The sequence below is a fragment of the Aeromonas sp. s4 genome (assembly GCF_040907855.1).
Lineage (GTDB): Bacteria > Pseudomonadota > Gammaproteobacteria > Enterobacterales > Aeromonadaceae > Aeromonas > Aeromonas caviae.
This window is the reverse complement of the sequence record NZ_JBFOCP010000002.1, coordinates 57,672-115,342: the sequence shown is the minus strand read 5'-3', so window position 1 is coordinate 115,342 and position 57,671 is coordinate 57,672. Positions and strand designations below refer to the sequence as shown.

46 protein-coding genes (1 of these 46 only partly in view) are annotated in these 57,671 nt (G+C 62.3%); 18 read left to right on the top strand and 28 right to left on the bottom strand.

What is annotated here, in order from left to right:
• Positions 1-50: 50 nt before the first annotated feature.
• Positions 51-1,361 carry a trigger factor gene (gene tig / locus AB5Y89_RS00810; RefSeq protein WP_010674572.1) on the bottom strand — a complete coding sequence of 437 codons (1,311 nt, stop codon included), beginning with the start codon at positions 1,359-1,361 and terminating at the stop codon, positions 51-53.
• A gap of 430 nt (positions 1,362-1,791) precedes the next feature.
• On the opposite strand from tig, the gene AB5Y89_RS00805 reads away from it, so the two are divergent.
• A complete protein-coding gene (locus AB5Y89_RS00805) occupies positions 1,792-2,226 on the top strand; it encodes a YccF domain-containing protein (protein WP_042016081.1) in 435 nt (144 codons plus the stop codon).
• Positions 2,227-2,310: 84 nt separating this feature from the next.
• A complete protein-coding gene (gene yfbR, locus AB5Y89_RS00800; RefSeq protein ID WP_010674569.1) occupies positions 2,311-2,901 on the top strand; it encodes a 5'-deoxynucleotidase in 591 nt (196 codons plus the stop codon).
• 130 nt (positions 2,902-3,031) lie between these two features.
• Here yfbR and lolE read toward each other — a convergent pair whose 3' ends face one another.
• From lolE to AB5Y89_RS00785, 3 genes are read right to left on the bottom strand one after another with little or no spacing between them, the layout of a single operon-like run.
• Positions 3,032-4,273, bottom strand: coding sequence for a lipoprotein-releasing ABC transporter permease subunit LolE (gene lolE / locus AB5Y89_RS00795; protein WP_103243212.1), 1,242 nt, complete (start codon positions 4,271-4,273; stop codon positions 3,032-3,034).
• Positions 4,273-4,971 carry a lipoprotein-releasing ABC transporter ATP-binding protein LolD gene (gene lolD, locus AB5Y89_RS00790; protein ID WP_010674567.1) on the bottom strand — a complete coding sequence of 233 codons (699 nt, stop codon included), beginning with the start codon at positions 4,969-4,971 and terminating at the stop codon, positions 4,273-4,275. Before lolD ends, lolE begins: the two co-directional genes overlap by 1 nt.
• Before the next feature lie 40 nt (positions 4,972-5,011).
• Positions 5,012-6,247: a lipoprotein-releasing ABC transporter permease subunit gene (locus tag AB5Y89_RS00785; protein ID WP_104452890.1), complete on the bottom strand. Its 1,236-nt coding sequence runs from the start codon at positions 6,245-6,247 to the stop codon at positions 5,012-5,014.
• Positions 6,248-6,323: 76 nt separating this feature from the next.
• On the opposite strand from AB5Y89_RS00785, the gene AB5Y89_RS00780 reads away from it, so the two are divergent.
• Positions 6,324-6,899 carry a PilZ domain-containing protein gene (locus tag AB5Y89_RS00780; protein ID WP_042863798.1) on the top strand — a complete coding sequence of 192 codons (576 nt, stop codon included), beginning with the start codon at positions 6,324-6,326 and terminating at the stop codon, positions 6,897-6,899.
• A 42-nt stretch (positions 6,900-6,941) separates the two neighbouring features.
• Positions 6,942-10,406, top strand: coding sequence for a transcription-repair coupling factor (gene mfd, locus AB5Y89_RS00775; protein WP_319884220.1), 3,465 nt, complete (start codon positions 6,942-6,944; stop codon positions 10,404-10,406).
• Between the two features lie 572 nt (positions 10,407-10,978).
• On the opposite strand, the gene fbp is transcribed toward mfd, so the two are convergent.
• Both fbp and AB5Y89_RS00765 read right to left on the bottom strand, forming a co-directional pair.
• Positions 10,979-12,013 carry a class 1 fructose-bisphosphatase gene (fbp, locus tag AB5Y89_RS00770; protein WP_029314452.1) on the bottom strand — a complete coding sequence of 345 codons (1,035 nt, stop codon included), beginning with the start codon at positions 12,011-12,013 and terminating at the stop codon, positions 10,979-10,981.
• Positions 12,001-12,243, bottom strand: coding sequence for a hypothetical protein (locus AB5Y89_RS00765; RefSeq protein ID WP_124244103.1), 243 nt, complete (start codon positions 12,241-12,243; stop codon positions 12,001-12,003). Before AB5Y89_RS00765 ends, fbp begins: the two co-directional genes overlap by 13 nt.
• 143 nt (positions 12,244-12,386) lie before the next feature.
• Between AB5Y89_RS00765 and AB5Y89_RS00760 the strand changes: the two genes are divergently transcribed.
• Positions 12,387-14,003, top strand: coding sequence for a peptide ABC transporter substrate-binding protein (locus tag AB5Y89_RS00760; RefSeq protein ID WP_253584820.1), 1,617 nt, complete (start codon positions 12,387-12,389; stop codon positions 14,001-14,003).
• A 50-nt stretch (positions 14,004-14,053) separates the two neighbouring features.
• Here the strand turns inward: AB5Y89_RS00760 and AB5Y89_RS00755 are convergent, their stop codons facing one another.
• The 3 genes from AB5Y89_RS00755 to sixA all read right to left on the bottom strand — a co-directional run bounded on the left by AB5Y89_RS00755 (position 14,054) and on the right by sixA (position 15,967).
• Positions 14,054-14,974 (bottom strand): DMT family transporter, encoded by a 921-nt coding sequence (locus AB5Y89_RS00755; RefSeq protein ID WP_039039040.1) that lies wholly within the window; start codon positions 14,972-14,974, stop codon positions 14,054-14,056.
• Between the two features lie 185 nt (positions 14,975-15,159).
• A complete protein-coding gene (locus AB5Y89_RS00750) occupies positions 15,160-15,366 on the bottom strand; it encodes a DUF1107 domain-containing protein (RefSeq protein ID WP_005324080.1) in 207 nt (68 codons plus the stop codon).
• A 133-nt stretch (positions 15,367-15,499) separates the two neighbouring features.
• Positions 15,500-15,967 (bottom strand): phosphohistidine phosphatase SixA, encoded by a 468-nt coding sequence (sixA, locus tag AB5Y89_RS00745; protein WP_045524767.1) that lies wholly within the window; start codon positions 15,965-15,967, stop codon positions 15,500-15,502.
• Between the two features lie 162 nt (positions 15,968-16,129).
• On the opposite strand from sixA, the gene AB5Y89_RS00740 reads away from it, so the two are divergent.
• Positions 16,130-18,904 carry an insulinase family protein gene (locus tag AB5Y89_RS00740; RefSeq protein WP_368222659.1) on the top strand — a complete coding sequence of 925 codons (2,775 nt, stop codon included), beginning with the start codon at positions 16,130-16,132 and terminating at the stop codon, positions 18,902-18,904.
• 284 nt (positions 18,905-19,188) lie between these two features.
• On the opposite strand, the gene AB5Y89_RS00735 is transcribed toward AB5Y89_RS00740, so the two are convergent.
• Positions 19,189-19,836 (bottom strand): thiopurine S-methyltransferase, encoded by a 648-nt coding sequence (locus AB5Y89_RS00735; protein WP_368222668.1) that lies wholly within the window; start codon positions 19,834-19,836, stop codon positions 19,189-19,191.
• Between the two features lie 110 nt (positions 19,837-19,946).
• Positions 19,947-21,317: a leucine-rich repeat-containing protein kinase family protein gene (locus AB5Y89_RS00730; protein WP_368222658.1), complete on the bottom strand. Its 1,371-nt coding sequence runs from the start codon at positions 21,315-21,317 to the stop codon at positions 19,947-19,949.
• Positions 21,318-21,576: 259 nt separating this feature from the next.
• Between AB5Y89_RS00730 and AB5Y89_RS00725 the strand changes: the two genes are divergently transcribed.
• The 5 genes from AB5Y89_RS00725 (at position 21,577) to AB5Y89_RS00705 (ending at position 25,301) form a co-directional block, all read left to right on the top strand.
• Positions 21,577-22,107: a MarR family transcriptional regulator gene (locus AB5Y89_RS00725; RefSeq protein ID WP_319891952.1), complete on the top strand. Its 531-nt coding sequence runs from the start codon at positions 21,577-21,579 to the stop codon at positions 22,105-22,107.
• Entirely contained in the window at positions 22,104-22,886 is a 783-nt protein-coding gene (locus tag AB5Y89_RS00720) for a HEAT repeat domain-containing protein (RefSeq protein WP_368222656.1), read from the top strand. Before AB5Y89_RS00725 ends, AB5Y89_RS00720 begins: the two co-directional genes overlap by 4 nt.
• Complete coding sequence (locus AB5Y89_RS00715; protein WP_039039033.1) at positions 22,883-23,254, top strand: DUF6616 family protein; 372 nt, start codon at positions 22,883-22,885, stop codon at positions 23,252-23,254. The genes AB5Y89_RS00720 and AB5Y89_RS00715 overlap by 4 nt, the downstream gene beginning before the upstream one ends.
• Positions 23,255-23,657: 403 nt before the next feature.
• Positions 23,658-24,422: an SDR family oxidoreductase gene (locus tag AB5Y89_RS00710; RefSeq protein ID WP_336567786.1), complete on the top strand. Its 765-nt coding sequence runs from the start codon at positions 23,658-23,660 to the stop codon at positions 24,420-24,422.
• A 51-nt stretch (positions 24,423-24,473) separates the two neighbouring features.
• Positions 24,474-25,301: a bifunctional transcriptional activator/DNA repair enzyme AdaA gene (locus tag AB5Y89_RS00705; RefSeq protein ID WP_368222655.1), complete on the top strand. Its 828-nt coding sequence runs from the start codon at positions 24,474-24,476 to the stop codon at positions 25,299-25,301.
• Between the two features lie 329 nt (positions 25,302-25,630).
• Here AB5Y89_RS00705 and AB5Y89_RS00700 read toward each other — a convergent pair whose 3' ends face one another.
• The 5 genes from AB5Y89_RS00700 to AB5Y89_RS00680 all read right to left on the bottom strand — a co-directional run bounded on the left by AB5Y89_RS00700 (position 25,631) and on the right by AB5Y89_RS00680 (position 37,717).
• The gene (locus tag AB5Y89_RS00700) at positions 25,631-29,476 is read right to left on the bottom strand and encodes a hypothetical protein (RefSeq protein WP_368222654.1); all 3,846 of its coding nucleotides are present in this window, start codon (positions 29,474-29,476) and stop codon (positions 25,631-25,633) included.
• A gap of 184 nt (positions 29,477-29,660) precedes the next feature.
• Positions 29,661-31,250: a glutamine-hydrolyzing GMP synthase gene (gene guaA / locus AB5Y89_RS00695; protein ID WP_201997388.1), complete on the bottom strand. Its 1,590-nt coding sequence runs from the start codon at positions 31,248-31,250 to the stop codon at positions 29,661-29,663.
• A gap of 84 nt (positions 31,251-31,334) precedes the next feature.
• Positions 31,335-32,798 (bottom strand): IMP dehydrogenase, encoded by a 1,464-nt coding sequence (gene guaB, locus AB5Y89_RS00690; RefSeq protein WP_010674549.1) that lies wholly within the window; start codon positions 32,796-32,798, stop codon positions 31,335-31,337.
• Positions 32,799-33,062: 264 nt separating this feature from the next.
• Positions 33,063-33,698, bottom strand: coding sequence for a YitT family protein (locus AB5Y89_RS00685; protein ID WP_368222652.1), 636 nt, complete (start codon positions 33,696-33,698; stop codon positions 33,063-33,065).
• 812 nt (positions 33,699-34,510) lie between these two features.
• Positions 34,511-37,717, bottom strand: coding sequence for an alpha-amylase family glycosyl hydrolase (locus AB5Y89_RS00680; RefSeq protein WP_368222651.1), 3,207 nt, complete (start codon positions 37,715-37,717; stop codon positions 34,511-34,513).
• 376 nt (positions 37,718-38,093) lie between these two features.
• On the opposite strand from AB5Y89_RS00680, the gene AB5Y89_RS00675 reads away from it, so the two are divergent.
• Together AB5Y89_RS00675 and xseA are read left to right on the top strand one after the other, a co-directional pair.
• The gene (locus AB5Y89_RS00675) at positions 38,094-39,002 is read left to right on the top strand and encodes a DMT family transporter (RefSeq protein ID WP_368222649.1); all 909 of its coding nucleotides are present in this window, start codon (positions 38,094-38,096) and stop codon (positions 39,000-39,002) included.
• A 106-nt stretch (positions 39,003-39,108) separates the two neighbouring features.
• Complete coding sequence (gene xseA, locus AB5Y89_RS00670) at positions 39,109-40,473, top strand: exodeoxyribonuclease VII large subunit (RefSeq protein WP_368222648.1); 1,365 nt, start codon at positions 39,109-39,111, stop codon at positions 40,471-40,473.
• Positions 40,474-40,529: 56 nt separating this feature from the next.
• On the opposite strand, the gene hutW is transcribed toward xseA, so the two are convergent.
• The 12 genes from hutW to pspA form a co-directional block, all read right to left on the bottom strand.
• Entirely contained in the window at positions 40,530-41,885 is a 1,356-nt protein-coding gene (gene hutW, locus AB5Y89_RS00665; RefSeq protein WP_368222667.1) for a heme anaerobic degradation radical SAM methyltransferase ChuW/HutW, read from the bottom strand.
• Positions 41,886-42,161: 276 nt separating this feature from the next.
• The gene (locus AB5Y89_RS00660) at positions 42,162-42,650 is read right to left on the bottom strand and encodes an OmpA family protein (RefSeq protein WP_010674543.1); all 489 of its coding nucleotides are present in this window, start codon (positions 42,648-42,650) and stop codon (positions 42,162-42,164) included.
• Between the two features lie 33 nt (positions 42,651-42,683).
• A complete protein-coding gene (locus AB5Y89_RS00655; protein WP_124245223.1) occupies positions 42,684-43,925 on the bottom strand; it encodes a diguanylate cyclase in 1,242 nt (413 codons plus the stop codon).
• Positions 43,922-44,464, bottom strand: a complete 543-nt coding sequence (locus tag AB5Y89_RS00650) for a YfiR family protein (RefSeq protein WP_368222647.1) — start codon at positions 44,462-44,464, stop codon at positions 43,922-43,924. Before AB5Y89_RS00650 ends, AB5Y89_RS00655 begins: the two co-directional genes overlap by 4 nt.
• Positions 44,465-44,662: 198 nt before the next feature.
• Complete coding sequence (gene tyrR / locus AB5Y89_RS00645) at positions 44,663-46,210, bottom strand: transcriptional regulator TyrR (RefSeq protein ID WP_010674540.1); 1,548 nt, start codon at positions 46,208-46,210, stop codon at positions 44,663-44,665.
• A 142-nt stretch (positions 46,211-46,352) separates the two neighbouring features.
• Positions 46,353-46,691, bottom strand: coding sequence for a 4a-hydroxytetrahydrobiopterin dehydratase (locus AB5Y89_RS00640; protein WP_010674539.1), 339 nt, complete (start codon positions 46,689-46,691; stop codon positions 46,353-46,355).
• Positions 46,692-46,732: 41 nt separating this feature from the next.
• Positions 46,733-47,527, bottom strand: a complete 795-nt coding sequence (gene phhA / locus AB5Y89_RS00635) for a phenylalanine 4-monooxygenase (RefSeq protein WP_279989509.1) — start codon at positions 47,525-47,527, stop codon at positions 46,733-46,735.
• Positions 47,528-47,693: 166 nt separating this feature from the next.
• The gene (locus AB5Y89_RS00630) at positions 47,694-48,737 is read right to left on the bottom strand and encodes a YcjF family protein (protein WP_368222646.1); all 1,044 of its coding nucleotides are present in this window, start codon (positions 48,735-48,737) and stop codon (positions 47,694-47,696) included.
• Between the two features lie 49 nt (positions 48,738-48,786).
• The gene (locus tag AB5Y89_RS00625; RefSeq protein ID WP_139738018.1) at positions 48,787-50,193 is read right to left on the bottom strand and encodes a YcjX family protein; all 1,407 of its coding nucleotides are present in this window, start codon (positions 50,191-50,193) and stop codon (positions 48,787-48,789) included.
• A 72-nt stretch (positions 50,194-50,265) separates the two neighbouring features.
• On the bottom strand, positions 50,266-50,670 hold the full coding sequence (gene pspC, locus AB5Y89_RS00620) for an envelope stress response membrane protein PspC (RefSeq protein WP_010674535.1): 405 nt from the start codon (positions 50,668-50,670) through the stop codon (positions 50,266-50,268).
• Between the two features lie 106 nt (positions 50,671-50,776).
• Positions 50,777-51,013 carry an envelope stress response membrane protein PspB gene (gene pspB / locus AB5Y89_RS00615; protein WP_005300084.1) on the bottom strand — a complete coding sequence of 79 codons (237 nt, stop codon included), beginning with the start codon at positions 51,011-51,013 and terminating at the stop codon, positions 50,777-50,779.
• A gap of 3 nt (positions 51,014-51,016) precedes the next feature.
• Positions 51,017-51,697 (bottom strand): phage shock protein PspA, encoded by a 681-nt coding sequence (gene pspA / locus AB5Y89_RS00610; protein WP_368222644.1) that lies wholly within the window; start codon positions 51,695-51,697, stop codon positions 51,017-51,019.
• A 196-nt stretch (positions 51,698-51,893) separates the two neighbouring features.
• On the opposite strand from pspA, the gene pspF reads away from it, so the two are divergent.
• The 5 genes from pspF to AB5Y89_RS00585 form a co-directional block, all read left to right on the top strand.
• The gene (pspF, locus tag AB5Y89_RS00605) at positions 51,894-52,940 is read left to right on the top strand and encodes a phage shock protein operon transcriptional activator (RefSeq protein ID WP_368222642.1); all 1,047 of its coding nucleotides are present in this window, start codon (positions 51,894-51,896) and stop codon (positions 52,938-52,940) included.
• Positions 52,941-53,076: 136 nt separating this feature from the next.
• Complete coding sequence (gene sapA / locus AB5Y89_RS00600) at positions 53,077-54,672, top strand: ABC transporter substrate-binding protein SapA (protein ID WP_010674532.1); 1,596 nt, start codon at positions 53,077-53,079, stop codon at positions 54,670-54,672.
• Positions 54,673-54,733: 61 nt separating this feature from the next.
• Entirely contained in the window at positions 54,734-55,693 is a 960-nt protein-coding gene (locus tag AB5Y89_RS00595; protein ID WP_368222641.1) for an ABC transporter permease, read from the top strand.
• A gap of 89 nt (positions 55,694-55,782) precedes the next feature.
• Positions 55,783-56,676 (top strand): ABC transporter permease subunit, encoded by an 894-nt coding sequence (locus AB5Y89_RS00590; RefSeq protein WP_010674530.1) that lies wholly within the window; start codon positions 55,783-55,785, stop codon positions 56,674-56,676.
• A 79-nt stretch (positions 56,677-56,755) separates the two neighbouring features.
• Positions 56,756-57,671 carry the 5' portion of an oligopeptide/dipeptide ABC transporter ATP-binding protein gene (locus AB5Y89_RS00585; protein WP_010674529.1) on the top strand. Its footprint extends 83 nt past the window's final position, so only the first 916 of its 999 coding nucleotides appear in the window; it begins with the start codon at positions 56,756-56,758; the stop codon falls past the right edge of the window.

Here is a 57,671-nt window from a genome sequence, read left to right as displayed (position 1 = left end):
GATCACACGAGCCATTATACTTAACAGTTTTGACCTTAAGTCAAATGTTCTTAGGCAGCGGCACCGGACTTGTTGATCACTTCGTCGAAGGCAACTTCTTTCTCAGTGACTTGCGCCTTGGACAGGATCAGATCGATGGCTTGATCTTCAATGGCCAGGTTGCGCACGCCGTTCAGCATCTGCTCGTTCTGCTGATAGTACTCGATCACTTCTTTCGGATCTTCGTAGGCAGTGGCCATGGACTCGATGATGCTGGTCACACGGGCGTCGTCAGCCTTGATCTCGTTGGTGCGGATGACGTCACCCAGCAGCAGACCAACGCGGACACGGCGCTCGGCCTGGGCCTGGAACAGCTCGGCCGGCAGCTCGGGGGCGTTGCCGCCCTGGAAGCCACCGAAGCGCTGCAGAGCCTGCTGACGCAGGGTGTCGATTTCCTGGGCAACAGCAGCCTTCGGCAGATCGATCTGGTTGGCTTCAACCAGTCCGTTCAGTACCTGCTCTTTCACGCTGTTTTTCAGGGCCTGGGCCAGTTCGCGCTCCATGTTCTTGCGCACTTCTGCCTTCAGCTCTTCAACGCTGCCGCTCTCGATGCCGAAACGCTTGACGAACTCTTCGGTCAGCTCGGGCAGCACCTGCTCTTCAACCTTGTGCAGCTTGGAGGCAAACTTGGCAGCCTTGCCCTTCAGGGCTTCGGCGTGGTAGTCAGCCGGGAAAGTCACCTCGATGGTGAACTCGTCGCCCGCTTTCTTGCCCAGGATGGCGTCTTCGAAGCCCGGGATCATGCGGCCAGCGCCCAGTTCCAGGGTAAAGCCTTCAGCCTTGCCACCGTCGAACTCTTCACCGTCGATGGAACCGACGAAGTCCATGGTCACACGCATGCCATTGGCGGCAGCCACAGCAGCTTCAGTCCAGGTGGCGTGCTGCTTGCGCAGGGTGTCGATCATGTTTTCCAGGTCGCTGTCCTTCACGGTGGCAACCGGCTTCTCGACCTTGATGCTCTCCAGACCGGCAACTTCGAACTCCGGATACACTTCGAAAGTGGCGGTGAATTCGAAATCCTGACCTTCTTTGATCTCTTTCGGATCCATGGTCGGGGCGCCAGCCGGGCTCAGTTTGTTCTCGATGATGGCCTTGATGAAGTTGTTCTGCATCATTTCATCGGCAACGCGGGCGTGAGCCATGGCACCGAACATCTTCTTGATGATGGCAACCGGAGCCTTGCCAGGACGGAAACCGTCGATGCGACGGGTTTTGGCCAGGCCATTCAATTCTTTGCGCACGGCGGCGTCAACGGTAGCGGCCGGTACAGTGATGGTAAGACGGCGTTCCAGACCCTGGGTTGTCTCTACAGAAACTTGCATTCTTTTACCTCGTTCAACTCAGCACTGCGTGCTGACCCTTTATTGCCCCCGGGCAAGCCCGGAGTCTTCCTGTTTATAAAGACAACGACTGTCTTTGTGATGAGAAAATATGACGCGACATTATAGCGGCGTGCAGTGGTCGCGTCGAGCCGCACATCCCCCATCCGGGGCACAGACAGCACAATTTGCGCAAGACTTTCTCCTATATGGGGAAGCCTTGCACCGAGTTCAAGCATTCCATCCGCAATAATTTGCACTGGCTCACTCTTTTTCACGGCGAACGGGCCATTTTGATCGCCATCCGCCGCCAATCAGGCACAAAAATGGCGTGCTGCGACCCAAATTGTCCACCTTCTCGCCTGTGCCATTGCGTCCCCCGGCAGGGCTCGCTATGGTGACAGCCAATTCACGTGCTGCTGGAGTCACCCACATGTCCTTTTTCCGCTTCTTGTTCAATCTGCTCTGGTTCGTGCTGGGAGGCGTCTTCATGGGGCTGGCCTGGTGGCTGGCGGGGCTGCTCTGCTTCATCTCCCTCATCGGGATCCCCTGGGGACGCGCCTGCTTCGTCATCGGCACTTTCACCTTCTTCCCGTTTGGCAAGCAGGCGGTGAGCCGCAAGAGCATGACGGGCCAGAGCGACATCGGCACCGGTGCCCTGGGGCTGATTGGCAACATTCTCTGGTTTGTGCTCATCGGGGTCTGGCTGGCCATCGGCCACATCGCCTCGGCGCTGGCCTGTTTCGTCACCATCGTCGGCATCCCGTTCGGCATCCAGCACCTCAAGCTGGCCCTCATCAGCCTGGCCCCCATCGGCCAGATGATAGTGACCAACCACGAGGCCGAATCGGGCCGCTACATCCGCTGACGGCCCATCTCAGGCTATCCTTGCGGGTGGAAAAAAGGGCAGACTAGGGTCTGCCCTTTTTCATTGCCCCATTCGAGGTCTTCCATGCTGCCCAGCCATTTTTTTGCCAACCTCGCCCGTATGCGCCTCATCTACCGCTGGCCCCTGATGCGCAACATCCAGCCCGAAAACATCGCCGAGCACAGCCTGCAGGTCGCCATGGTGGCCCACGCCCTCGGCCTTATCAGCAATCGCCTGTTCGGCGCCCAGGTGGATGCCGACCGTGCCGCCGTCATGGCCCTCTACCACGACAGCAGCGAGGTGCTGACCGGGGATCTGCCCACCCCGGTCAAGTACTTCAATCCCGAAATCGCCCGCGAATACAAGAAGATTGAGCTTGCCGCCGAGCAGCGCCTGCTGGGCATGTTGCCGCCTGAGCTGGTCGAGGACTTTCGCCCCCTCCTCGACTCCGGCGCCCAGGACGAGGCCCTCACCAGCCTGGTGAAGGATGCAGACACCCTCTGTGCCTACACCAAGTGTCTGGAGGAGCTGAGCGTCGGTAACCGGGAGTTCGAGCCCGCGCGAAAGCGCCTCGAGCAGATGCTGGACGCCAGGATGAACCCCGCCATGCGCTACTTCATCGATGTCTTCGTGGGGAGTTTTTCACTGCCTCTCGATGAGTTGAATGCCCATTGATGCCATCAACACGGCACCGGGCATCATCTCCTCCTGCGTATTGCCTCGATAACCGCCACGTCGGGGGTTTCCCCACAAAAGAGTGACAATAAAAAGGGCCCCGCAGGGCCCTTTATCACATCCATGGGCATCAATGCCCCAGTTCCCGGGACGGCACCAGGCCGCTCGCCCGCCAGGCGGGATAGAGGGTTGCCACCAGGCTCATCAGGATGGCGGCGCCGGTCACGATGAGCAAGTCCTGCATGTGCAGCTCGGTCGGCAGGAAGTCGATGAAGTAGATGTCCGGATTGAGGAAACGGTGCCCGATCACCCCTTCGATGGCGCTCAGGATCTGGGTCAGCTTGCTGGAGAGCAGGCCGCCCAGCAGGGCGCCTAGCAAGGCTCCCGCCACCCCGTTCACCATCCCCTGGATGACGAAGGTGAGCCGGATCTGGCCCGGGCTCGCCCCCATGGTCTTCAAGATGGCGATCTCGCTGCGCTTCTCGTTCACCGCCATCACCAGGGTGGAGACGATGTTGAAGCAGGCCACCGCCACCACCATCAGCATCACCACGTACATCACGGTGCGCACCATCTGGATGTCCTGATAGAGATAACCCTGACGGCTCATCCAGCTGCTGATATAGACGTAGTGCGGGAATTTCTGGGCCGCCGCCACCGTGATGGACTGGGCCTTGAGCACGTCGCTCACCTTGAGGCTGAACCCCTCCACCGCGCTGCCCATGCCGGTGATGGCCTGGGCGTCCGCCAGGTGCATGAAGCCGAGCAGGCCGTCGAGCTGGCCACCGATCTCGAGCAGCCCTACCACGGTTAGCACCTCCCGTTTCGGGTTCTTGATGCCGGCGGCATCACCCGCCTGGGGCAGCAGCAGGGTGACGGTGTCCCCTGTCTTGACCCCCAGCTTGTCGGCGATGATCTTGCCGAGGATGACCCCGTGTTCACCCGCCTGCAGCTCGCGAAGACCCCGACCCGTCATGAAGTTGCCCGCATCGGAGAGATTGGCTTCCAGCTCCGGCAGCACCGCACGCAGCTGGACCCCCTTGAGGGCGGAGCCGTGCTCCAACAGGCCGTCCAGGCGAATGACGGGCGCAGCCGCCTCCACCCCGGGCTGGGCCAGCAGGTAGTCCCTGAGCCGCGGCCAGTCAGGCAGCGGCGCTTCCATGCCGATGAGCTCGCCGTGAGGGACCACGGAGAGCACCCGGTTCTTGAGCTCCCGCTCGAACCCGTTCATGGCGGAGAGGCCAAGAATGAGGGCCATCACCCCGAGGGCGATGCCGATGAGGGAGGAGGCCGAAATGAAGGCGATGAAGCCGTTGCGGCGGCGGGAGCGGCTGTAACGCAGGCCCAGGAACAGGGGCAGCGGCTTGAACATCAGGCGACCTCCGCCATGATGCCGCTCACCAGGGTGACCCGGCGGTGGAGCTTGGCGGCCAGGCTCAAGTCATGGGTCACCACCACGAACGCGGTGCCAAGCTCGCGGTTGAGCTCGCACAAGAGCTCATAGACGGCAGTGGCGCTGGCGTGATCCAGGTTGCCGGTGGGCTCGTCCGCCAGCACCAGGCTGGGTTCGTTGACCAGGGCACGGGCGATGGCCACCCGCTGGCGCTCGCCACCGGAGAGCTCGGACGGTCTGTGGTTGAGACGGTGGGAGAGCCCCACCCGCCCCAGCATCTTGCTCGCCTTCTCGGTGGCGCTGGCCACCGACTCACCGGCGATCAGCAGCGGCATGGCCGCATTTTCCAGCGCGCTGAATTCCGAGAGCAGGTGGTGGAACTGGTAAACGAAACCCAGCTCCTGGTTGCGAAATCTCGCCTGGGTGCGGCTGTCCCAGCCATGGATGTCCTGCCCCTTGAACAGCACGGCGCCGCTGGAGGGGTTGTCCAGCGCCCCCATCAGGTGCAGCAGGGTGGTCTTGCCGGAGCCCGAGCTCCCCACCACCGCCAGCATCTCCCCGGGGGCGACGTCCAGCTCGATCCCCTTGAGTACCTGGGTCTCCAGATTGCCCTCTTTGTAGACATGATTGAGGGCCTGGCAGCGCAGCAGCGGCTCGCAGGAGACGGATTGATTCATAACGGGGGCTCCACTTGCACCAGTAACAACAGAAGATGAATTATTCATAACGCAGCGCCTCCGCCGGTTTGACCCGGGCCGCGCGGGAGGCAGGGTAAAGGGTGGCACTGAAGCTGAGCAGCACGGCGCCCAGCAAAATGGTCATGACCTGGGCCGGCTCGACGATGACCGGCAGACCGCTGCCCCCCGCCGCCATATAGAGGTTGAGCCCAAGGGCATTGAGCAGAGGATTGAGGCCGAAACAGAGCGCCAGCCCCGCCAGCCCTCCGAACAGGGCGCCGATGACGCCGCTCGACGCCCCCAGCACCATGAAGATCTTGACGATGCCGGATTCGCTCATGCCCATGGTACGCAGGATGGCCACCTCCCCTTCCTTGTCGGTGACTACCATCACCAGGGCGGAGAGGATGTTGAAGGTGGCGACCGCGATGATCAGCACCAGCATCAGCCCCATCATCCGTTTTTCCATGGCCACCGCCTGGAACAGCTCGCCGCGCTCGCGGCGCCAGTCCTGCCACTCCAGCCCGTCCGGCAACGCGGTCTTCACCACCTCGTCGGCGGCGAAGGGATCGTCCAGCCAGAGGCGAATGCCGCCCACCTTGTCTGCGGGCAGGCGCAGCATGCGCTGGGCATCCCCCAGGGCAATCAGGGCCACCTGGCTGTCCACGTCGGCGCCGACCCCGAAGATGCCGGAGACGGTGAAAAGACGCTGGGCCGGCACCCGGCCAAAGGGGGTAAAGCGGGTACCTTCGGTCAGGATGAGACGCACCTGGTCGCCGATAGAGACCTTGAGGCGGCTGGCCACCCCCTGCCCCAGCACGATGTGGTATTCACCGGCCTGCAGGCTGTCAAGGCGCCCTCCCAGCATCTGGGCGTGCAGGATGTCATCCTTTGGCCAGCGGGCGGGATCGATCCCCTGCACGCTCACGCCGGTGAGCTGGCCCGGGCTTTGCAGCATGCCTTCGCTGTCGAGCATGGGGGCCGTGGCCACCACGTGGGGCAAGCCGGCCAGGTCGGGCAGACCTTCGGGCTCGGCCTCGATGCGTCCGGCCTGATTGGTCACCACCACATGGGGGATCACCCCGAGGATGCGCCCCTTGAGCTGGCCTTCGAACCCGTTCATCACCGAGATCACCACCATCAGGGCGGCGACCCCGATGGCGATGCCAAAGGTGGAGAACAGGGAGATAAAGGAGACGAAGCGGTTACTGCGTCGCGAGCCTGCATAACGCAGGCCGATGGCCAGCGACAGTGGCTGAAAAAGTCCGGTCTTCAAGGATATCTACGTTGCCAACGAAATAAGATACCGGATAATAAAGGGAAACCGTCTATGACAACAAGGGATAGCCTCCATGCAGGAACAGTTCTTCAGCGTCACCCATGCCACGCCGGTCAATGTGATCCCCATGCCGGCCGACTTTCGTCTGCCGACGCTGGAGGCCCTGGAGGCCGAGTTGCCCGAGCCGTTTCGCATCGCCTCCGCCATCACCTCCATCGATCTGGTGAGCAGCCGGTTGCTGCGCAGCCAGAACGAGTCCATGCACGATCTGGTGGAGATCATCAATCAGCAGTCCCGCAAGATCGACATGATCATGGGCTATGTGCTGGCGGCCCAGGATCACCCCGAGCACCGCTTCCACACCCTGCGCTTTGGCGCCGGGCAGCTCACCTACCTGCACCCCCACCAGGGGCACGGGGAGGCCCCCGCCCTGCACCAGATCGTGCGGCTCAAGATCTTCCTGCGGGAAGAGGCCTCCGCCGTCTACTGCTACGGCGAGGTCGTGCAGCGGGACGCCGGAGAGCATGGCACCCACGTGGTGCTCGACTACGTGCGCATCCGCGAGGATGACCGGGAACTGCTGGTGCGCGCCAGCCTGCATGTGCAGTCGAAACAGCTCAAGCTGCGTGCCCAGGAACGTCAGCGCTAACCCAGGTCCATGTCAAAAGAACGCCAACAGTAAAAGACTCCGATGATGCCAATGACCCTCCCCGCCTTGCCCGCCAAAGCGGGCCAGAAGACAACGTTCGGCCAGCTGGTCGGCAGCAGCCTGGCTCTGGTTGCCGCCCGCCTCACCCGGGAAGCCCGAAGACCCGTCCTGCTGGTCACCGCCGATACCCCGAGCGCCCTGCGCCTTGAACAGGAACTGGGGTTCCTGCTGGCGGATCAGGATTGCCCGGTGCTGCTGTTCCCGGACTGGGAGACCCTGCCCTACGACAGCTTCTCTCCCCATCAGGACATCATCTCCCAGCGCCTCGAGACCCTCTACCAGTTGCCGCAGATGCGCCACGGCGTGCTCATCGTGCCCATCTCCACCCTGATGCTGCGCACGGCGCCCCAGGCTTATCTCGACAAATACAGCCTGATGGTCACAAGTGGCCAGCGCCTCAACCTGCAGCAGCTGCGCGGGCGTCTGGCGGAGGCGGGCTACGTGGCGGTGGAACAGGTGCTGGAGCACGGCGAATTCGCCGCCCGCGGCTCCCTGCTGGATCTCTTCCCCATGGGGAGCAGCCGCCCCTATCGCATTGATTTTTTCGATGACGAGGTGGACTCCATCCGCCCGTTCGATCCCGAGACCCAGCGCTCCAGCGAGCCGGTGAAGTCGGTGAGCCTCCTGCCCGCACGGGAATTTCCCACCGACGAGGGGGCCATCGAGCTGTTTCGTGGCCAGTATCGCGAACAGTTCGAGATCTCCCGGGCCGAGGGCTCCGTCTATCAGGAGGTGAGCAAGGGGCGCTGGCCCGCCGGCATCGAATACTACCTGCCGCTCTTCTTCAACCAGACCGCCAGCCTGTTTGACTACCTGCCAGGCAACACCCTGCTGCTCACCGTGGGGGAGATCTACCCCGCGGCCCAGCGCTTCTGGAACGACATCGGCCAGCGCTATGAAGACAGGCGCTGGGACAACACCCGTCCCCTGCTGCCGCCCCAGCAGATCTATCTGCCGGTGGAGCAGCTCTTCGCCGCCCTCGGGGACTATGGCGCCGTGCGTCTGCAGGAGGCGACCGTTGACGGCGGAGCGGGTCAGCAGGATCTGCCCCTCGCCCCCCTGCCGGATCTGCAGCTCGACCACAGCAAGGAGCAGCCCCTGCTGGCCCTTGACGGCTTCCTGCAAGGCTTTGCCGGGCGCACCCTGTTTGCGGTGGAGTCCGAGGGGCGGCGCGAGGGGCTCGGGGATCTGCTCGCACGGATCAACCTGCAACCCCGGGAGTTTGCCTCCCTCGACGCCTTCCTCTCGAGCGATGCGCGCCACGGGCTGCTGGTCTGTCCCCTGGAGCGGGGCTTCCTGCTGCAAGAGCCCGGCCAGATGCCCCTTGCCCTCATCACCGAGGCCGAGCTGCTCGGCGGCAAGATCCGCAGCAAGCGCCAGCGGGACAAGAGCAAGAACCTGAGCTCGGATGCGGTGATCCGAAACCTGGGCGAGCTGACCCAGGGCCAGCCGGTGGTGCACCTGGATCACGGGGTCGGTCGCTACCTGGGGCTCGAGACCATCGATGCCGGCGGCCTGCCCACCGAGTTTCTGACCCTGGAATACGCCGGCGGCGACAAGCTGTTCGTGCCGGTCACCAGTTTGCACCTGATCAGCCGCTACACCGGCTCCGACAACCCGCCCAGCCACAAGCTCGGCGGCGAGGCCTGGGTCAAGGCGCGGCGCAAGGCGGCCGAGAAGGTGCGGGACGTGGCGGCCGAGCTGCTGGATGTCTATGCCATGCGGGCAGCCCGTCACGGCTTTGCCTTCAAACACGACCGGGAGGCCTACCGCCAGTTTGCCGCGAGCTTCCCGTTCGAGGAGACCGAGGATCAGCTCAATGCCATCAACGCCGTGCTCGGCGACATGTGTCAGGCCAAGAGCATGGACCGCCTGGTGTGCGGCGACGTGGGCTTTGGCAAGACAGAAGTGGCGATGCGGGCGGCCTTTGTGGCGGTGCACGGCGGCAAGCAGGTGGCCGTGCTGGTGCCCACCACCCTGCTCGCCCAGCAGCACTACGACAACTTCCGCGACCGCTTCGCCAACTGGCCGGTGCGGGTGGAGGTACTGAGCCGCTTCCGCTCCGCCAAGGAGCAGAGCGCCGTGATGAAGGAGATGGCCGAGGGCAAGGTGGACATCATCATCGGCACCCACAAGCTGCTGGGCGCCGAGCTCACCTTCAAGGATCTGGGGCTGCTCATCGTCGACGAGGAGCACCGCTTCGGGGTGCGCCAGAAGGAGAAGATCAAGGCGCTGCGCGCCGACGTGGATATCCTCACCCTCACCGCGACCCCCATTCCCCGCACCCTCAACATGGCCATGTCCGGCATGCGGGATCTCTCCATCATCGCCACCCCGCCCGCCAAGCGGCTCGCCATCAAGACCTTCGTGCGCCAGCACGAACCTGCGGTGGTGCGCGAGGCGGTACTGCGGGAATTGAAGCGTGGCGGCCAGGTCTACTACCTGCACAACGACGTGGAGAGCATCGAGAAGTGCGCCGCCGATCTTGCCGAGCTGGTGCCGGAGGCGCGCATCGGCATCGCCCACGGCCAGATGCGCGAGCGGGAGCTCGAGCGGGTGATGTCGGACTTCTACCACCAGCGCTTCAACCTGCTGGTCTGCACCACCATCATCGAGACCGGCATCGACGTGCCGAGCGCCAACACCATCATCATGGACCGGGCGGATCATCTTGGTCTCGCCCAGCTGCACCAGCTGCGGGGCCGGGTCGGTCGCTCCCACCACCAGGCCTATGCCTACCTGCTCACCCCCCATCCCAAGCTGATGACCAAGGATGCGGCCAAGCGGCTGGAGGCCATCGCGTCCCTCGAAGATCTCGGTGCCGGCTTTGCGCTCGCCACCCACGATCTGGAGATCCGGGGCGCGGGCGAGCTGCTCGGCGACGATCAGAGCGGCCAGATTGAATCGGTGGGCTTCACCCTCTATATGGAGATGCTGGAGCAGGCGGTGGAGGCGCTCAAACATGGCAAGGAGCCGTCGCTGGAGCAGCTCATGAGCCAGCACACCGAGGTAGAGCTGCGCCTGCCCGCCTTGCTCCCGGACGACTACATCCCGGACGTCAACATGCGCCTCTCCATGTACAAGCGCATCGCCAGTGCGGCGGACGAGCAGGAGCTGCGGGAGCTCAAAGTGGAGCTCATCGATCGCTTCGGCCTCTTGCCGGAGCCGACCAAGACGCTGATGGAGCTGGCCGCCTTCCGCCAGCGCGCCACGGCGCTGGGCATTCGCCGGGTGGAGATGAGCGAGCGCGGCGGCTATCTGGACTTTACCCAGGAAACCCGCGTCAACCCGGCCTATCTGGTCAAGCTGCTCTCGGAGCAGCCGCGCATCTACAAGATGGACGGGCCGACCCGGCTGCGCTTCCAGGTACCGACCCAGGACAGGGCCATGCGCCTCAAACTGGTGGACGGCCTGCTGGCGGATCTCGCCCGCCATGCCACCCCCTGAGGGGAAGCATGACGTCAGCAGGGCGCGACCTGCCGCCTACAACAACGGGAGCCCCAGGGCTCCCGTTTCGTTGCTGGCAAGGGGCGGCATCTCGCCCCCGGCCCGCCTTCTTGCCCCCGACGCCTCGGTTCGCCCTTCTGGCAGCACCATTTTGCCGCCGAATCCATCTGTTGATACGATGCATTGAGTCACAACCCATCTAAAAAACAGATGGATGTGGGGATGATCGTGGGCAAAAAACGGGTTCAACGCGCCTCGATAGCCCCGCAGATGGCCCGTGCCGTATTTATCCCGCCCACGTATCCAGACCAGATATCCCGGCCAGGCATCCCGGCCAGGGGGCCACCAGCCATTGCACCGCGACAACCGAGGCGCCGCGTCAGTCCGTCAGTCCATCAGTCCGTCAGTCCGTCAGTCCGTCAGTCCGTCAGTCCGTCAGTCCGTCAGTCCGTCAGTCCGTCAGTCCGTCAGTCCGTCAGTCCGTCAGCATATCAACCTGGCTACACCCGCCTGCACGCCAATAAAAACGGGAGCCTTGACGGCTCCCGTGACGAAGGGACGCTGGCCCGGACTCAGCCCTGGTTGGCCGGATCCTCGTGGGCGGAGAACTCCCGCATGAAGGCCTCGGCCCGCTCCACCATCCTGGTGGACCCGACGAAGTAGGGGGTGCGCTGGTGCAGGGCGGTAGGCTGGATGTCCATGATGCGGCCAAAGCCATCGGACGCCTTGCCACCGGCCTGCTCCACCAGGAAGGCCATGGGGTTGCACTCATAGAGCAGGCGCAGCTTGCCGTTCGGGGAGTTGGTGCCGGACGGGTAGATGTAGATGCCCCCCTTGAGCAGGTTGCGGTGGAAATCCGACACCAGGGAGCCGATGTAGCGGGAGGTATAGGGCCTGTGAGTCGCCTCGTCACGCTCCTGGCAGTATTTGAGGTACTTCTTCACCCCGTCCGGGAACTTGATGTAGTTGCCCTCGTTGATGGAGTAGATCTTGCCCTCCTCCGGAATGCGGATGTTCTCGTGGGAGAGGCAGAAGCAGCCGATGGAGGGGTCATAGGTGAAGCCGTTGACCCCAAAGCCGGTGGTGTAGACCAGCATGGTGGAGGAGCCATAGACCACGTAGCCCGCCGCGACCTGACGGTGACCCGGCTGCAGGAAGTCCTCCAGAGTGACCCCGGCGCCCGGTTTGCTGACCCGGCGGTAGATGGAGAAGATGGTCCCGACCGAGACGTTGACGTCGATGTTGGAGGAGCCGTCGAGGGGGTCTATCAGCACCACGTACTTGGAGTGACGGGAGAGCTCGGAATCGAAGGAGACGAAGTCCTCCTCCTCCTCAGAGGCCATGCCGCACACCTCGCCACGGGCCTCTAGCGCCGCCTTGAAGCGCTCGTTGGCATAGACGTCCAGCTTCTGCTGCACCTCGCCCTGCACGTTTTCGGCGCCGATGGAGCCGATGATGTCCGCCAGACCCGCCTTGTTGATCTCCCGGTTCACCACCTTGGCGGCCAGGCGGATGGAGCTGAGCAAGGAGGTCAGCTCGCCGGTCGCGGTCGGGTAGTCCGCCTGCTTTTTGACGATGAACTCGCCCATGGTGATCATGTTTCGCATTCTTGTTCCTTTAAGATCGTTTCCGTTGGCCGTTGAAAACGTTTGCAAGTGTCGGCAAAAAAAGTGCCGATCCCCGGCAGCGTTGTTTTGTAACCCAATGTAACGCCTGTTTTTTGTTTTTGCAGCGAATTAAGCCGTTCTTTAAATCGCCAGAAAACCGCGCCACCACGGGCTTTCGGCGTGAAACAAGGGTGCCATCCGGCATCTTTTGGGGGGTTAATTCGTGACAAGAATGCATCCGGGCCGTCGCGGCTGCCCGCCTTGCTCCCCCTGGCGCCCGGCAATGTTGCGCCAGAGGCTCCCCTCTTGAGATCTGCCCCCCAATCCCGCACACTGGCTGCGCTTTGGAAGCAAAAAAACATAAGGATATTCAATGAAAAAGTCGCTTATCGCCGGGGCGGTTGCCGCTCTGCTCACCCTCCCCGTCCTCGCCGCCCAGGTGCCTGAAGGCACCCAGCTTCTGCCAGCCGCCCAGCAAGTGTTCGTGCGCAACATCGGTACCGAGCCTGCCTCCATCGATCCCCAGATGGTGGAAGAGAGCGCGGGCAGCGACGTCGTCAACGATCTGTTCGAGGGGCTCTATACCCTGGATGGCAACGGCAAGCTGCAGGCGGCGGGCGCCCTTGGCTACGAGCTCGATACCACGGGCACCGTCTACACCTTCAAGCTCAGACCCGATGCCAAATGGTCCAACGGCGAGCCGGTGACGGCGGCGGACTACGTCTATGGCTGGCAGCGGGCGGCGGATCCCAAGAACGCCTCCAACTACGCCTGGTTCATCGAGCTGACCGGCGTCGCCAATGCCAGCGACGTGGTGCAGGGCAAGCAGAGCCCGGATGCCCTGGGGATCAAGGCGCTCGATGACTACACCCTGCAGATCACCCTGAAAAACCCGGTCCCCTTCTTCCTCAAGACCCTCTCCCACTACACCACCTTCCCGGCGCCCAAGGCCACCATCGAGAAGTTCGGTCATGAGTGGGTCAAACCGGCCAATATCGTCTCCAATGGCGCCTTCGCGCTCAAGGAATGGACCCCGAACGAGCGCCTCATCGCCGAGCGCAACCCCCACTACTGGGACAACGAGCACACCGTGCTGAACAAGGTGATCTATCTGGAGATCGTCTCCGATACCGCGGCCTACAACCGCTATCGTGCGAGCGAGCTGCACTACACCACCTATCCCCTGGAGCAGTATCAGCAGATCAAGCGCCAGAGCCCGGAGGAGCTGGTGAGCGCCCCCATGCTCGCCACCTACTACTACGTGTTCAACACCCAGCGCAAACCCTTTGACGACGTCAGGGTGCGCAAGGCACTCTCTCTTGCCATCGACCGGGACACCATCACGGAGAAGATCCTGGGACAGGGGCAGCTCTCCGCCTTCAGCCTGACCCCGCCGAGCGTGGACGGCTTCGAGCTCAAACGCCCCGCCAGCGAGCTGATGAGCAAGGAAGAGCGCATCAAGCAGGCCAAGGCGCTGCTTGGCGAGGCGGGTTACGGCCCTGACAAGCCGCTGACGGTGGACATCCTCTACAACACCAACGAGGGGCACAAGAAGATAGCGCTCGCCATCTCCTCCATGTGGAAGCACAACCTGGGGGTCAAGGCGGAGCTCAACAACATGGAGTGGAAGACCATGGTGTCGGCCCTGAACGAGGGTGACTTCGGGGTGAGCCGCTACTCCTGGAACGGAGACTACAACGATGCCTCCACCTTCCTCGACATCATGACCTCCAGCAGCAGCGCCAACAGCGGCAAGTGGTTCAACAAGGAGTACGACGCCCTCCTGGCCAAGGCCCATGACGCCAAGGACCCCGCCGAGCGCAACCGCCTCTATCAGCAGGCCGAGGTGCTGATCGACGAGGAGGCCCCCATTGCCCCTGTCTACTTCTACGTGAAATCACGGCTGCTCAAACCCAACGTCAAGGGCTACCCCTACCAGAACCCGCAAGACCTGGTCTATGCCAAGGATCTCTATCTGACGGCGCAGTGACGCTGGGCACCGAACCAAAAAGACCGCCTCGAGGGCGGTCTTTTTTTATCCTACTTTTCCTGACAGCCCGCCACCGCGAGCCGGGCGCGTCTTCGCACCGTCACGGGCCTCACCAGCAACTGCGCCAGCAGCACCCCCATCAGGGTCATGCCGCCACCGATGAGGTGATAGCTGGTGAGCCGCTCCCCGAGCCAGCTGATGGCAAGGGCGGCCGTCATCACCGGCAACAGGTTCATGAAGATGGCGGTGCGGCTCGCCCCGAGCAGGGCAATGCCCTGCATCCAGAGCCAGGGCGAGAGGGCCGAGGTCGGGATCCCCGCATAGAGGATGAGCCAGAGGGCGCTGCCATCGGGCCAGTGCCCGTCCACCAGCAGATAGAAGGGGGTGAGGAACAGGAGGCTGCACAGCACCTGACCGTAGAGCATGGACCAGTTGTCCAGCCCCAGATCCCAGCGCTTGAGCAGCACGCTGTAGAGCGCATAGGTGGCCGCCGAGAGCAGCATGTAGACGGAACCGATATGGATGCCCTGGGTCAGCAGCCGGGCCGGATCCCCCTGCCCCAACAAAATCGCCAGCCCCAGAATGGAGATGGCGCCTCCCAGCAGCGCCCCCCAGGTGGGCCGCTCGCGCAGCAACCAGATGCTGAGCAGCACCGTCATCAAGGGGGTCAGTCCCATCATCAGGCCAATCTCGGTGGCCCCCAGGGTCTGGGCCGCGTAATAGCCAAAGGTCTGGTTCAAGACCATCCCGAGCAGGGCCAGCACCGCCAGCTTCGAGAAACCGGCCCGCAGCTTGCGGCGCTCGCGCCAGGCCCGGTGAGCCAGAAACGGGGTCAGCACCAGGGCCGCCACCATCCAGCGCGACCAGGCGAGCGCCGCAGGAGACAACACCCCGACCGCCAGCTTGCTGACGATGCCATTGCCGGCCCAGATGGCCATGCAGGAGAAGGGAAACAGGAAGGCAAGGGGCATTGCTATATCCAGAATAAAAAGGCGGGTATTGCGCGCGAGTATAGAGAGGCAATCAGGATAAGCAAGCCTGCCAACGCAGGAAGAAGCGCCATGACGCGAACGGTTGGCACCGCGCCCAGGCGCCATCAACAATCATGCCCGCACAGGGGCGGGCATGAGGGGGACCAGGGTCAGCCTGAGGCGCCTCAGGCGGCATCCATGTGGAGCCTTGAAATCAGTTCATTGACCTCGAGCACCGTCTGGCGATGGGGAATGTCGGCTTGCAATGGCATCATCAGCAAGCCCGACTGGAAATCGAAGCGCCCCCTGCCGTGGATGTAAATCCGCCCCTTGAAGAAGGTTTTGACATGTTTTGCCACCATCAGTGGCAGGTACTTCTTGAACACTCTCATCGTTTGCAACCTCTTGAAGTTGTATCCGTATGACAGCAGCTTATGCGAAATAATTCCGTTAAATTTATATAAAAAACCGGAAAATTCGACTCTCTCTTCCCCAAAAAACCAAACTGTAACTTATTATTAACTTTTACCTTATTGTATGCGGTCCTTCCAGCCAGAGCAAGACTCCTTTGCCATCTTGCCATTCGATGCAGGCCAGCCCGGACGTCGCGAACATGGGGGCCCCTGCCACCGGACAGAGACTCTGGACCAGATACCCCACCAGCGGCAGGTGGCTGACCATCAGGATGTTGTCATGCTCCGCCGCCAGCGCAGTGAGGTAGCTCGCCACGAAAGCCGGATCCCCGTAGGGGGTGATGTCGCCGCTCTCTTCGACCTTGAGGGCCTTGGGCAACTCGGGGGCAATGGCCTGCCAGGTCTGTCTGGCACGCAGGTAGTTGCTGTGGATCACCAGGTTCAGGGAGCCTGCCAATTGGGGAGCCAGCCAGCCCGCCATGTGGATGGACTCTTCGATGCCTTGCTCGGTCAGTGGACGCTGTTCATCAGTCTTTGCGTTCATGCCAGCCTGGCCATGACGCATGATGTAGATTTTCATTACAACCTCGCCCAGGGGGCCTGTTTAAATAGCGGGGGAATCTTACCCCGCCATGCCGGGGGAAACAATTGCGCCACCTCTCAGAAAAGGGTTTGCCTCGCAAGATAGCGGGGTCGATAATCATGTTTAAATTCAAATAAATTCACCGCGAGCCCCTCCCCAATGAGCCCATATGCCAGTCCCAATGACCATCGGCGGTATCACTTTCTGGAGCTGGCAAACCGGCTCAGGGTCTTGCTGATCTGTGATCCCGAGACCGACAAATCCGCCGCCTCCCTGGCGGTGAATACCGGCCACTTCGACGATCCTGCGGATCGCCAGGGCATGGCCCATTTCCTCGAGCATATGCTGTTTCTCGGTACCCGCACCTACCCCAAACCTGGTGAATACCAGCAATTCATGAGCTGTCACGGGGGCAGCAACAACGCCTGGACCGGTACCGAGTTCACCAACTTCTTCTTCGACATCGATAACGGCTTCTTCGAGGCGGGGCTCGACCGGTTCTCCCAGTTCTTCATCTGCCCCACCTTTGCACCGGAGTGGGTCGACAAGGAGCGCAACGCGGTGGACTCCGAGTACCGCCTCAAGCTGCAAGACGACGTGCGCCGCAGCTACCAGGTGCACAAGGAGACGGTCAATCCGGACCACCCCTTCTCCAAATTCTCGGTGGGCAACCTCGACACCCTGGCGGATCTCCCCGGCCGGGATCTGCGCTCGGACCTCATTGCGTTCTACGAAACCCACTACAGTGCGGATCGCATGGCGCTGGTCATGCTTTCACCGGCACCCATCGAGACCCAGCTGGCCTGGTGTGATCGCTTCTTTGGTGCCATTCCGGATCGCCGCCTCGGCCCTCCGGTACTGAACCATCCCCTCTATCGGCTCGATGATCTCGGCATTCGCATCCAGTTGACCCCGGTCAAGGAGACCCGCAAGCTGGCGCTGACCTTCCCGCTGCCGTGCGTGGATGAGTATTACGACAAAAAACCCCTCACCTTCCTGAGCCACCTCATCGGCTATGAGGGGGAAGGCAGCCTGCTCTCTCTGCTCAAGGGGCGGGGCTGGGTCAATCAGCTCGCCGCCGGCGGCGGCATCAGCGGCGCCAACTTCAAGGACTTTGGCGTGAGCTTTGGCCTCACCCCCCTTGGGCTTGAGCATGTGGACGAGATCATCGCCGCCCTGTTTGGCTATCTGAAGCTCATCGAGCGGGGTGGGGTGCAGGCCTGGCGCTATGAGGAGAAGCGCAGCGTGCTGGAATCCGCCTTCCGCTTCCAGGAGCGGGGACGGGCCCTCGACACCGTCTCCGGCCTCGTGCTCAACCTGTTCAGCTACGGGCCGGACGACCTGCTCTATGGCGACTACATGATGCGCGAGTTCGATGAGCCGCTGATCCGGCGCTTCCTCGCCAAGCTGACCCCCCACAATCTGCGGGTGACCATCCAGGCCCCGGAAGTGAGTACGGATCGCCTCGCCCGCTGGTACCAGACACCCTACAGCGTCCAGAGCATCAGCGAAGCCGAGAAGATCCGCTGGCAGCAGAGTGAACCGGATCCCGCCCTGCACCTGCCGGCGCCCAACCCCTTCATCAGCACCCGCCTCGACGCCAGTCTGCCGGCGCTGCCCGCCGACATGCCGTCCTGCCTCATCGACAGGCCCGGTTTCCGGCTCTGGCACCTGCACGAGCATCAGTTCAGCGTGCCCAAGGGCAGCCTTTACATCTCCGTCGACAGCGAACATGCGGTCAAGAGCCCGCGTCACATCGCCATGGCGCGTCTGGCCGTGGAACTGCTCACGGATCACCTCAACGCCCTCACCTACCCGGCGGAGCTCGCGGGCCTTGGCTACCAGATTTATGCCCATCAGGGGGGCTTTACCATCAACCTCAGCGGCTTTGCCGACAAGCAACCGCTGCTGCTCGACATGATCCTCGGCAACCGCACCCTGGGGTATCCGGATCCGGCCCGCTTTAGCGAGATCAAGGAGCAGCTTATCCGCAACTGGGAGAACCAGTCCAAGACCCGCCCCATCTCCCAGTTGTTCAACCAGCTCACCAGTTTGCTGCAACCCAACAACCCGCCCTTCGAGCAGCTGTTGCGCCACCTGCGCACCGTCGAACTCGGGGAGATGCCCGGCTTCGTCTCCGAGCTCTTTGCCAGGGTGCATCTGGAGGCCCTGGTACACGGAGACTGGACGGCCGCCGAAGCCCTCGAACTCGCGGCCCTGCTGGAGCGCCACCTCGGTGCCAACAGCCAGCCCAGCGCCGAGACCCGCCGCCCCCTCATCTCCATCCAGGACAGAGGCACCCTCATTCGCGAGCAGGGGTGCGATCACGAGGACTCGGCGCTGCTGGTCTACTACCAGTCGCGCACCACCCGAGCGCGGGATCTCGCCTGCTTCACCCTGGCCAACCACATCATGTCATCCACCTTCTTCCACGAGCTGCGCACCCGCCAGCAGCTCGGTTACGTGGTGGGAGCCGGCAACCTGCCCCTCAACCGCCATCCCGGTCTCATCTTCTATATCCAGTCGCCGGTGGCGGGGCCGCAGATCCTGCTGGATGCGGTGGAGGAGTTCATCGATCTCTTCCCGCTCGCCATGCTGGAGTTCACCGAGCAGCAGTGGCAGGAGAGCAAGGCGGGGTTGCAGGCCCAGCTCAGCGAGCGGGATGCCAACCTGCGCAGCCGCGGCCAGCGGCTCTGGGTCAGCATCGGCAACAAGGATCTGGGTTTTGATCAGCGCGAACGGGTACGCGAGGAGGTGGGCAGGCTCAGCCGTGCCGACCTGGTGCGCTTCATCACCCAGCTGAGATCCCGCACCTCGGATCGCCTCATCCTCTGCAGCTATGGCCTGGGCCACGAGCACGACGAGCGGATCACCGGCCAGTTTGTCGACGATCCCAGGGCATTTCGGCTCAACGCCGCCACCTTCGAAGGCTGACCTCCCCTGTTGGCAACGCGCAGGCAATAAAAAGCCGACCCCGTGGGGTCGGCTGGAAAAACCATAATCAATTGCGGCCAGAGCCGCCAAAAGTGAACATGAGCGTGAAAATCAGACACTGGGTTGATGTTCGACCGGAGTTCAAACCAGAGCTCACCGGTCGGCACCAGCAGTGATTGAGAAACAGCTTCATCTTAGGCATTTCCCTGATTTTCCACGTTGATCTATGTCAAAGGAGGTAAAACAAGCGCCACTTCCCTCGTTGGCAGCGGCCTCGCGCCCTCTCAGCCCCGGCGGATAAGCCGGTAAGCCACCTCGTCGAAATAGGAGAGCTGCCCCGAGAGCACCCTGGGGTGATCCAGCTCCGCCCCCCGGCCCAGCACCTCGACACCAAAGTCGCGCTCAAACAGGGTGCGCACCTCCATCTCCCCCACCGAGAACGGCGGCTGTTGCTGCTGCTCGGGCTGATACTCGAGGGTCACCAGCAACACCTGCCCCCCCGCCTCCACCAGGCGGCTCATCAGGGCGGCATACTGGCGGCGCATGGCGCCCGGCAAGGCGATGAGGGCCGCCCTGTCATAGACCAGGCGATAACGCTGACCAAGCTCCGGGGCGGCGAAGAAGTCCCCCTGATAGAGGCGCAGATCGGCGTGCCGGTGGCACTGATAGGGACCCACCTCGCTTTTCTCTGCACTCAGGTTGTTCTCGTCAAAAAACTGGGTAATGGCGATCTCTGAGAGCTCGAAGCCATCCACCGGATGCCCCTGTTCACGCAGCCAGAGCATGTCCCGGGACTTGCCGCAAAGGGGCACCAGCACGGGGTCGCTCCCTTGCTGGGCCGACCACCAGGATTGCAGCCAGCGGTTGAAATCTGCCTGATGAAAGCCAATCCGGTTCTCTTTCCACTTCTGGTGCCAAAATGCCGCTTCCATCATCTTCCTCTCGTCATCTGCAATGGTGCATCACTATCACAACTTCACCGAAGTGGCGCAAGCCCCATGATCCCGCCCCAGTGCAAGAGAAGGCTCACGATGGGCAGGCCTCAGGCCACGACCCCAGGCAGGCTTGTCGCCATCGCTGCCAGCCGGGTCAGGATCTGCGCGAAGGTGGGTCGCCGGGAAGGCACCTCAAAGCCGCACTCCCTGGCCAGTCGATGGAGGGGGTCAAGGTCGGCGTCCCTCCCATCACAGCGCGCCAGCAGCTCGGCCAGCAGGCAGCCAAAGGCCCGCACTTCCAGGCGCTCCAGCCGCCCGGCCAGCACCTCATCGGCGCTGTCGTAACAGGAGGCGGCACCAAAGTCACCGAGCAGCACCCGGCCCGGCGCCTCCTGCGGCGAGTGAGGCATCGCGGGCTGCAAGGAGTACAGCAGGTTGTGTGCGTAGAGATCGCCGTGGAGGATGCCCCGCTCGTGCAGGTGTCGGGCGGCCGCAGCCACCCCCTGCACCATGGCCATCACCTGGGCCGGAGTGAAGTTCAGATCCGCCCCATAGACATCCCGGGTGCAGGAGTCCAGGCTCGGGGGCCCCGCCAGGGTGGCGAAGGCGGGGTCTATCAGGGGCATCACCAGTGCCGGAATGCCGGAGGGATGATCGCTCACTCTCCCCATCACACCGACCAGGTTTGGATGACGACCGGCGGCCAGGGACGCAGTCATCTCGCTCAGGGGCAAGCCATCGCTGGTGACGGCCCCCTTGAAGAGCTTGACCGCCACCGCCCCGGGCCCTTCGGCACTCGCCCACTCGGCGCGATAGATGACGCCGGATGCCCCCTCCCCGAGCACATCCCCCAGTGAGAGCCCCTGCCAGGGGATCTCGGTAGTGAACTCCGATGTGCCGTTCAGACACGCCTGTTCATCACAGAAAGGGTTGCCCGCAAAGGCCAGCCAGGACAGACGCGGCATCGAGGGCAGCCAACTCGGCAGCGCTGGCAGGCGATTGGCGGCGATGCGCAAAAGCTCCAAACGGTGGCAACCGGCAAGCGTCTCGGGAAGCCCAGCGAGCCGGTTGCCAGAGAGCATCAGCTTTTGCAGGGCGTCGCACTGCCCCAGCTCGTCCGGCAGCCGTTCAATGGCATTGTCGGTCAGGATCAGCCAGCGCAATCTGGCGGGCAGGGAGGCGGCCGGGACGGTCGCGATGCGGTTGGCCTTGAAGCCCACCATGGTGAGCGCAGGGCAGCGCCCCAGCACCTCGGGCAGTTCGGTGAAGTTGTTCTCGGAGCAGAAGAGGATGCGCAGCTTCCTGCATTCGGCCAACTCGTCAGGCAACTCGCTCAGCTGGTTGCCGGTGAGATCCAGCACCTCCAGGGTCTCCTTGAGGCTCAGGATCTCGGGAGGGAACACCGCGAGGTTTTCAGCAAGTTTGAGGTGGCGGGCGCCGCAGAGTTCGCCTGCGCGAAGCTGTTCCAGGGTATGCATGGGATCGTCTCTATCAACATTCGGGCTTGCGGTGGCTCACTGCGGGCACTCCCCCCAGACCACAAAGGAGGGGCATTATAGGGAATGACGGCCAAAGATGGCCGATTTTCTTGCAACGCCTGCTCTTGCAAAGGCCCCCCATCGCCACACTCCCGCTCTCCGTTGCCATGGACCATTCCGGTCGCGCGCTTGGGTGGTTGATCATTTGATTGGCGCCATATAGTATGGCGCCATACAAAGTCATTCGAGACTCACCATCATGATCACGCTGGATCAGAAACACCTCGCCCTGCTCGAGGATGCAGAGCGCCGCGGACACGCGGACACCCAAAACATACGCGTCTGCTTTGAGGTGTTGACCCTCGCCGCTGCCATCGATCAGGCGTGCGCGGCGCGCCTGGCTCCCCATCGCCTCTCCGAAGGCAAGTTCGTGTTGCTGTTTTTGCTGCGCGACCTGCCACAAGGGCTGGCTCCCCACGAGCTTGCCGACAAGGCGGGGGTTACGCGGGCCACCATCACCGGCCTGCTCGACGGGCTGCAACGGGACGGCCTGCTGGCTCGCCACAGCGACAGCCAGGACAGGCGAAAGATCTCGGTGCGCCTGACAGAGCAGGGCCAGGCCTTGGCGCAGCACCTGCTCGATGAGCACAGCCAGTGGATAGGCTCCCTGTTTGCCGGGTTCGATCAGGCAGAGCGAGAGACCCTGAGTGCCCTGCTCAAGCGGGCCTGGCTCAATGTCATCTCATCCCGGGCAGGCTGCACAGAGGCCGCCACAGAGGAGCACCCATGACACGCAGCCGCATCACGGATATCGCCCCCTCACGCCTCGCCCAGCTCAACCGGGGAGAGGCTGAGGCAAGCAACCTGACCGAATGCCTGGCGGTGGATTTTGCCGCCCTGATGCAGTGCACCCGGCCTTCGCTCGGGCCCCAGGCGCTGGCGTCGATGCACGCCGCATCCGGGGAGGGCATTACCCGGCGCATGGCACTGGCCGCCAGGCTGCTCCTGACCGAGAACGGCACGAGGGATCTTGCGGCGCTCAGCCGTCATCCCTCCGATACCGTGCGGGGCTGGGCCTGTTTCATGGTGGGCGCGAGCGAGGGGCTGTCACTCAGCGACCGCCTGGCCCTCATTCGCCCCCTCGCCGATGACCCTCACTTTGGGGTGCGCGAGTGGGCCTGGCTCGCAATGCGAACGACCATTGCCGCGCAACTGGAGGCGGCCATTGCCGCCCTGGTGCCCTGGACGGTGGAGCCGTCCGAGCGACTGCGACGCTTTGCAAGCGAAGCGACCCGGCCCCGCGGCGTCTGGTGTACCCATCTTGCGTCCCTGCGACAAGCGCCGGAGCAAGCCCTGATGCTGCTCGAGCCCCTCAAGGCCGATCCCGCCCTCTATGTGCAGGACTCCGTTGCCAACTGGCTGAACGATGCGAGCAAAGACAGGCCACAGTGGGTCACTGACCTCTGCGCGCGCTGGTCTCACGAAAGCCCCAGCCCCGCGACAACCCGGATTTGTCAACGCGCCTTGCGCACCTTGCGCAAGGGCCAACTCCCGAAGGAACCCCTATGACCCACTATCTGGCAGAGCTCTACACCCCCACTCCCGCCTGGCTGGCATTGAGCCAGACGGCTCGTCAGCAGTTCTTCGAGGCCATTGGCACAGGCATGGCCAACCTCGCCGCCCTCGGGGTGGAGCCCATCGCCCTGGGCGAGACCGATGCTGCCACCCTCCATGGTGCGCCCCACCCCTTCTTCGCCATCTGGCGCGGGCCGGATGCCGCAGCCATCGAGGCCCTCGTCCAGGGGATAGCCGCATCGGGCTGGCACGACTACTTCGAGACGGTCAACGCCACCGGCGCCGGTGTCTCCCTGGGCGAGCACCTTGCACAGTTGGCCGCCCTGCCCTGCGCCGCCACATCCAGCCCCGCCCTGGCCTGATAACCCCTAAAAGAGCGTTATCCCACCAGGCTTTGCGTCAGTGCCGCCGACACCGGTGGCACTGTTTTCCATGCCCTGCCCTTGCAAACCCAGGTCACCACCACCTGGGAAAGCGGCGCCACAGCCCCGCTCCCTGCCCGCTCCCTTCCCACTCCCTTCATAAAACGCGGATATCTCCCGATGCCGTGATGGCCCATCGCCGATGGCACAAGTGAGCAAGATCCGGGTCGTCGTGACGAAGGTTCGCCGCCATAGTGCTTTCAAACCAACAGTGCTTTCGACCCCCCAAGGGGTTGAACCAAATGAGGTTTGAACCAGGAGGGGGTTGAACCCATCCACTTGTCTGCCAACCCGGCATGAGCGTCGCCACCTGGCGCCATGCACATCACGCGAGGGAACTGCCATGTCATTACTGTCCAACAAGGTCGCCATCATCACCGGCGCCAGCTCCGGTATCGGTCGCGCCAGCGCCATCCTGTTTGCAAGGGAGGGGGCCAGCGTCGTCGTCGGTGCCCGCCGCCAGCCCGAGCTGGATGCGCTGGTGGAGGAGATCCGCCACGAGGGGGGCCAGGCGGTAAGCCTGGCGGGAGATGTGAAAAGCGAAACCTATGCCCGCGCCCTGGTGGATCTTGCGCTGACCCGTTTCGGCGGACTCGATATCGCCTTCAACAACGCCGGCACCACGGGGACGCCGGGCAGCGTGCCGGGGCTTGAACTGGCGCAGTGGCATGCGACCCTGGATACCAACCTCACCAGCGCCTTTGTGGGGGCCAAGTACCAGATCCCCGCCATGCAGGCACGCGGGGGCGGCTCCCTTATCTTTACCTCCACCTTCGTCGGCCATACCCTGGGGCTGCCCGGCATGGCGGCCTATGCCGCGAGCAAGGCGGGCCTCATCGGTCTGACCCAGGTGCTGGCCGCCGAATATGGGGCACAAGGGGTGCGGGTCAACGCCCTGCTGCCGGGGGGCACCGACACCCCCATGGGGCGGGCCTTTACCGATACACCGGAGAGTCTCGCCTTTGTGCAGCATATGCATGCCCTCAAACGGCTGGCCCAACCAGAGGAGATCGCCCGCTCGGCCCTTTATCTCGCGTCCGATGCATCGAGCTTTACCACCGGCATTGCCCTGCTGGCCGATGGTGGGGTATCTATTTGTCGCACATGACCTTGTCGCACACAGGATCCTGCGGCTGCAAACCTATCGTGAGAGCGCCTTATGTCTGATTACGCCCGCATCGCCGATGCCATCCGTTTTATCGCAAGCCAGGTGGCGCGCCAGCCCACCCTGGACGAGATAGCGGCGCACGTTCACTTAAGCCCCTTTCACTTCCAGCGGCTGTTCAGCCGCTGGGCCGGGGTGACGCCCAAACGCTATCTACAAGTGTTGACTCTGGAGCGGGCCAAGGCGCTGTTGCAGGAGTCGCGCCCGCTGCTCGAGGTGGCCGATACCCTGGGCCTGAGCAGCGGCTCGCGGCTCTACGATCACTTCGTGCAGCTCGAGGCGGTGACGCCGGGCGAATACAAACAGCGCGGGGCCGGGCTGGTGATCGATCACGGGGTGCACGACACCCCCTTCGGCAAGGCGTTCGTCGCCCTGACCCCGCGGGGGGTATGCAACTTCTCCTTTCTCGATGACCAGGCCCCACAGGCGCCGCTGACCACCCTAGCCCAGAGCTGGCCTGAGGCAGAACTGCGAGAAGCGCCATCACGCACCCAGGAGGTCATCCACACCATGTTCGATGGCAGCAAGACGCCGGATCGCCCCATCTCCCTGCACGTGAGCGGCACCAACTTTCAGATCAGCGTCTGGCGGGCGCTGCTCGCGATCCCGCCCGCCAAAGTGGTGAGCTACGCCCAGGTGGCAAGCGCCGTCGGCAACCCCAAGGCCGCCCGCGCCGTGGGACTGGCGGTGGGCGCCAACCCCGTCGCCTTGATGATCCCCTGCCACAGAGTCATCCAGCAAAACGGCAAACTCGGCGGCTATCACTGGGGCGAGACCCGCAAACAGGCGATACATGCCTGGGAAGCGGCGAGGTATGAGTGAACGTGGCCTTTTATGCTCTCCTGATAGGAGGAAAAACAGGGCTGTTGGTTGTGAGTCAGCAGACTATAAAACCATGCCGGACCAGCATGCCGTGATATAAAGCTGGGGCATTAGCAGAGTCGGGGCGCCGATTGCCCCTTCTGTTCCTTTGGTTACGGGGCGTGCGATCAGTTACACCACCCCGGCGAATTGACGAAGAGACGTAGGGTGCAATAAGCGCAGCGCATTGCACCGTTTGCCGAGCGGCTTTTGTACAAGGTATGAAACACCAAATTAGAGGTGCAATTCACGCTGTTCATTGCACCCTACGGACTTGAAACAGGTGATTTTTATTCAAATCGCTGTTCTTGCTCCATATCCTCCCGCTGTTCTCGCTCTTTCTGTCGCTCGATAAACTGAACCAAATTCTCTGAAACAGTTTGAGCTGCACTCGAAATATCTGCTCTGTCATGCTCAACTAACTTGCGAATTGCCTCCGCTCTGGACTGCATTACTTTGGCTCGGCTACCAGAGCAAGATGAAGGAGTGACACTTTCGGCGAATATTTCCAGAACAATAGCAGGGTCAGGAGATGACTCAAGCAGCCTGAGAGCTAACTCTGACATCCTGAGCCCTTCAATTTCGCCATCCTTTTCCCACAAGTTAATGCTTGCTGCAATAGCTACCCATACGCGGGGCTCATTTCGGGCACAACACCACGAAATCAGAAAATCCATATTAATATAGGCAAGAGGTGAGAATCGTAAGTCTCTATTACAAATAAAAAACTGCCGACGTTCTTGTTGCTCTTCAGTGCCTTCAAAGACTCGATTTAAAAATGCTTCTGGCATCAGCGCAGCTGTTGTCTCAATGGCGCTTTCATATGAATGAACGTAACCATAGTGCAGATCAACAACAGCAAAAATTGCGTCCAACCACTCCTGTTTTTCTGGCTCATTGCCATCGAAACGTAATGCAGCATTGATGACGCACTCCATGTTGTAGCCTTTTGACCCACCAGGATCGTTGTGATCTTTTGGCAAATTTAAAATTGCGGCCCTAAGACCTATCTGACGAAAATCGGGCCCCAACGTATCCACCATCACATCTTTGTCATGAAGGCGCATGCTTAGCGCCTCCAGCACCACATCACTGCCGCCAGGTTTACTCAGAAGTCGCATTGCAAGCTCGAGGATTCTCGCTCTCGGCAAGGATGCATACTCATCTCGCCATAAGATGGGTTCATACATATTTGGGTCAATATCAGGATCATCCAACAGCATCATACAACGCTCTAGATCAACTTCTGTAAATTTACCCCAAGGATGCAAATAGACCAGCGAGTGACGGAGTACTGGATGCTGGGCACAAAAGTCGAGTAACTCCTGTACCAACTCTGGTTCAAATGCATCTATCTCTTTGATAAAACCACCAAAGACAGCAACATTCATACCTACCCTGGACAATGGTTCCAGTTGCTCGACAAGTTGCTGCCAGCCCGCTCGTAAATCATGCCCCCCCTTAGCCAATCCTCTTCCGAATGCATAGGTATTAGGCATCCAACCATTTGAAAACAGGTTTGGCCCCAGCTCATCAAGTTTATGACCTGATGCCGCAAACTCCTCACCTAATTGCAACGCCTTGGCTTCAAGTCGTTGCCTGGCCTCATCATATTTATGGATTTTTTCATGATCAAAATTGGCATCCAGAGCCCAATAGTCTTGCCCCTTGCTCAAAACATAAGTACTAATTGCCGAAATCAAGTCATGTGGCTCTAGCTCTTTCTCCAAGGCAGCAAGATTATCTGGTATGGACTCGACATTATTCGCGTTTTTGCGCTCGGTATGATCGAAATAGATCGTAGAGCGAACGGCTTTCCAACCACCTCCCCAAGGGCGATGTGCATGTAATTTTCGAGCAGCATCAATCAGTTTTTCTCTTATCGCTATCTGGCTCCACATCCCTCGGAATGTATTCTCCATGATTTGACGCGCGGGAACCTCAATAGCGGGATCGCCGGAGGTGCCCAATTGTACCGCAACATCGATAAAAGCACTTCGCCACTGCACAAGCTCATCATGACTGGGGTGAAGTCCATAGTTTCTCGGCCGAGCACCAAACGCATTCATTCCAAATCCAGTCCAGCGATCTTCTAAGGTTGTCGCAAGCATCTTGAAACCCAACGCTATACGTCTAGGAACATCCGATGAAAAGCATTCATTCATGATGGTAATGCGTTGCTCTAACGTAGCGTGAGTACCAGACAGATATGCTTGGAAGAATTTGGTTATCTGGCTTCCTAGCGAGTTATTGTCATCATTCTCTTTCTCATAACCAGCCACATGAATAAGAAGTCTAATACAGCGATCGAATGCTCTCGACTCATATGCTAATAGCTGTAAAAGATTGATGATGGTTGCGGTATGTAGATTCTCACTCGTTGCACCGTCATGAATATCAGACGTAGTCAACACCATTTCGATCCTATCTAGCAGAGCTTCAGGTGCAACTGGCGCGATATAATTCAGCATTCTTTCAGATATATCGTTTAATTCTGTTAACCGCCCCAACAGCCCGTCGGGCTGAAGCCAACATTCAACAATCTCTTTCGCCACGGGATGATCGTGAAGCAGCCCTAACCTGTGTGCGAACGACATGAGTAAGCGTTGGTTGCCAAGAGTTTCAAAAGTCGCTCTTAGTTGATTAACCGGAATACAATTCAGTGCCGATGACGCCAGCCTGTTGGCAATGGCATGAGGTAAAATGGCCCGCCAATGGGCCCTCTTCTGTACAATATGGCGATCAGACAGCTTGCTTGTTGCTCGGAACAACTGGTTTGCGGAATACCCTGAGATAGAACCCAATACCTCCAGTTCGTTTTGACCTTCCTCAGCCGTTGAAACTGAAAATGAATAAACCAAAGACAATATTTCAGCCTGCGCCCGAAGGTCATCGTCCGGGCTCTTCCGCTGGTCAAACAATCGGTCAAATAACTGAACGTCAGAAAGTTGAGCCAAACTTTCACCTTCTTCCACTCTCTCGGCGATAGCCAGAGAAACCCGCGCATTGCCGTCAGCAAATTCGGCTATGCGGCGGGCGTTATTCCGACCAATAATGGGAAAGCGACGGATAAGAAGCTGCTCAGCCATCTCCGGTCCGATCGCTTCTATATGGATGACCTCTGTGGTCTGAGGCTTGTCATCTCTAATGTCATACTCGACAGTGATCAGGCTGATCGCACCTTTGGCCGCTACTTTACGGGCTAGGAGTGTGTGCAATTCAGAAGGGCAATTATCAAGGATCATAATGGCACGTCGCCCCTCAGCGATCAGTCGATCTAGCATTGCTGTTGCAGAGGGTTCCGGGCTTTCACCGGTATCAACATAAACTGCGATAGTCCGATCGAGCGCATCTGCTCCGACCGTTTCATCGAAAAGAGCCTGTAAGATTCGGGTCTTTCCAACACCGGATAATCCAGTGATACGAACAGCTTTATTGGTTGAGCTAATCAGCTCTCGCATTGGCCCGATAGCGTCCTGAATGGCTAGCTTTTGCCCCTTTCCGGATGGCAGAGTAATTGTCACCCCTGGCGCTGAAATCAAGGTATCTACTGACCCCTGAGGCGGATTGCTCCAAGCACCATATGGCTGCCACCCAGAATATCCCTGACCAAGCGTTTTTTTGGCCCAGAGCATGACTGACGGGTGCTGCCGCAACCATTGCGCTAGTTTCGAGCGGTCGTAAAAATCCAAGTGAATACTGGCCCCATGAGGATAATCCGCTACCGCATACTGCATTGCTTCGAGACGGTCCTCTTTCATAGGAGGAGAGCAATCATCACCCAAGCTAACGATGATATAACTCCCTCCCTTTGCCGCTTGTTCAGAGATCGTCGGTGATAATATCCCATCATTGGTCATTTCTGAGGTTATCGCAGCCCTCGGCATTGGATGCTTTTTGGCTTGAAAGATCGTATCAGGTCGTTCAATAAAGCCCGTGTTTATTTTTTCAACAGGCACTTGAACATGAACATCGATACCACCATCAGGAGCATTGATAGAGCCTGACCAGTGTACATAGGCAGGACTATAACCATGAGCAGCAATCTCAGCCTCGGCAAGGCGCGCGATCAACTCTTCGAGCTGAGTATCGGAAAAGCGGAGTAATTCATCTTTCTCAATATCAAAAATGGCCACGACACCTTCCCCCCAAATTGAACGCTCATATCATATTCGGAGGTAAGTCAGTAATCCATTTAATGAAAAGAACCATCGCCGCTTGAGAGCGAATTTTGCTCCGCAAACGATTGGAAAAAGAAAAGGCGCCTCAAGGGCGCCTTTTTGACAGTTTTGCATGATCGCAGGAAGAGGCGTTAGTCGCTTATTCCCATTCGATGGTTGCGGGCGGCTTGCCGGAGACGTCGTACACCACGCGGGAGATACCGTTGATCTCGTTGATGATGCGATTCGACACGTGGCCGAGGAAGTCGTACGGCAGGTGGGCCCAGTGGGCGGTCATGAAGTCGATGGTCTCGACGGCGCGCAGCGCAATGACCCAGTCGTACTTGCGGCCATCACCCATGACGCCGACGGAGCGCACCGGCAGGAAGACGGCGAACGCCTGGCTGACCTGGTTGTAGAGGTCGGCCTTGCGCAGTTCTTCGATGAAGATGGCGTCAGCCTTGCGCAGCAGGTCGCAGTACTCTTTCTTCACTTCGCCAAGCACGCGCACGCCCAGGCCCGGACCCGGGAAGGGGTGACGGTAGAGCATGTCGTAGGGCAGGCCGAGTTCGAGGCCGACACGGCGCACTTCGTCCTTGAACAGTTCGCGCAGGGGCTCCACCAGACCCATCTTCATCTCTTCCGGCAGGCCGCCGACGTTGTGGTGGGACTTGATGACGTGGGCCTTGCCGGTCTTGCTGGCAGCGGATTCGATGACGTCCGGGTAGATGGTGCCCTGGGCCAGCCACTTGGCGTTCTTGAGCTTCTTGGACTCGTCGTCGAACACTTCGACGAAGACGCGGCCGATGGTCTTGCGCTTGGCTTCCGGCTCGTCAATGCCCGCGAGAGCGGAGAGGAAGCGCTCTTCGGCGTCGACCTTGACGATGTTCAGGCCGAAGTGATCGCCGAACATATCCATCACCTGCTGGCCTTCGTTCAGGCGCAGCAGGCCGTTGTCGACGAAGACACAGGTGAGGCGATCGCCGATGGCACGGTGCACCAGCATGGCGACCACGGAGGAGTCCACGCCGCCGGAGAGGCCCAGGATCACCTCGTCGTCACCCACCTGCTCGCGGATGCGGGCAACGGCGTCATCGATGATGGTGGCCGGGGTCCAGAGGCACTCGCAGCCGCAGATGTCCTTGACGAAGTGCTCCAGCATGCGGGCACCCTGACGGGTGTGGGTCACTTCCGGGTGGAACTGCACGCCGTAGAAGCGCTTGGCTTCGTCGGCCATGGCGGCGTGGGGGCAGGTCGCGGTCTGGGCGATGGTGGTGAAGCCGGCGGGGATCTCGGTGACCTTGTCGCCGTGGCTCATCCAGACATCCAGCAGGGCATTGCCGTTGTCGGCAATGGCGTCTTCGATGTTGCGCAAGAGGGCGCTGGTCTTGCCGGACTGGCCCAGCACTTCGACCTGGGCGTAGCCGAATTCACGCAGGTTGGAGGACTGCACCTTGCCGCCGAGCTGCTCGGACATGGTCTGCATGCCGTAGCAGATGCCGAACACCGGCACGCCGGCGTTGAACACGTACTCGGGGGCGCGCGGGCTGCCCGCCTCGGTCACGGATTCCGGGCCGCCGGAGAGGATGATGCCGCTCGGGTTGAACTCGCGGATCTGCTCTTCGGTTACGTCCCAGGCCCACAGCTCGCAGTAGACGCCGATTTCACGAACGCGACGGGCGATGAGCTGGGTGTACTGGGAACCGAAATCCAGGATAAGGATACGGTGGGCGTGAATGTCTTTAGTCATTTTATTCCTGCATCAGGCTGATGTTGTCACAAAAAGCACGGGATAAAAAAAGGGTGGAAAAACGGGGCGCAGAGCCCCGTTTCATCAGCCCATCCGGTAGTTGGGGGCTTCTTTGGTAATGGTCACGTCGTGAACGTGGGACTCTTTCATCCCGGCGCCAGAGATGCGCACGAACTCGGCCTTGGTGCGCATGTCGTCGATGGTCGCGCTGCCGGTCAGGCCCATGGAGGAGCGCAGGCCGCCCATCTGCTGGTGGATGATCTCTTTGAGGCGGCCCTTGTACGGCACGCGCCCTTCGATCCCTTCCGGCACCAGCTTGTCGGCGGCGTTGTCGGTCTGGAAGTAACGGTCGCTGGAGCCCTTGGACATGGCACCCAGAGAGCCCATGCCGCGGTAGGACTTGAAGGAGCGGCCCTGATAGAGCTCGATCTCGCCCGGCGCCTCTTCGGTACCGGCAAACATGGAGCCCACCATGACGCAGCTTGCGCCCGCGGCGATGGCCTTGGCCACGTCACCGGAGAAGCGGATGCCGCCATCGGCAATCACCGGCACGCCGGTGCCTTCCAGGGCGTCCACAGCGTCGGAGATGGCGGTGATCTGGGGCACGCCCACGCCGGTCACGATACGGGTAGTACAAATGGAGCCCGGGCCGATACCGACCTTGACGGCGTTGACACCCGCTTCCACCAGCGCCTTGGCGCCAGCGGCGGTGGCGACGTTGCCGCCGATGATTTGCAGGTCAGGATAGGCTTCACGGGTCGCCTTGATGCGATCCAGCACGCCCTGGGAGTGGCCGTGGGAGGAGTCAATCAGCAGCACGTCCACACCGGCTTCCACCAGGGCGGCGACGCGCTCTTCGTTGCCTGCGCCGGCACCGACGGCGGCACCGACCCGCAGACGGCCACGCTCGTCTTTGCAGGCGTTGGGCTTGCGCTCGGCTTTCTGGAAGTCCTTCACGGTGATCATGCCCTTGAGCTTGAAATCGCCGTTGACCACCAGCACCTTCTCGATGCGGTGCTTTTGCATCAGGGCCACCACCTCTTCACGAGGGGCCCCTTCACGCACGGTCACCAGACGATCTTTCTGGGTCATGATCTGTTCGACGGTCTGGGAGAGATCGATGACGAAGCGCACGTCACGGCCGGTGATGATACCCACCAGCTGGTTGCCGTCAGTCACCACGGGGTAACCGGCGAAACCGTTCTTGTGGCTCAGCTCCTTGATCTGGGCGATGGTCATGTCAGGGCGCACGGTAACGGGGTCGCTGACCACGCCGCTCTCGTACTTCTTGACCTTGCGCACTTCGGCAGCCTGCTGCTCGATGGACATGTTCTTGTGAATGAAGCCGATGCCGCCTTCCTGGGCCAGTGCGATAGCCAGACGGGCTTCGGTCACTGTGTCCATGGCAGCGGAGATCATCGGAATATTCAGCGTGATCGCAGACGTGAGCTTGGTACGCAGGTCGGCGGTATTGGGGAGAACAGTGGAGTGGGCTGGAACCAACAGTACATCGTCGAAGGTCAGCGCTTCTTTGGCAATCCTGAGCATGGCAATATCTCACCGTTGAGGAGTGGGGGTGTAAAATATTGCCGACAAATTTTACTCATGCATTGGGCAGTGGTAAAGAAGTTTTTTGAATTTTTTATGGCGTAGCCCGATTTAACGCCACCAACAGGGCAAAAAACCAATAAATTCAGCCGTAACCATGCCGTTTTTCCCGACAAGATGATCTTTTTTGCCGTTGAGCCCCTTTCTGCCGCCAGTCTCCCGGAACGGCCTTTTTTCCCTCGCAGCCGTCAGCCAGACCGGGGGTCAGTTCCCCTGATAGCGGCCCGGCTTGTGCCAGTTCATCAGCATGGCGTTCATGGCCAGCGCACTCAGGGTTGACCAGAGCAGCAGGGGAAGCGGCAGGGTGAGCAGAGAGAGCGCAAACACCAGCACATCCAGCACCATCTGGCTCTTTCCCGCATTGATGCCGGTGCGCCGTTGCAGCCAGAGCGTCACCACGCCGGTGCCCCCCACGGAGGCATTGTGACGCGCCAGAGACAAGACCCCCATGCCGAGGAAGGTTCCCCCCACCAGGGCGGCAAACAGGGGATGGACATAGCTCACCGTCAGCAGCAGCGGCACCGCCTGGGTGGCCGCCGAGAGGGCGACGTTGACGATCAGCGTCTTGAGGGTGAAGGCGCGCCCCATGGTGACGTAGCAGAACACCATGAAGGGCAAGTTCACCAGGAAGAAGAGCACGCCGATGGGCAGGGTGCTGACATGGGCGAGCAGCAGGGCGATGCCCGCGATGCCACCGGTGATCATGCCGGAACACTTGAGCAGATTGAGCCCCACGGCGATAAACATGACCCCGAGCACCATGCCGTAGACATCGTCCTTGAGGGTATGGGCCAGACCCCTGCCCGCAGCCGCTGGCTGCATGGTCATTTCACCTTCCATATGACTCCTTAGATCCGATTTGATGGTGGCATCCGTTGCCCGACAACCAGGCCGCGTTGGGGCTGATGGCGGCGACCCGTTCACCTTGCCGTCCCCCCCCCCCAATCTTGCGCTCCCCCGCCCCCTGATCTCGCCATCATGGGGATGACAAGTCACAGCAAAAAGAGCGCCAATCAAAACAAGAGTCCGCGATAACATAAATAATCGGATTTAAATTCCGATAAATGCGCAATATGCAGGTAGAATTCACCACTTCCGTGATCGGCCATCACAGTGGCGCAGCATGTTTACCCGAGTCACCGAAAAAGGCCTCGTGCTATCCCCTTCACAGCCCGGTTTTTCGGCAGATCATGTCGATAGGATGCCGCTTTTCAGCATAGATGATGCTTGTCATGGGCGAAGCCCGGGGGCCATACGGCGTGTTTCTTCGGGGCGGGTTCCAGGGGCGGATGTGGATATCGCGCACCAATAAAGAGCAATTGCACCAATATAGAGCAGCCGAGTGGCACAGTTTGCCTTGCACCGCAGCGCAAAGACGACATGGGCACCGCTTTGCTCACTGCCATGAGCACAGCAATGAGCACTCCAATATGCAGAGCATGAAGTGACTCGGGCGGCGGATGCACCACTCCCCTTCCCTCTAGCCCCCTGCCCATGAGCGTGCTGGTCGCGAGTCCACAGGTCTGCCCATCCACCAGCCCCTCCGCAGCCAGAGTCCCATCAGGATGGGGCATCCATTCAGGCATAGGCAGAAGGCAGAATAAAAAAGTCGGCCCGAAGGCCGACTCGCTGCACCCTGTGACAGGGCTTCCTTACTTGAGGTATTTGCCGTCAGCACCGACCTTGCCCGGGCCGTTCAGTACCCAGACCCGCGCCGAATAGGCGGGCACCGCAAAGCTCAGGCTGCCGTTGCTGACGCTCTGGCTCGCACCGGTTACCGCGTCCGTGTAGGTGCCGTTCTTCAGGCCACTCAGGTTTATCTGCTGGGCCGAGTTGGCCGCAAGGCCCACGGCGGCGTAGCTCCCTTCGGCGCTCAGATCACGCACGAAGCTGATGCCGCTCCCCCACTCGTTCACCTGGCTCATGGGCGCTTTTTGCAGGGCGGGCACCGCCTTGCGGATCTGGTTCAAGCGCTTGATGTGCTGATAGAGCGGGTGGCTCGGGGTGGCGGGGTTGTCCAGCACCTCCCCGTAGTAGGCACGACCGGTCTGATCCACCGTCATGGTGGCCCCATCGATATCCTGGGGCTTGCCCGCCTGGAACATCACCTCCTCCCCGTAGTAGAGGGTCGGGATCCCCCGCGCCGTCCAGAGCAGGTTGTAGGTCATGGCCGCATTGCCCTCTTCCCCGCCGTAGCGGTACTTGAAGTCGTTGTCCGGCCCCACGTCGTGGTTCTGGAAGAAGGTGATGAGCTTGGTGGCATCCCCATAGACCCAGTCCATGGCGAAAATCCCCCCTACCCCGCCAAAGTTCCCCCGGGTGACGTTGTCACGGAAGGTGGAGAACAGCGAGAAGTCCAGCACAGAGAGGCCGGAATCGCCCCCTGCACGGGGATTGGCCGGGTTGGCCGTGGTGCGGGTGTACCACCAGGGGCGGATCACCGCCGAGGCATTGTCGTTGGCCAGCTCAGAGCCCCAGCCGGTGCCCTTGACCAGGTTTTCGCCAAAGACGAACAGCCCCGGCTTGTGGGCCTGCCAGTCATGGACATAGGTCAGCAGTTCGTCCCGCTCGATGTGCTTCAAGGTATCGATACGAATCGCATCCACCCCCATGTCGAGGTACTGACGAATGGCGCCGTTGAGGTAGTCCTTGACGTTCTGGTTGCCGGTGGCGAGATCGATGCAGTCCCCCGCCATGTGCTTGCGCTGCAGGGCAAGCGGGCTCTCCCAGTCACCGCCGGACATGAAACCGTCCAGGTGATACCAGGCGGGATCCAGGGTCTGGGCGTCGATGCCGAAGAAGCGGTTGGGGTTGTAGCCTGCGCTCGGCACGGTGGCGCCGGTCTTGGGGTCTACCAGGGGCTGGGTGCCCGCCGGATCGGACTGGCAGCGGGCCTTGTACCAGTCGGGAGCCGCCGGGTTGTCGTCGTCACAGCGGTTGGCACTGGCGTAATCCCCAAGATTGCCCTGATAGGGGCCATTGTTGATGAGTCCCTGGCTCGACCCCGCCGGTACGTAGTATTTGACGGGCAGGCGATCGATCCAGGTCTTGCCGCGCAGGCCGTACTGGCTCGAGTGGTTGAGCACCACATCCTGGATCACCTTGAGCCCCTTGGCGTGGGCCGCCTGGATGAACTCCCGGTAACCCGCCCCCGGCGACTCCAGACGGGGATCGACCCGGTAGAAGTCGTAGGCATGGTAGCCGTGGTAGTCCAGGCCGGAGCGGTTCTCCACCGGCGGCGTCACCCAGATGGCGGTGAAGCCGAGATCCTTGATGTAGTCGAGCTTGGCGATCAAACCCTTGAAGTCGCCACGCCACTGGGGATCCCCCGCCTTGTAGCGATCCCGGTTGTAGTAGTTGTTGCTGGCATCGCCATCATAGAAGCGGGCAGTCAGCAGGAAGTAGATGCTCTCGGCGCGAAAATCGCCGCTCGCCACCCCCTGCTCGCCGATACGGTACTCGAAGCGCTGCTCGCGCTGATTGCCGCTGGCGTCGATGGCAAGGGTGCGGATCACCAGATCGGTGCCGCTCCCCTTGTCACTCGCCACCAGGGGCTGACCTGCATAGCGGGCCGATGCCGTGGTGGGCTGGCTGCCGTCCGTCGTGAAATGCACGGCGGGGGCGCTGTCCTGATCGTCGCTCACTCCCAGGGTGATGGACTGACTGTCCACATAACTCCCCGGGGACGGGGTGGCCGTCACCGTGGGGGCCTGCAGATCGGCCCCGGCCAGCGTCTCCACCTCGATGGCCTTGCGCAGGCTGTCAAAGCAGATGCGATAACTGGTGTTGGCGCTGACCAGGTAATCCTGGGCCGGATACGCCTCGGTCCAGTCCCCCTTGTGGTCAATCTTGAAGCGGGGGTTGTTGCTGCCAAAGGCCTGCTCGGTGCAGAAGATGGTGCCATCCTCGCTGGTCATGGGGGTGAGCCCCCAGTTGTTGGCCGTGCCCCGGAAGTACCAGCTGTCGCTGCTCTGTCCTGCCCCGACCACCACGCTCACGCTGCTGCTGCCCTTGGCGCCCTGATCGTCGGTGACCGTGAGGCCATAGGTGAAGGTGCCGGTCTGGGTGGTGTTGACGACGATGCTCTCCGTGGTCTCGCCGCTGCTCCACAGATAGCTCGCGATCTGGCCGTCGGGATCCGTGGAGTCGCTGCCGCTCAAGGTGAGCGACGCCCCCTGGGTCACGTTCACCGCCCCCCCCGGGGTGATGACCGCGAGCGGCGGCTGGTTGTCATCCCCGAGGGGGGTGATGCTGTAGGCCAGGGTCTGATCGTTGACCTGGATGCGCACCGTGCCCACGGCGCTCCAAAAGATGTCGCCGCCACTTTTCTCCAGCACGCCGTCGCCGTTGCTGTCGCCAAAGTTGACGGCCCAGTCCCCAGCCTGATCAAACTTGAGGCGCTGGCTCGCCTTGCCATCCAGGTAGGCTTCCACCTGCCACAGATGATCCCCTACCAGGGTCATGGGGAGGCTGGCCCAGCCGTTGAAGGTGCCGCGCACGTTGAGCTGCGGCAAGGTGCTGGCAAACCCCGAGGCCTCGCAACTGGCCACCGCCGTCGCGCTCACCGCCTGGGTGCTCGCGTTGATGCGGATCTGGTACGCCGTGTTGGCATTGACCCCGTAGTCGGCCGCTGGGTAGCTCTGCTGCCAGTTGCCGTACCTGTCTATCTTGAAGCGCGGGCCGCCGCTGGCATCCCCGCTCACGAAGCGCTGGCAGGTATCAAAATTGACGCCGTCCGTCGACGTCATGGCGGTCGCCGCCCATCCATTCGCGGTGCCCCGGAAGAACCACTCCGCCGCCGTGCTCGGCGCCGTGATCAGGGTTCCCAACAATCCGGCCGCGAGTATCCATCTAGCCATTGATAGTCCTTTATTTTCATTGTTTGTGTGTGATGCCGGTGTGTCCCGGCATTCCCCCATCCGCAACGTCCCGCCTTCAGATGAGCCCGACCAGTCTAGAGTCCCCCATGGCCAATTCATGGCCAACACGCGCAAAATGTGACCACTGTCGACCTCATCATGGGCTGTATGTGATTGATAGCGCTTTCATTTCCTGGCGCAGAAGTGAGGGGCGCCCCCATCGGGGAGAGCAAGATGGCCGCCCTCCGCGACCACCTCGGGCACAGGGTCAGCCCCTGCCTCCTGCACGGCGCCGTTGCCATCGGGGACGCTTGCCCCCATGATGCAATCCCCCTTGCCATCTCGGGCAACTGGGCGGTTCATTCAGGGAGAAACGATGAGACCATCGGATTACGGGAGATTGCTCGCGCTGGCAGCCATCTGGGGTGCCAGCTTCTTGCTCATGCGCATCGCGGCGCCGGCGTTCGGCTCGGTCAACACCACCTTCCTGCGGGTCTTCTTCGCCCTCGTCGGACTCGCCGCCATGCTCCTGCTGCTGCGCACCCCCATGCAGTTTCAGGGCAAGCTCAAATCCATCATGGTGCTTGGCATCATCAACTCCGGCGTCCCCTTCCTGATGTATGCCGTGGCGGCCCTCTGGCTGCCCGCAGGGTATTCCGCCATCCTCAACGCCACCACGCCCCTGATGGGCGCCCTCATCGGCTTCTCCTTCTTTCACGAGACGCTGACCTTGCGAAAGTGGGCCGGGGTCATGCTGGGGCTGGTGGGCATCGGGCTCATCACCACCACCGGGGAGGTCGACCTGAGCGGCCAACTGGCCATCGGGGTGCTGGCCTGCCTCATCGCCACCGCCTGCTATGGCTGCGCCGGCTTCCTGACGAGGCGCTGGGTCACCGAGCGGGGAGGCCTGGACGCCAAACTGGTGGCCTTTGGCAGCCAGATAGGGGCCGTCCTCTTCCTGCTTCCCTTCTTCGGCTACACCCTGGCGACCGGCCCCGCCGTCGACTGGGCCCAACCTGGGGTCTGGGCCAGCGTGCTGGCGGTCGGCTTCCTCTGCACCGCCTTCGCCTATCTGCTCTATTTCAGGCTGATCGCCGACATCGGCCCCCTGCGAAGTCTCACTGTCACCTTCCTCATTCCGCCCTTCGGCATCCTGTGGGGCTATCTGGTGCTGGGGGAAACCCTCACCGGCGGCTTCGTGTTCGGCGGCGCCGTGGTCTGCCTCGCGGTCTGGCTGGTGACCAGCCCCGCCAAAGCCATCAAGTCGGCCAAGGCACAAGCCTAGGCTCCGCGTCATCTGCCGGGCCCATGGCTCGGCAGATGGGCGCAACTGGGGTAAGATGACCCCCATCGTTTCTCCCGCCCCGGCGGACACCACAGCAGGGCCAGCCTTGAATCACCTCGAACCCGCCAGTCAGAGCAGACAACAGCAGATCTTCACCGTCACCCGCCTCAACAGCGCCGTGCGCATGATCCTGGAGCAGGATCTGGGGCTGGTGTGGCTCACCGGCGAGCTCTCGAACCTCGCGATGCCAAGTTCCGGCCACTGGTACTTCTCCCTCAAGGACATGTCGGCCCAGGTGCGCTGCGCCATGTTCAAGGGCAACAACCGCCGGGTGCCGTTCCGTCCCCAGGATGGCATGCAGGTGCTGGTGCAGGCGCGAGTCTCCCTCTATGAACCCCGGGGCGACTACCAGCTCATCATCGAGTCCATGCAGCCCGCCGGGGATGGCATGCTGGCCCTGCGCTTCGAGGAGCTCAAGCGCCGCCTCGGGGCCGAAGGGCTCTTTGACGAAGGGCGCAAGCGCCCCTTGCCCCAGGAACCCCGCGCCGTCGGGCTGGTCACCTCCGCCACCGGCGCCGCCCTGCACGACATGCTGACGGTGCTTGAACGCCGCGCCCCGGACTTGCCCGTTTTCATCTACCCAACCCAGGTGCAGGGGAGCGCCGCCACCGCCCAGATAGTGGCGGCCATCATGCTTGCCAACCGCCGCGCCGAGGTGGATGTGCTCATCGTCGGACGCGGCGGCGGCTCCCTTGAAGATCTCTGGTGCTTCAACGAAGAGGCGGTGGCACGGGCCATCGCAGGCTCCGTCATCCCCGTGGTGAGCGCCGTAGGACACGAGGTGGATGTCACCATCAGCGACTTTGCCGCCGACCTTCGTGCCCCCACTCCCTCTGCCGCCGCCGAGCTGGTGGCGCCGGACAGGCGCACCCGCGCCCAGCGCCTCATGCACCTGCGCCAGCGGCTCACCCAGGCCATGAGCCGTCACCAGGTCGCAGCCCGCCATGGCTTCGTCCTGCTGCAGAAGCGGCTCGATCATCAGGATCCCAAGCGACGGCTGGAGCAGCAGTCCCAGCGCCTCGACGAGCTCGACCGCCGCTTGCAGCAGCACCTGCGTGATCGCCTGCACCAGGGGGAGCGGCGCCTCGCGGGCCTCGCCATGCGCCTGCAGGCCAGAAGCCCCGAAAAGCTGCTGGCCATCGGCAAACGTCGTCACCAGCTTGCCGAGGAGCGCCTCCATGCCCTCATCGCAAAACGCCAGGATCTCGCCCGCCACCGCCTCGCCATGCTAGGAGCCCGCCTCGACGGCATCAGCCCGCTGGCCACCCTGGGGCGCGGTTACGCCATCGTGCGCACCCCCTCCGGGGAGGTGATCCGCCGCGCATCCCAGGTCAATGCAGGCCAGACCCTGATCACCACCCTCGCAGAGGGAGCGCTGCGAGTGCGGGTGGACGAGGTCGACAACCGCTGACAAAAAGCGGGGGCCTGCACCAGGCCCCCGCCTCCTTTCTGTGCTCCGATAGCCCGTTATTCCAGGGCATGACCGGCCATCTTGCCCGGGTGGCCGGATGGTTTCTCGCCCCCCTTGGTCCCCCCCGGTGGATTGCACCTCAGATACTCGAACAACCCGGCCTGCAAATTCACGTTCCAGAAACGCCCCGCCAGGGTGAGGGCGAGACGCTCGGCCGAGAGCCGTGCCAGCCCGTGTCGCTGCCAGGCCTCAAAGAGCGGCATCAGGTGGGAGACCAGCCCCTGTGGCAATTGCGACAACGCCAGCCATCCGGTGTCGAGCCCCCCTCTCAGCAACCCGTCGAGACGGGCATCGGGATTGGGCCTCATCACCATGCCGGGAGCACGCACGCCCCCCGCCTGCGCCTCATGCCAGGGCGCCAGATCCCGGCCATACATGAGGCCGTGGCCGTGAATGTTGCCCCCCGCCCCTGCGCCGAAGGGCAGGATCTCGGCGCCCCACTTGGCCATCTGGTTATAGCGGCTCTGCTCGGCATCGGTGCGCCGCCAGTGGCTGCAGGAGAGCCGCTCCCAGCCCCCCGCCTCCAGCGTCCGGGCCCCGTCGGCATACATGACTGCCCGCTGCTGGCCATCGGCGGCCCAGCCCAGGGTGCCTTTCTCGTCGGCGCGCGCCAGGTTGGTGCCCGCCATGGAGATGAGTTGATAGAGATCCACCCCGTGCACACCGCTCGCCATCACATCCGCGATATCCTGGCGCCACACGGCCTCATCCTGCCCCGGCAGACCGAAGATGAGATCCGCCACGATCACCGCCTCGTTGTGGCGGGTCAGCGCCGCCAGCCGGGACAGCAAGGTCTCCCTGTCATCGAAGCGGGCCGCCTGCTGGCGCACGCGGGTATCAAAACTTTGCACGCCGAACGAGAAGCGATTGAAGCCACCCGCCAGGGCCGTCTGCCACTTCTCGTCATCAAAGCCGTTGAGCCGCCCCTCCAGGGTCAGTTCCGCATCCACGGTCAGGGGAAAACGGCGGATGACGCTGGCCAGGCGGGCGAGATCGCCCGCCGCCATGTCGGTTGGCGTGCCGCCCCCCACATAGACCGCCGAGAAAGGCCGGCTCTGGACAAGCGGCGTCTCGGCTGCCTGGCGCAGCGACCCGCAGAGTGCCTCCATGTAGCGGCTCATGCGCGCCGGATTGGCGCCGTTTTCGAAGAAGTTGCAAAAACTGCAGCGCTTGCGGCAAAACGGGATATGGATATAGAGCGCTCGGGCCTTGGCCTCGCTCTCCTGCTGCCACCAGGCTTGCCAGCCGGCATCGTCCAGCATCAGGGGGGCGGTCCCTCCCCGGCTGGCATGGGCCGACGTCTTGGCGGTGAAGGCGAATTTGAGGGGATCCGGGGTACAAAGCCCCGTCATGGTCGAAGAAAGCTGGAGAGTCGTCACTGGGGTTACCCTGCGTAAATAACGCAAATGATAACGAATATCAGTTGTAGGTATTTGTGCTGGATCAAGTCGGGAAGGATTGAGCCGTCACTCTGTCCCCATCAGGGCAACAGCGCGTCAGGCAAGGAAAGCGTGAAACAACAAGGGAAGAGAGCCACTCTCCCACTGGAGAGTGGTGGCACACACAGGATCAGGCGGTTGATTCAAGGCTCCTGACGGGAGCGCCGCGCCGATACCGGCTGACGGGGGTCAGCCATTGCCGATGATGATGGCAACCCGGCGATTTTCCGCTCGTCCGGCAGCGGTCGCGTTGTCGGCGATGGGCGCCTCTTCTCCGCGGCCACGGATATCCAGGTTCCCCTGGGGCATACCCACCGACACCAGGACATCGGCCACCGACCGTGCCCGCTTGAGGGAGAGTTGCTGGTTGTAGGCCTCATCACCGTTGGAGTCGGTATGACCGTCCACCCGGGCCCGGTTCAGTCCTACCTCAATCAGGGCCTTGCCGAGTTTCTCCACCACCTGGCGGGTCTCGGGGTTGAGGGCCCCCACATTGTTGGCGAACAGCACCTTGTTGGAGATATCCAGGGTCCATCCCTCGTCGGTCAGGTGAAATCCCTGCTCCTTCAAGGCGGCGATCTGCTCCGCCGTGAGCCCCTGGGGAGGGCTCTGGCACGCCGCCAGCACACTCAGCAACAGTGCCACCAGGCCCGCTTTGATCGGGTTCAACATGCGCATTCTTATCATCCTTTCACTATTTCCGGTTCAACTTCACGTGCTCGTTTTTCGTGTTTCTCTCTCCTCCCTGCGTTGTCGTTTGGCTTGATACATGGCGTCGTCTGCCCATTGCAGCAGGGCATCCGCCGTCTTCCCCTGCTCGGGATAGCGGGCAGAGCCGATGCTGATCCCCACCCCGAGATGGCGACCGTCACTCAATACCACGGGGGTGTTCATGGCCTGCTGCACTCGCCCTATCACCTCGCGTACCTCGTCCTCCCCATGGATCGGGGTCAGGAGGATGACGAACTCATCTCCCCCCAGCCGGCAGACCAGATCCAGGGGCCTGAGCTGATGCTGCACCCGCCGCGCCACGGCGATCAGCACTTCGTCGCCGATGCTGTGGCCCAGGTTGTCATTGATCTGCTTGAAACGATCGCAATCCAGATAGAGCAGGGCAAAACCTTCATGCCCCTTGTTACCTGCCAGGATGGCCTGCTCCATGCGAGCCTCGAACAGAGCACGGTTGGGCAGACCGGTCAGGGGATCATGGGTTGCCTGATGCAGCAGGCTGGCGTTCTCCCGCTTCTGGTGGGCCTGCCAGGCTTCCAGCTCGTCGAGCAGCGAATTGAAATCCTCACCCAGCTCGTGCAGCTCGGCGATATTGGCCGCCGGCACCCGCTCCTTGAGGGCCCGCTGGCGGCTGACGTTGTAAGCCACCTCGGTCAGGGCCTTGAGGGGTGCCGTGATGGAGCGTTGCATCCGGCGCGCCACATGGAGTGCCCCGAGAATACTGATGAGCAGGCACACCAAGGTGGCCAGCAAGGTCTGCAACAGGAATCGCAGCAGGTACTGGCCGTGACCGACCAGATGCACCCTGGCTATCTCCTTGTGCTCGCGCACCATGGGGAGCGCCACGGGCCCCGGCAGGATCAGGCGGGCCAGGTGCTGCTCCAGGGTGGTCCAGGGGGTGGTGATGTCCCGGCGCCAGCTCGCCAGTACCTGGCCGTCCGGCAGCACTATGCTGGCGCTGGCTATGTCTTCCCGGGAGGTGATGGTCTCCAGGGCATCCAGTGCCGCCTCCTTGTCATGGAAGACCACGGCCGCCTCAGTGGTGTAGCTGATGGCCCGCGCCACCAGCTTGAGGTTGTGATCCGCATAAAGGCGCAGCGCCAGCAGCGCCGTGACGGTCAGAAACAGCCCGGCCATGCAGACGGCAGTCAGGGAGATCATCATGTGGGTGCGCCCCAGACTCTGTCGCAGGGTAAGCCTGGGAGTGGCGTGATGGACCGTCATCGCACCTCCTCATCGGCTCGCGCCAGCTTGAGCACGGCCGGGTGCACTCGCACGCCGCTGCGGGCCAGCGCATCCAGATTGACCCGAAAACGCACCCTCTCCTCCCCGGCCTGCAGACAGAAGACCGCATCGGCGATGCACTCGCGGCTCTGCTCGCTGATGCTGAGGATGGCGTGACCGCGCAGACGCTCGAACAGGGAGAGGCGCTGCGCCGGTGCCAGCACCCCCAGATAGATGACATCGCAGCGCTGGATCAGCGACTCGTCGTCCATGTCGTAGCGATGGACCTCCACCGGTCGGCCATTGGCCTGCCGTTCGATGGTCAGAAGGGATGACGCATATTCCGTCGGTGCCGTGATGCAGAGCCGAAGTCTGGCGGGCTCGCTGGGCCAGCGGGTGTAACTGAGGATATCGAGCACGGTCTGGCGCACCATGTCACTGCGCGCCTCGGCGGAGGTTGCCGCCATGGTCTGGTTTGCCAGCATCAGCATGCAGCACAGTGGCGCCAGCCACATCAGTAACCGGAGGTAACAAAACATCTGCATGGTGCCCGCGAGAGTGTCAAGGTCGGCGCCGGGGTCACCCGACGCCCATGATGAGAGTGCCTGCATGGCACCGCACCGAGCTTACCAGCCGGGTGGCCAGCCCCCAGAGGCAAGTGGCACGGTTGCGTCACCGGGTGTCGCAGCCGTGCCTGCAAGGCGCTCAATGCCCCAGGCAGACACCGTCCATCGACACTACTTCTTGCCAATCCCATATTCGCGCAGCTTGTTGGCGATGGCGGTATGGGAGACACCGAGCCGCTTGGCCAGTTGGCGGGTGGAGGGGAACGCCGGGTAGAGCCGCTCCAGCAGGCGGCTCTCGAAACGCTTCACCGCCTCGTCGAGCCCCCCTTCGAACCACTCGTCGATGAGCGGCATGGCATCGGCCGCCACCGGCAAGTCCACGTGCTCGGGTCCAATCTCGTCCCCTTCCAGCAGGGTCATGGCCCGATAGAGGCAGTTGCGCAGCTGGCGCACGTTGCCGGGCCAGCGGTAGGCGGTGAGGTACTCGGCCATGTTGCGGGTAAAGCGCGGACGCGGGCGCTGCAGTTCGCTGGCAAAGCGCGACACGAACTGCTGGGCCAGGGCCATGATGTCCGCCTTGCGCTCGCGCAGCGGCGGCAGATTGAGGCTAAGCACATTGAGGCGGTAGTAGAGATCTTCGCGAAACTTCCCTTCATGAACCAGATCCAGCAACTGCTTCTGGGTGGTGCAGATGAAGCGCACGTTGACCCTCACCTCCTGCTCGTCACCGACCCGGCGAAACACGCCATCTTGCAGCACCCGCAGGAACTTGGTCTGCAGATGGGGGGACATGTCGCCGATCTCGTCCAGCATCAGGGTGCCGCCGCTGGCCAGCTCCAGCACTCCGCGCTTGCCCTCGGTGTTGTTGCCAAAGGCGCCGGGGGCATAGCCGAACAGCTCGCTCTCGGCCACGTTGTCCGGCATGGCCGCGCAGTTGAGCGCCATGAAGGGGTGGCTGGAGCGCAGGCTGGCGCCGTGGCAGGCCCGGGCCAGCAACTCCTTGCCGGTGCCGGTCTCCCCCACGATGAGCAAGGGGGCGTCCTGCATCGCGAGCTTGGCAGCCTGGGCCAGCACCTCTTTCATCTTCTGGCTCTCGGCCTGGAGGTGCTCAAAGCCCCCCACTTCCACCGCGTGCAGGGCACTGAAGTGCATGCCGACCCGGCGGGCGGATTTGAGCACCACCACGGCGCCGGCCAGAGCCTGCTTGCCCTTCTCTTCGGCCACGAACAGCGGCATCAGATCGCCCAGGTACTCTTCGCCACCGAGGCTCAGCTTGCAGGTCTGGGGCTTGATCTCCCCCGACTCCAGCCAGCGGCCAAACGAGAAGCCCTTGACCAGGGAGGCGATCGCCACGCCGCGCACCTCGTCCGGTGGCAACGCCAGGGTGGTGAGGGCGGCCTGGTTGGCCTGGGTCACCCGCCCCTTGCTGTCGAGGGAGAAGACCAGGTCCGGCAGCGCCTTGAGCAGGGCCTCTATCTCGTGGTGTTCCCGCTCGGAGGGCATGTAGGGGATGGTCTTGACGTCATAGACGCCGGGAATGCGGCGAATTTCCGGCATCAGATGCTGAAAGTCACGAAACTCCAGCTCGGGAAAATTGAGATAGATGATGCCTGAGGTATCGATTTCGATGCCGCGCAGATCGATGTTGTGCTCCACCAGTCGGTCGAGCAATTCCCGGGTCAGGCCCAGACGGTCTTCACAGCTGACTTCAAGACGCATTCGGCACACACTTCCTAGCTAACATTCTGAATAACGGGATAATACAGACTCGATCCCGCCAGTGCGAGCGCTCCCCCACAAAAATGCGGGCCTGCCCCGCTTTCACCGGGCAGGCCCTGTCTGCGTTGGTGCCAGACGGCGGTTACTTCATTAGCCCGTCGGTGCGTGCTGCCATGATGAAGTCGTTGCGATGCAAGCCGCCTATCTTGTGGGTCCACCAGCTCACGGTCACCTTGCCCCATTCGAGCAAGATCGCCGGATGATGGAACTCCGCCTCCGCCAGTTCTCCGAGGCGGTTGGTGAACGCCAGCCCCTCCTTGAAGTTGCGAAACACAAATTCACGACGCAGTTGCAGCTCGCCGTTGACCACCAGGGGCTGCCAGTCGGGGATGAGGTGCATCAGCTCCCCCAGTTCCTGATCGCTCACCCTGGGGGCATCGGCACGGCACGCCTCGCATCGTTGACTCGCCAGTTCAGTCATTCGGGACTCCTTTCATGAAACATCGTGGGAATGAATACGGGTCAGCTCGCCTGCTTGCCGGCAACGGGGGCAAAGCGGGGTGGACGCAGGCCAAGACGACGGGCCTCGGCCACGGCCGCCATGATCCCCTGCCCCTCCAGACCATAGAGGGTATCGAGACGAGGCAGCACGAAATAGGTCGGCTGCATGATGTCGATGCGATAGGGGGTACGCAGGATCTCCAGCAGATCGAAGGGTTGCAATTCGGGCTTGCCCGAGAGGGCATAGGCGGTCTCGCCGATGGAGGAGAGAATGCCGCCGCCGTAGATACGCAGCCCCTCCTCCCCCTGCAGGAGACCGAACTCCACCGTGAACCAGTAGAGCCGCGCCAGATAGACCCGCTCCTCCTTGCTCGCATGGAGTCCGAGCCGACCATACAGGTGGGTGAAGTGGGCAAAGGCCGGGTTGGTCAGCATGGCGCAGTGGCCGAAGATCTCGTGGAAGATGTCGGGCTCTTGCAGGTAGTCGAGCTCGTCCCGGCGGCGAATGAAGGTGGCGACGGGAAAACGGCGATCAGCGAGCAGCGCGAAGAAGTGATCAAAGGAGATGAGGGCCGGCACCGCCGCCACCGACCAGCCGGTGGCGGGCATCAGGGCGGCGTTGATCTCGCCCAGCTGGGGGATGCGGTCCAGAGGCAGGTCGAGGCGTGCCAACCCGGCCTGGTATTCATCGCAGGCCTTGCCATCGAGCACCGCAAGCTGGCGTCCAATCAGGATCCGCCAGGTGCCGTGCTCCTCGTCCGTGTAGTGGATCCGGCCCTGCCCATCCGGTTGGCGGGCCGTGTAGAGACTTGCCATGAGTGCTCCCATCCTTCGGGTGCCAGCCGCCATCCAGGCGGTCACTGGCCGTTGAGTCATGGGATCACTGTAACGGTTTGCCCCTCAAAAAAGCAGCCGACCCCGGGGTCGGCTGCTTTTGACAATTGTAAATAATTTGTGACATCCATGTCGGGTGCCAGCCACCTCACGACTTGTTGAGATAACCCGCCAACTGACCGATCAGCCGCTTGCGCAACTCCCCCAGTTTCGGCTTCTCGTCGGCACACCAGGGGAGCGGACGACAGGCCTCCATGGTACGCATCCCGAGGCGCGCGGTGAGCAACCCGGCCCCGACCCCTTGGGCAGCGCGGGCGGAGAGCTTGGCGGTCAGCTCGGCCCCCAGCAGATCCATCCCTACCTCGGTCACCAGCTCGGTGGCCCCCGCATAGAGCATGTTGCGAAACACCTGACGAATGAGGCGGATGCGGCTCCAGTAGCCGAGCTCGATGGCGTAGACATCGGCGATGTCCTCGATCATCCGCAGGTTGCGCCAGAGCATCAGCATCATGTCGACGGTGGCGAGCGGACTCAGGGCCACCAGCACGGCGGCCTCCCCCGACCATTTGGCGACGCGGGCCTGGGCCAGCTTGTCCCGCTCGGTGAGCACCAGCTGGCTGTAGAGGGTCAGCACTTCCCGATCGCTGTGGCTCTCGTCAAGCTGGGATAACCAGGTGCGATACCCTTCCCGCCCCTTGTCACCGCTCTTCTCGGCCAGGGCCTCGCAGAAGGCCTGCCCCTGACCGACCCCCTGATGGGCCAGCAGATCCTCGGCTCTTGAGCGCACATCCTGGCGCCGCTTCAAGGTGCGCAGCCGCAGCCATTCGCGCCCCGCCACCCCGGCTGTGCCCACCGCCACCAGGCCGGAGGCGAGCAGCCAGGCGCCGCCCCAGAAGGGGGAGGCGGCAAACTGATCCACCAGAAAAGCGCCAAACTGGCCAAGCGACAGCAGCCCCACCCCGCCCAGCCCCCAGGCCAGCAGACGATGACGGAGCCGAGGCCTGACGTGAAGCGCGGGTTCCACCTCGGTGAGCTCGTCCAGCGCGTCCAGAGGCTCGAAGCTCTCCTCTTCCAGCCGCCGGGCCGGGGCCGGTGGCTGCGCTTCGCTTGCCACCGAGGGCGCGGGCTCCAGCGTCACCTTGCCTTGCAGGGGAGCGGCGTCATCGGTGCGCCATCTTGTCTGATCGTTCATCGCATTCTCTCCTGTGGGCGCCCCTCGAGCACAGCGGGCCACCCACCCGTTATTCGAGGTGATCCCCGAGCAGGAATTCCAGCGCCGCATCGAGCCGGATATGGGGGAGCGCCTGATGGGCGCTCATGGGCAGCGGGCGAAAGGCCTGAAAATCAAACCCTTGAGTTTTCCACCACTGCGCAGGCGGGATCTGGGCAGGCACCTCCCCCGGGAAGAGCAGCAAGGGCTCGCCCGAGAGGGTAGTGCCACGAATGGCGGGAAATTCCCGTCCGTCTGCCACCCCCTTGCCCACCTCGGTGGCCTTGATGGCGGCGAGCGCCAGGCATTCGGTCTCTATCCCCTCAAAGCGGGCCTGACCCCGGCCACGGCTCACCAGGTGCTGCAGGAGCGACACCAGAGGCCCGTGCTGCTCCGGCGTGACGTGATCGGCCTTGCTCGCCACAAACAGCAGCTTGTCGATGCGCGGGGCGAACAGACGGCGCCACCAGTTGCTCTTGCCGTAGGCGAAGCTTTCCATGATGCGGGCGATGGCCTGCTGCATGTCACCAAAGCTCGCGGCACCGGCATTGAGGGGCGCCAGGCAGTCCACCAGCACGATCTGGCGATCAAAGCCTGCAAAGTGCTGCTCATAGAAGCCCTGTACCAGATGCTGCTTGTACTGCTCGAAGCGCTGCTTGAAGGTGGCGTAGAGAGTGCCGTCTTCGGGGGAGTGCGTGGGCATCTCCCACACCCAGGGCACGAATTGCAGCAGCGGCGCACCGGCATACTCGCCAGGCAACACGAAACGCCCGGGCTGGATGAGGTGAAGCCCGAGATCCTGCTTGCAGGCGTGCAGATAATCGGTGTAGCGGGCGGCCAGTTCGCTGGCGGCCCGCTCCTCGAAGGCTTGATCCGCCTGCCAGAGCGGCGTCAACCAGCCTGCCGCCAGGGCTTGCAGCTCGGGACGACGCAGTTGCTCCCGCACCTGCTCGCTCCACTGCTCGTAGTTCAGATCCAGCAGCGGCAAATCCAGCAGCCACTCCCCGGGATAATCCACCAGATCCACATAGAGGGTGGAGATCTCCCCCAGGTGCCGACGCAGCGGATGGCGGGTGCGATAGCGGATCTCGAGGCGTACCTCGGCCACCCCCCGGGTCGGCGCGGGCCAGGCGGGCGGATCGCCAAACAGGGCATCGAGGCCCCGTTCATAGGGAAAGGTGGGAATGTGGGCGTTTTGCTGGGGCACCCGGCGAGCACCAAGGATGCGTCCCTGGCGCTGGGCGTCCCAGAGTGGCAGACGACCGTCGATGGCCGCGTGCTCCAGTTGATTGACCAGCGCCGTGATAAACGCGGTCTTGCCACTGCGAGAGAGGCCGGTGACCGCCAGCCTGATGTGGCGATCCCGGGCCCGGTTCACCGCGTCAACGGCCTTGTGCTGGAGCACCGACCAGGAGTGTTCGAGTTTGTTGCGTATCAAGGCGGGTCTTCTTCTCCTTGTGATCACATCAGAGAGACGGCCGCGAGGCGGTATCCTCGCGGCCCGGCACGATTAGAGCTTGCTGAACTCCCGTTGCAGGGTGAACTCCTTGGAGGTCACCAGCTTCTCGATGCGCTGCACCCTGGGCTCCAGTGCATCCAGCTCCTGGCCGATGCGGGCAAGGGCCTGATGAGGTGTGACGCCTGCCTGCCAGCTGCGCGCCTTCATCCGCACCTCTGCGAACTCGGCATCTTCCTGGGAGTAGAGGGTGACCGGCTTCTTGTCGAGCAAGAACCAGGCGGCAATATAGGCAGTGAAGGTGATGAAACCGGCGAAGATGAGACCACTGATGGCCAGCAGCCGCACGATCCAGGTCTCCACCCCGAAGTACTCTGCCAGACCGGCACAGACCCCGGCAATCTTGCCCCGCTGGGGATCCCGGTACAGGTTGCGCCCTTCACGACTGACACTGTTCATACCTTGTTCCTCCAACCGGGGACTTCCGCATCCAGAATCGACGCCAATACGGTTTCGGCCCGCTCCGGCTTTTTGCCACAGTCATGACATCTCTCATTGAAAACCGTCATACCTTGTTTCTCCAACCAGGAACCTCGGCATCCAGAATCGACTCCAGGGCGCCGACCCGTTCCTGCATCTTCTCGGCACGCACCAGCAAGCCCTGCAGCTGTTCACGCTCACCATCGGCAAGGCCGGCGCCAATGCGTCCCTTGGCGCGGTAGTGCAGCACCAGCCAGATGGGGGCTACCACCACCATGAAGACCACCATGGGAACCATCAATACACCCAGCAGATCTTCCATCTGTTACTCTCCCTGTTTCGGTGCCGGATTGTGCTGGCCCAGCTTCTGGCGCATGGCTTCCAGCTCGCGGCTGATCTGGTCGTCCGCTTCCAGCTCGGCAAACTGCTGGGCGAGCGCCTTGTCGGACTGCCCCAGATCGGCGCGGGCTTCCATCTCGTCGATGCGACGCTCCATGCGCTCGAACTTGCTCACCACGGCCTGACTGTCGCCACGGGCCACCTGGCTTTGCACGTTGAGGCGGCTGCTGGCGGCTTCGCTGCGAATGGCCATCGCCTTCTGGCGGGCACGGGCGTCTTCCAGCTTGGCTTCCAGCTGGCGGATCTCCTCCCCCAGCTTCTCGATGCCGCTGTCCACCGCCTGCTGTTCCCGAGACAGGACGTCGGCAAGCTCCGCCTGCTTGCTCTTCTCGATGAGGGCGGCACGGGCCAGATCTTCGCGCCCCTTGGTCAGGGCCAGCTCGGCCTTGCCCTGCCACTCGGCGACCCGCTCCTGATGGCGGCTCACCTGACGGCCGATCTCTTTTTGATTCGCGAGGAAGCGGGCCAGATTGGAGCGCTCCTTCACCAGTTCATCTTCCATCTCCTGGATGATCAGACGCACCATCTTCTGGGGATCTTCCGCCTTGTCGAGCAGGGCCGTCAGATTGGAATTGATGATGTCGGCCAGGCGAGAAAAAATGCTCATGATTGTACTCCTGTGATAGGCATCGGGTTGTGTCTCCATTGACAATGGCAACTTGTGTGCCAATCTGGAACAATATTTAACTTGTTGATTTATATGGGTACTCAGAATGCAGTTCAAGTCCCGGGGAAACAAGTGATGATTAAAATAACCAACTTTTGGTAAGATTAACCAGATTTTTCAACTCACAGGGGCAGGGATGACCACGGCCACGGAAAGTCTGTTGGGTGAATCCAACGCATTTCTAGAAATCATCGAGCAGGCATCGCGCCTCGCGCCGCTGCGCAAGCCCGTGCTCATCATCGGCGAGCGTGGGACCGGCAAGGAGCTCATCGCCCACCGCCTACATTATCTCTCGGATCGCTGGGATCAAAGCTTTGTCACCATCAACTGCGCCACCTTGAGCGAGAGCCTGCTGGAAACCGAGCTGTTCGGCCACGAGGCGGGCTCCTTCACTGGCGCCGCCAAGCGTCATCAGGGGCGCTTCGAGCGGGCCGACGGCGGCACCCTGTTCCTCGACGAACTGGCCACCACCAGCGCCCGGGTGCAGGAAAAACTGCTGCGGGTCATCGAGTACGGGGAGTTCGAGCGGGTGGGCGGCGCCAAGCCCCTCAAGGTGGATGTGCGGCTGGTGTGCGCCACCAACGAGGATCTGCCTGCACTGGCACAGAAAGGACGGTTTCGTCACGACCTGCTGGACCGGCTCGCCTTCGACGTCATCACCCTGCCCCCCCTGCGGGAGCGGCGCGAGGACATCCTGATGCTGGCGGAGCACTTCGCCCACGGCATGACCCGGGAGCTGGGGTATCCGTTCTTTGCCGGCTTCTCGCGCAAGGCGACCCAGCTGCTGCAAGATTACCCCTGGCCGGGCAACGTTCGGGAGCTCAAGAACGTGGTGGAACGCAGCCTCTATCGCCAGGGCAACCCCCAGCTGCCGCTGGCAGAGCTGGTGCTCAATCCCTTTGACTCCCCCTGGCGCCCCCGTGCCCGAGGTGACGCCGCCCCTTCCACGGACGGGCCGACCTCGGCAGAGGCTGCCCCGACTCCGACCCTGCCGCTGGATCTCAAAGGGGCGGTGGCGGAGTACGAGATTAATTTACTCAAGCAAGCGATGCAGCAATCCCAGTATAATCAGCGCAAAGCAGCCCAGTTGCTGGCCCTGAGCTATCACCAGTTCCGGGGGATGCTGCGCAAATATCAATTGCTGGACGGGGATGACAACAGTGGCAACCAGGAGGCGGGCTGATGCCTGGCACCGGGTCTGTGCGCGCGGATAACGCGGCGCACGTCACCCCCGACGGGAGCGCCTGCCCGGCCGCCCCCCGCAACGCGCCCGCCCCCTGGCGGGCAACTCTGTCTGAAAACATGGTTCCAACATGAGAATGCTCACCCCCCTGCTGCTTGGTCTCCTGGTCCTGGTCAGCGGCTGTCAGAAACGCGATGAAGCCTCCAAAACCGGGCTCATCTATTGTGCCGAAGGGGCACCCCGAACCTTCAACCCGCAGCTTGCCAATTCGGATGCGACCCTGGATGCCAGTGCCCGTCCCATTTACGATCGCCTGCTCGAGGTCAATGCCAACACCCTCGGCATCGAAGGGGGGCTCGCCACCCGCTGGCAAAGCAGCGAGGACGGCCTTTCCTATACCCTGACCCTGCGCAAGGGAGTGACCTTCCACCGTACCCCCTGGTTCAGTCCGACCCGTCACTTCAATGCCGACGACGTCCTGTTCACCTGGCAGCGCCTGCTGGACGAACACCACCCCTTCCACGCCGTCTCCGGCGGAGAGTACCCCTATTTTTACAGCCTGGGGCTCGGCAACCTCATCAAGCGGGTCTACAAGAAGGGGCCCTATGAGGTGGTGTTCGAGCTGAACCGCCCCGATGCCTCCTTCCTCGCCACCCTAGCCAGCGACTACGCCATCGTGCTCTCCGCCGAGTACGGGGAGCAGATGCTAAAGGCCGGCACCCCGGCGCTGCTGGACAGCCGCCCCATCGGCACCGGCCCCTTCAGCTTCAAGGAGTATCGCCACAACGAGTTCGTGCGCTACCTGCGTCACCCCGGCTACTGGGGCGGCGAGGCCAGAATGGAGCAGCTCATCTACGACATCACGCCCAAATCCTCCAAGCGCCTTGCCAAGCTGCTGACCGGCGAGTGCGACGTGATGAGCACTCCCTCTGCCAGCCAGCTGTCGGTGATAGACAAGGACTCCCACCTGGATCTGTCGGTGCAGTCGGGGATGAACGTCGCCTTCCTCGCCCTCAATACCCGCAAGGCCCCTTTCAACAAGGTGCAGGTGCGCCAGGCCCTCGCCAGCGCCATCAATGTGCAGAATCTGCTGCAGGCGGTCTATTTCGAGACCGGCCAGAGCGCTGCCAGCCTGCTGCCGCCCCTCTCCTGGGGTTACAATCCCTCCCTGCCCCAGCGCAAGCCGGATCTCAAGCTCGCTCGCCAGTTGCTCAAGGACGCGGGCTACCCCAACGGCTTCGAGATGCAGGTGCTTGTGCAACCCGGCGCCCGTCCTTACAACCCGGACGGTCTCAAGACGGCGCAACTGATGCGCAGCGATTTCGCCAAGATTGGGGTGAGCCTCAAGATAGTGCAGCAGGCCTGGCCGGTCATCGAGACCCGGCTCGCCCATGGACAATATGACAGCCTGCTCTCGGGCTGGATCGCCGACAACGCGGATCCGGACAACTTCTTCCGCCAGTTGCTGAGCTGCGCCGCCGTCGAGCGGGGCAACAACTACAGCCGCTGGTGCAGCCCCGCCTTCGATCAGCTGCTGGACGATGCGGTGACTACCCCGCAGCTCGCCTTCCGCCTGCGCAACTATTACTATGCCCAGTCCCTGCTCAACGAGCAGTTGCCGCTCATTCCCCTGGCCCATGCCCTGAGAACCCAGGTGAGTCGCAGCGACATTCAGGGGCTGACCCTGATGCCCTTTGGCGGCACCACCTTCAACCAGGCCCATCGGGAGTGACCATGATAGATAACCACTCCATCGTCGGGCCATCGGCGCACCGTCCCCAGGAGGCATAAGCATGTTTTTCTATATCCTGCGCCGCATCACCCTGCTGGTGATCACCCTCCTGGTGCTGACTCTGGGGGCCTACCTCCTGGAGTTTCGCCTCATCACCCAGGTGCTGGATTTCTGGCACGGCTATCCTGACTTCCTCCAGCGCATCGCCGCCGGGGATTTCGGGCTCTCCAGCGTTTCCGGCCAGCCGGTCCTCGACGAGATCCGTCACTACTTCCCGGCGACCCTGACCCTCTGCCTCGCCGCCTTCGCCATCTCGCTGCTGGTGGGCATCCCCCTGGGCACCCTGGCGGCCCTCTATCAGGGGCGCAGCCCGGATCTCTCCATCATGGCCGCCGGCCTCGTCGGCTATGCCATCCCGGTCTTCTGGCTGGGGCTGCTGATGGTGATGTTCTTCTCCCTGGATCTTGGCTGGCTCCCCTCCTCTGGCCAGATCAGCCTGCTCTACGACGTGCCCTCCATCACCGGGATCGCCATCGTCGATGTGTTGATGAGCCAGGAGCCCTGGCGGGAGGCGGCCCTGCACGACGCCCTGCGCCATCTGGTACTGCCTTCCCTGGTGCTGGGCGTGGTGCCCACCACCGAGGTGATCCGCCACGTGCGCAGCTCCCTCATCGACGTGATGAAACAGAACTACATCAAGGCCGCCGCCAGCCGCGGACTCTCCCGCCGCCAGATCGTCTGGCGTCACGGGCTCAAGAACGCCCTGCCCCCCGTGTTGCCGCTGCTGGGGCTGCAACTTGGCAGCGTGCTCACCTCCGCCATGATCACCGAGGTGGTGTTCGACTGGCCCGGCATCGGCCGCTGGCTGGTGAGCAGCATCGCGCTGCAGGACTATGCCGCCATCCGCGGCGCCTTCCTGGTGGTGGCGAGCTTCGTCATCTTCATCAGCGTCAGCACCGATCTGCTGACCACCATCATGTATCCGGCACGGCGTAAAGAACTCTATGCAAGACAAGATTGATTGCGGTCTGTGGATGAACCAGGGCGGCCCATGGGCCACCGGCGCACAGGCGTGCCCATCCCCTTGCGACCAGCACGGGAGCCTGCATCATGCACGATAAATCGAACATCTATCCGGAGCTCAAGATCCTCTCCCCCCTGGAGCAGACCTGGGCCTCCTACCGGCGCAACCCGCTGGCCATGGCGGGGCTCTGGTGCTTCGGGCTGCTGCTGCTGGTGACCCTCATCGGTCCCCTGGTGATCCCCTACGGCATCGACGATCAGCACAGCAACCACCTGCTGCTCGCCCCCTCCTGGGCCAACAGCGGCAACATCGATTACTTCCTGGGGACCGACGATCTGGGGCGCGACATCCTCTCCCGTCTGGTGGCCGGGGCCAGGCTCACCTTCGGCAACGCCCTGCTGGTGGTGCTCATCGCGCTGGTCATCGGCTCGGCCATCGGCATCCTCGGCGGCATGAGCAAGGGGGTGAAGTCGAGCGTGCTCCATCACCTGCTCGATACCCTGCTCTCCATCCCGTCCCTGCTGCTGGCCATCATCGTCGTGGCCATCCTGGGGCCGGGTCTGTTCAACACCCTGATCGCCATCACGCTCGCGTTGATACCGCCTTTCATCCGGGCGACCTACAACGCGGTCCACGCCGAGATGCAGAAGGAGTACATCATCGCAAGCCGCCTCGACGGCTCTCCGCCCCAGCGGATCATGCGTCTGGCCATCTTGCCGAACATCGTCGAGACCCTGGTGACCCAGACCACCCGCACCCTCTCCGCCGCCATCCTGGACATCTCGGCGGTGGGCTTCCTCGGTCTCGGGGCCCAGTCTCCCCAGCCGGAGTGGGGTGCCATGCTGGCCGATTCGAGCGATCTTATCTATCTGGCCCCCTGGACGGTGACCCTGCCCGGGATGGCCATTCTGTTCAGCGTTCTGGTGACCAACCTGGTGGGCGAAGGCATTCGCGAAGCACTCAAAGAGGGGAACGACTGATGTTGCCAGCCTTGTTATCTATCCCCGCCCCCGGACGCCCTGAGCGACCCGGCTGCGCCCTGAACGGGAGACATTGCTGATGCCCCTGCTCGATATACGCAACCTCACCATCGAAATCGACACCCCCCAGGGCAAGGTCAAGGCGGTGGACAGAGTCAGCCTGACCCTGAACGAGGGGGAGATCCGCGGGCTGGTGGGGGAATCCGGCTCGGGCAAGAGCCTGGTGGCCAAGGTGATCGTTGGCATCCAGAAGGACAACTGGACGGTGCGCGCCGACCGGATGCGCTTCAACGACATGGATCTGCTGACCATGGCGCCCAAGGAACGACGCCGCATCATGGGGCGGGAGATAGCGATGATCTTCCAGGACCCCATCAGCTGCCTCGACCCCTCGGAGGAGATAGGCACCCAGCTCGAAGAGGCCATCCCCACCAGCGCCTTCACCGGCAAGTTCTGGCAGCGCTTCCAGTGGCGCAAGAAGCGGGCCATCGCCCTGCTGCACCGGGTCGGGGTCAAGGATCACCGCAAGGTGATGCGGGCCTATCCCCACGAGCTGTCAGACGGCATGTGCCAGAAGGTGATGATCGCCATGGCCATCGCCAACCAGCCGCGCCTGTTGGTGGCGGACGAGCCCACCAGCGCCATGGAGTCCACCACCCACTCCCAGATCCTGCGGTTGCTGGACAAGATGAACAAGCTGGGCAATACCACCATCCTCATTATCAGCAACGACATCGCCGCCATCGCGAACCTGACCGACACCCTCAACATCATGTATTGCGGCCAGATGGTGGAAGTGGGGACCCGGGACCAGATCCTGGAATCCCCTCACCACCCCTATACGGATGCCCTGCTCAAGTCCATCCCGGACTTTGACAAACTGGTGCGCCACAAGTCCCGGCTCGAGACCCTGCCCGGGGTGATACCGCCGCTGCAGCACCTGCCCATCGGCTGCCGCCTCGGCCCACGCTGCCCCTACGCCCAGAAGCAGTGCG

What these genes read in the sequence shown, in the direction of transcription:
- tig (WP_010674572.1), bottom strand. Translation starts at nt 1,361, where the DNA reads ATGCAAGTTTCTGTAGAGACAACCCAGGGTCTGGAACGCCGTCTTACC.
- AB5Y89_RS00805 (WP_042016081.1), top strand. Translation starts at nt 1,792, where the DNA reads ATGTCCTTTTTCCGCTTCTTGTTCAATCTGCTCTGGTTCGTGCTGGGA.
- yfbR (WP_010674569.1), top strand. Translation starts at nt 2,311, where the DNA reads ATGCTGCCCAGCCATTTTTTTGCCAACCTCGCCCGTATGCGCCTCATC.
- lolE (WP_103243212.1), bottom strand. Translation starts at nt 4,273, where the DNA reads ATGTTCAAGCCGCTGCCCCTGTTCCTGGGCCTGCGTTACAGCCGCTCC.
- lolD (WP_010674567.1), bottom strand. Translation starts at nt 4,971, where the DNA reads ATGAATCAATCCGTCTCCTGCGAGCCGCTGCTGCGCTGCCAGGCCCTC.
- AB5Y89_RS00780 (WP_042863798.1), top strand. Translation starts at nt 6,324, where the DNA reads ATGCAGGAACAGTTCTTCAGCGTCACCCATGCCACGCCGGTCAATGTG.
- mfd (WP_319884220.1), top strand. Translation starts at nt 6,942, where the DNA reads ATGATGCCAATGACCCTCCCCGCCTTGCCCGCCAAAGCGGGCCAGAAG.
- fbp (WP_029314452.1), bottom strand. Translation starts at nt 12,013, where the DNA reads ATGCGAAACATGATCACCATGGGCGAGTTCATCGTCAAAAAGCAGGCG.
- AB5Y89_RS00760 (WP_253584820.1), top strand. Translation starts at nt 12,387, where the DNA reads ATGAAAAAGTCGCTTATCGCCGGGGCGGTTGCCGCTCTGCTCACCCTC.
- AB5Y89_RS00755 (WP_039039040.1), bottom strand. Translation starts at nt 14,974, where the DNA reads ATGCCCCTTGCCTTCCTGTTTCCCTTCTCCTGCATGGCCATCTGGGCC.
- AB5Y89_RS00750 (WP_005324080.1), bottom strand. Translation starts at nt 15,366, where the DNA reads ATGAGAGTGTTCAAGAAGTACCTGCCACTGATGGTGGCAAAACATGTC.
- sixA (WP_045524767.1), bottom strand. Translation starts at nt 15,967, where the DNA reads ATGAAAATCTACATCATGCGTCATGGCCAGGCTGGCATGAACGCAAAG.
- AB5Y89_RS00740 (WP_368222659.1), top strand. Translation starts at nt 16,130, where the DNA reads ATGAGCCCATATGCCAGTCCCAATGACCATCGGCGGTATCACTTTCTG.
- AB5Y89_RS00735 (WP_368222668.1), bottom strand. Translation starts at nt 19,836, where the DNA reads ATGGAAGCGGCATTTTGGCACCAGAAGTGGAAAGAGAACCGGATTGGC.
- AB5Y89_RS00730 (WP_368222658.1), bottom strand. Translation starts at nt 21,317, where the DNA reads ATGCATACCCTGGAACAGCTTCGCGCAGGCGAACTCTGCGGCGCCCGC.
- AB5Y89_RS00725 (WP_319891952.1), top strand. Translation starts at nt 21,577, where the DNA reads ATGATCACGCTGGATCAGAAACACCTCGCCCTGCTCGAGGATGCAGAG.
- AB5Y89_RS00720 (WP_368222656.1), top strand. Translation starts at nt 22,104, where the DNA reads ATGACACGCAGCCGCATCACGGATATCGCCCCCTCACGCCTCGCCCAG.
- AB5Y89_RS00715 (WP_039039033.1), top strand. Translation starts at nt 22,883, where the DNA reads ATGACCCACTATCTGGCAGAGCTCTACACCCCCACTCCCGCCTGGCTG.
- AB5Y89_RS00710 (WP_336567786.1), top strand. Translation starts at nt 23,658, where the DNA reads ATGTCATTACTGTCCAACAAGGTCGCCATCATCACCGGCGCCAGCTCC.
- AB5Y89_RS00705 (WP_368222655.1), top strand. Translation starts at nt 24,474, where the DNA reads ATGTCTGATTACGCCCGCATCGCCGATGCCATCCGTTTTATCGCAAGC.
- guaA (WP_201997388.1), bottom strand. Translation starts at nt 31,250, where the DNA reads ATGACTAAAGACATTCACGCCCACCGTATCCTTATCCTGGATTTCGGT.
- guaB (WP_010674549.1), bottom strand. Translation starts at nt 32,798, where the DNA reads ATGCTCAGGATTGCCAAAGAAGCGCTGACCTTCGACGATGTACTGTTG.
- AB5Y89_RS00685 (WP_368222652.1), bottom strand. Translation starts at nt 33,698, where the DNA reads ATGGAAGGTGAAATGACCATGCAGCCAGCGGCTGCGGGCAGGGGTCTG.
- AB5Y89_RS00680 (WP_368222651.1), bottom strand. Translation starts at nt 37,717, where the DNA reads ATGGCTAGATGGATACTCGCGGCCGGATTGTTGGGAACCCTGATCACG.
- AB5Y89_RS00675 (WP_368222649.1), top strand. Translation starts at nt 38,094, where the DNA reads ATGAGACCATCGGATTACGGGAGATTGCTCGCGCTGGCAGCCATCTGG.
- hutW (WP_368222667.1), bottom strand. Translation starts at nt 41,885, where the DNA reads ATGACGGGGCTTTGTACCCCGGATCCCCTCAAATTCGCCTTCACCGCC.
- AB5Y89_RS00660 (WP_010674543.1), bottom strand. Translation starts at nt 42,650, where the DNA reads ATGCGCATGTTGAACCCGATCAAAGCGGGCCTGGTGGCACTGTTGCTG.
- AB5Y89_RS00655 (WP_124245223.1), bottom strand. Translation starts at nt 43,925, where the DNA reads ATGACGGTCCATCACGCCACTCCCAGGCTTACCCTGCGACAGAGTCTG.
- AB5Y89_RS00650 (WP_368222647.1), bottom strand. Translation starts at nt 44,464, where the DNA reads ATGTTTTGTTACCTCCGGTTACTGATGTGGCTGGCGCCACTGTGCTGC.
- tyrR (WP_010674540.1), bottom strand. Translation starts at nt 46,210, where the DNA reads ATGCGTCTTGAAGTCAGCTGTGAAGACCGTCTGGGCCTGACCCGGGAA.
- AB5Y89_RS00640 (WP_010674539.1), bottom strand. Translation starts at nt 46,691, where the DNA reads ATGACTGAACTGGCGAGTCAACGATGCGAGGCGTGCCGTGCCGATGCC.
- phhA (WP_279989509.1), bottom strand. Translation starts at nt 47,527, where the DNA reads ATGGCAAGTCTCTACACGGCCCGCCAACCGGATGGGCAGGGCCGGATC.
- AB5Y89_RS00630 (WP_368222646.1), bottom strand. Translation starts at nt 48,737, where the DNA reads ATGAACGATCAGACAAGATGGCGCACCGATGACGCCGCTCCCCTGCAA.
- pspC (WP_010674535.1), bottom strand. Translation starts at nt 50,670, where the DNA reads ATGAACAGTGTCAGTCGTGAAGGGCGCAACCTGTACCGGGATCCCCAG.
- pspB (WP_005300084.1), bottom strand. Translation starts at nt 51,013, where the DNA reads ATGGAAGATCTGCTGGGTGTATTGATGGTTCCCATGGTGGTCTTCATG.
- pspA (WP_368222644.1), bottom strand. Translation starts at nt 51,697, where the DNA reads ATGAGCATTTTTTCTCGCCTGGCCGACATCATCAATTCCAATCTGACG.
- pspF (WP_368222642.1), top strand. Translation starts at nt 51,894, where the DNA reads ATGACCACGGCCACGGAAAGTCTGTTGGGTGAATCCAACGCATTTCTA.
- sapA (WP_010674532.1), top strand. Translation starts at nt 53,077, where the DNA reads ATGCTCACCCCCCTGCTGCTTGGTCTCCTGGTCCTGGTCAGCGGCTGT.
- AB5Y89_RS00595 (WP_368222641.1), top strand. Translation starts at nt 54,734, where the DNA reads ATGTTTTTCTATATCCTGCGCCGCATCACCCTGCTGGTGATCACCCTC.
- AB5Y89_RS00590 (WP_010674530.1), top strand. Translation starts at nt 55,783, where the DNA reads ATGCACGATAAATCGAACATCTATCCGGAGCTCAAGATCCTCTCCCCC.